Here is a 57671-nt window from a genome sequence, read left to right as displayed (position 1 = left end):
TATTAAAATTAAGTTGTGTAAATAATAGGTTGAGCTAAGTTACTACCAAATAAACAAGTATGATGAACGTAGATACAGACGCTGCGGGCCTTGACCGGTATACTATTAAGCCGTTTTGAAATAGCCGGGAGGTAAGGCGATGAGTATTCAGCAGGCCCAAGCTGATCTGATCGAAGAATTTAGCCTGTTCGACAACTGGATGGATCGCTACCAATACATCATCGACATGGGCAAGCAGTTGCCGACGTTCCCTGAGGATTTGAAGACGCCGGAAACGAAAATCGATGGCTGCCAATCCAACGTATGGATTCATCATGAGCGTCAGGGCGAGGCAGTGCATTTCGATGCGACCTCGGATGCCGCCATCGTCTCTGGGCTGATCGCGGTATTGATGCGCATCTACAACGATCGTTCCCCCGACGAGATTGCCGAAACCACGCCGCACTTTCTCGAGGAACTAGGACTCGACAAGCATCTTTCGCCGACACGAGCCAATGGCCTGCATGCCATGCTCACACGCATCTACGGGGTAGCGGAACAGGAAAGGCTGGCCGGCTAGTCAAACCAGGTTAATGAGCATTCCATCAGCGCGATTGTTTATCAGAAGACTTGGTCGATTCGTCGCCAGTACCAGAATGGTGATGGCAGTCGGTGGAAGAGAAAGGGGGTGAAGAGGGCGGTACCGGATCGACGCCGCCAGCATGCCAGGGGTGGCACTTGAGGATACGCTTAAGCGCGAACCAGCCGCCCTTGAAAGGGCCGTGAAGCTGCAACGCCTCGATGGCATAGTGGGAGCAAGAAGGCCAGAAACGGCAGCGCGGGCCGAGTAGGGGGCTGATGCCGTACTGATAAAGGCGGATAGCGCCGATCAGGAGAATGGACAGGCCGCGCCCCAGCGTTCGTTTAATCCTTGCTGCCATAAAGGGCGCTCGGATCGATGAGAGGCTTGGTATCCACCTGGCCATGTTCGTCGTCAAGCGCAACGTAGAAGCAGCTGCGCCTGCCAGTATGACAGGCAGGACCGGTTTGTTCGACGCTAAGCAGCAGGGTATCGCCATCGCAGTCGAGATAAGCCGATTTCAGATGCTGCGTCTGACCGGAAGATTCACCCTTGCGCCAAAGCTTGCATCGGGAGCGAGACCAGTAGCAAACACGTCCGCTATGCAGCGTCTCTTCCAGGGATTGCCGGCTCATCCAGGCCAGCATCAAGACCTCGCCGCTGTCGTGCTGCTGCGCGATGGCGGGAATCAATCCGTCCGCGTTCCAGCGAACGGCGTCAAGAAGCGGCGATAATGAACGCCGAGTGCCCGACTCAGCCGTTTCAAGATGCTTGAATAGATCACTCATCTTTTCCCCGCGTTTGTCTGCATGTGGTGACTCATGAGGCAAGCGCTGCCGCCTGCAGTTCGCCGCGCCGGGCAAAATGTTGCTGTGAAAAGGCAACGCGTGCCTCTACATCGACGCCTTCCGGTTGCCGCTCGACAAGGTCAAGTCGCTTACGAAGACCTTCACCATTGGCCATCTGAATGGCAAGCCCCGGACGCGCATTGAGCTCCAGCAGCATGGGTCCATGAATTTTGTCGAGCACCATGTCGGTGCCCAGATAGCCCAGCCCTGTCATTTCATAGCAACTTGCTGCAAGCGTGAGCAGCGTGTCCCAATGGGGAACCTGCAGGCTGACCAGTTCCTGGCCGGTATCCGGATGATCCAGTCGCGTACGATCGAACTGCACGCCGCGCAGAGCGGTACCAGTGGCGATATCCAGCCCGACACCGACCGCGCCCTGATGCAGGTTTGCTTTGCCATCCGAGGCGGCAGTAGACAAGCGCATCATAGCCATGACCGGATAGCCCTTGAATACGATCACACGAATATCCGGCACGCCTTCATAGGTGTATTGCGCCAATGACTCATCGAAAGCAATTAATGATTCCACCAGGGCCACGTCGGGCGATCCCCCCAGGGAATAGAGCCCTGACAGAATATTGGAGACATGGCGTTCAAGATCCTCGCGGTGCAAGCGATGCCCGCTGGGTTTGACATAACCTTCTGCATCCTGATGTTCCACCACCAGAATACCCTTGCCTCCGCTACCCTTGGCGGGTTTGATGACAAAGCCCAAGTGGCCTTCGACCATCTTGGCAACATGTTTGACGCTAAACTGGTTGCTGATGGTGCCAATCAGATCCGGCGTCGTGACACCGAAACGCTTGGCCAGCAGCTTCGTCTGTAGCTTATCGTCTACGAGTGGATAAAGACGACGGTCGTTATAACGGCAAATATAGCGAATATTGCGCTGGTTCATGCCAATAATGCCTTTTATTCTGAGCTGAGATGGCGTCGCCCACATGGCCTCAATCCTCCGTAATCGGCTTGAAACGGCGTAGTTCCAGCAACCGATAACCGGTGTAGTTGCCCAGTAGCAGAATGAATGCCATCAAGATCAGCTGTACGCCCAGGAAGTTGAAGGTGATGTGACGTATCCAGGGATTGTTCATGGCCAGATAAGCAAGGACCGCCGTGAGCAGGCTGCCGCCCCCCTGAATCAATACTTCCTTGGGGCCTTCCTCCTCCCACAGAATCGACATGCGCTCGATGGTCCAGCTCAGAATGATCATCGGGAAGAAGGTGATGGTCAGGCCAGCGTTCAATCCCATGCGATAGGCAACGACAGAGAAGATCGAGATGATGGCGATGACCGTAATGATCACCGCGGACACTCGCGCCACCAATAGCAAATTGAGATAGGACAGATAGTTGCGGATCACCAAGCCGACGGCAACGACCAGCAAGAACCCTGCCAGGCCGGTGAACAACGTGGTCTGGATGAAGGCAAGGGCAATCAGCACTGGCATAAAGGTGCCGGATGTCTTGATGCCGATCAGAACTCGCAGTAATACGACGACGAGGGCGCCGATCGGAATCAGCAGAATGGTCTTGAATAGCGACTGTTCTTCCAGGGGCAGACTGTGGATCGAGAAATTGAGCAGAGTGTCGTTGGCCAGCTGATTGCGCACCGCCACGGAAGCCGGTTCGTTGTGCTGTAGCATGGAGAAAGTGACCTTCGAATCGCGCCCGCCTTGCACCTCGAGAGCCGCCTGATCGCCAGCCTCCCAGAGCAATAGATTGTCAGGGCGGCCCTGCTCGCCGCTGGTGGGATTGATAATGACCCAATCATTGTCCGCATCGAAAACCTGTATCCAGGTGGTCAGACTTTGCCGCCGACGCCCGTCTTCAAGCAATAGACCATGAATCTTACGGGCCGAAACACCGGCCTGATTGAGCAGTTTCACCAGCAGAGTAGGGCGATCGAACTGAGTCAACAGCAGGCGGGCATTCTCGTCCTGACGATCGCCGCTGAAAGCGCGGGCTAACTCCCGAGAAAAGGTAAAGGCGTCTGAGGAGCGTCGATAAGCTTGATCGATGACCTCTTTTGCTGCCGTATCATAGGGGCGCGCCCAAGACACGTCCTGATCCGGAGGCGGGGGCTCGACCCGAGGCTGAGCAGCATTGGGCGCGACTAAAAGCTGTACCGAATAATAGAGCTGTTGGCTTCCCTTGGCTTCTCGCGTAGCCCATTGTGCCCGGCGCCCTTTATCATCATCCAGAAAGGAGAGTCCGAAGCCGGAAGAGCCTGTGTTTTCCGTCAGGATGCGAAAGCCTTCCTGGTTGGAGGGTAGCGCAAGATTTACCTTGGCGGATTCGCCTTCGGCAATGAAGTTGACCTGGGCTTCGACTTCCCAGACCTGGCGCTGTTCGCCGGGTACCCAGGGCACTTCAAAGGCAACATGGCGATAAATGGTTACCGCGATGCCGGCTACCAACAAGACACCGACCAGAAGATAAAAGGGGACACGAGACATAAAAGCGTTATTCCTTATCGTCTTTACTATCGCTGGCTTCGTCTTGAGCCGCGCTGTCGGCAGATTCACCGCCTGGGTATTCAGGACGTTCGTGCAGGTAGGTCTGGGATACGTCGATCAATGCAATATCCAGCATGAAGCGCCGTCCAAGCAGTACCGGGTAGTCCAGATGAGTGCGATCATTGAGGGTGAAATCGACATTTTGCTTGATCGGCCCCAGACGCATCAGCAAGGTGATGACCGGTCGGCTCTCTTCTCCTGAGGCTTGAACGATACGCACACGCCGAGTGATCTCTGCCTCGATCGGTTTATCACGAACGTCTTCGATGACGGTATCGTCTTCGTCGAGCGCCAGTTTGAAGCGCACCCAGTTTTCTCCTTCCCGCTCGAACTCGGTGATGTCTTTCGCGGAAATGGAGGCGGTATTGGCACCGGAATCGACTCGTGCCTTCAAATAGGTGCCGATGGTAGGAAAGCCGACCCATTCGGTGCGTCCTAGCAGCGTCTTGTTTTCCAATGCTTCTATATCGCTGGTGGGGCAATCCGCGGGCGGGGCGCTCGCTTCGTTACCAAGATTCTTGATTTCCGCTCGCAGCGATCCTAGCGCGCCCTTCATGGAATCGACGCTTTCTCCGACCTCGTCGAGGCGCGCTGTCTGCGCCGAGAAGCGATCAACGTCGCCTTCACAGCGCTGAGCCAGGCTATTTTCCAAAGCACTCAAGCGCGAATCGAGCTGAGGCGTGGTGACCAACGCATTGAATCGACCATCGTCTTGCGTTTGAGGCTGAAGCGTGCAACCGCTCAAGAGAAGTGTTCCGGCGGTGAATGCCAGCATCGCATTTCGTATTGGCATGATCATTGAAATCCTTGAAAACCATCATTACACGCGCTTGCTTGCCGACAAGCCCGCCTGGCAAATGGGCCTGATGATAAGGAGTCCATGTGCAAACGTCCATGCATCCGTTCTGGACGAAGCAACATGGCCGTTACATCAATCAGTTCTCAGAGGGCAAACGAGTACCGATGCTAGACGGATCTGCGTTCTGGTCTTAACAGTTTGCCTTGCACCCATTGTCGAACGCGCAGTACGAAAGTTTCCTGAAACATCATGCAAAACAGTACGGTAAACAACAAGAAGAGAGGGTACAGCCATATGGAAGTGTCACCCGCTGCATCCATGCACTGGCGAATGCTGGTCAAGCAAAGACTCGGCTCGCCGCTCAGGACTCGTTCAATCCGTGTAAAGATGACAAAAAGAGGGACATGAAGCGCAAACATGGGTAGCGATGCACCTCCCAGACGGTGAGCCAGACGTTGCGTGCGTGGGCTGGAGGAGGGTGACCAGTGGGCTACCACGAAGATGAGCGTGAGTTGGGCAGGCAGTAACAGTCCATTGTGCAGTAAATAGTACCAGGCAGAGCATGATGGCGCAGCAGCCATACGCCGACGACGATACAGATGGTTACGAACAAGAGCGCCAATGATTGCGCAACGCGTCCCATCCTGAGGCCCAGTTCTCTGCGTTTCGTATAAAACGAACAAAGCAGAATGCCGGCGAGGAACTCCGGCAGTCGTATCAAAGGATTTCGATGCAGAATGCCGGTTTCGGGCATGCCGAAATTCGTATAGGCGATCACGATGATAGGCGGAATCAGATAGATCGCATTGACGAGCACCATGGCCTTGAAAGGAGACTTGATACGAAACAGCCGGGGTGCCATCCAGGGAAAGGTCAGATAGAAAAAGAATAGGGCGGAGATGGACCAGGTCACCGGATTGAAAGTCAGATAGAACGGATTCCAGGCATGCAGCAAGGTCAGATTGAGAAAGCCGCTCACCGCCAATTCGGTATTGCTCATGTAGTGGGTGATGCTTTCCAGGCTTGAACCGTTGTTGGTGTCGTAAAGCACGAAGCGTATCGATGCGTTCGCATCCGCCTCGGTAATGGCCAGATAGCCCACCAGAGTCGAGACCCCCATGGCCAGGAGAACCGCACCGATATGAATCGGATAAAGATTGGAGAAACGTTTGATCCAGAAGCTTCTGGCAGGCTCACGCATGCGCTGGCGATCATCAAGATAGACGTGGGCCAGAAGAAATCCTGAAAGAACGAAGAAGGCGCTGGTAGAAAAAAAGCCGATGTCCGTAATGTATCCGGACCATCCGCTGATCGATTTATAGGTATGCAGGGTGTGGAAGATGACAATGTAGAGTCCGAGCCAGAAACGCAGCCACTCAAGCCCTATAAACCGTTCTTTTTTGCCTGCTAGCGTTTGTTTTTCCATTAATGAAACATGCCTTCGAGATGAGTCAATCCAGCTGATTCTTGTTACAGATAAAGTGAATTGAAAAATCACACCGGCTGTTCAAGAACCATGCAACAGCCGGTGTGCATTGATTTCTACTCGTTGATATCTTCTTTAATTGGCAACGGGCATACGATAGAACCAGGTCTCTGAAAGAGGACGATCACCGTCTTGCAAGTGCGCTCGTATCTCCAGCGGCTGGGTATCGTTGCTGCGTTTGACCCGCAAGATGGTACGCCAGCCGCCTTCACCTGTGTTGCGGATAACTTGGCTTTCGACCAGTTCACCGTTGTCACCCACCTTGATTTGAGCGGTAGGCTGTGTATCCGGTGACAACGAATCAAGCGCAGGCCCTTTGAAATCGACGATGAACGCAATAGACCCATCCGGCTTGCGAATCAGATCATTTTGGCGTACCTCGCCGCGAGAACGCATGGTGCTATCGGCCCAAGACAGGGACGAGTCATGGTATTGGCTTTCGTTCTTGGTCCAGTACATGCGGTAGTTGAAATCCGCCGCTTCACCAACTTCTGGCATTTCATCCGGAATCCACAGTGCTACCATGTTGTCATTGGTTTCGTTTTTCGTAGGAATCTCGATTAGCTCTAGGGAACCTGGCCCCCAATCGTTCTGTGGTTCTATCCAGGCGCTCGGACGCAGATCGTAGCGATCGATCAAATCCTCGTAGTCACGAAAATCGTGGCTGCGCTGAAGCAAACCATAGCCTTTCAGCGACTCGATATGCTGATCGCTCACTTCCACATTGGTGGGATTGACCAGCGGGCGCCATATCCAGCCGGCTTTCTCGCCATGGGCCAGCAAGCCATTGGAGTCGTGTATGGCCGGGCGGTAGTTCAGTGTGGGCGAGGGCTGACTGGGGCCGAAGAGGAACATGCTGGTCAGTGGCGCAATACCCAGTTTTTGAATGGGTTTGCGCAGGAAAATACGCGATTTCACGTCGAGCTCGGAATCTTCACCAGGCTGCAAGACAAAGCGATAAGCACCCGTGGCACTGGGAGAATCAAGCAGCGCGAATATGGTCAAGGAGTCACTGTCCGGGCCAGGCTTCTCAATCCAGAATTCGCGAAAATCGGGAAACTCTTCACCGGAAGGTGCATCCGTCTTTGAGGGGGTTTCCGTATCGATTGCCAGCCCGCGACCGGACAGTCCGTAAATTTGGTTGCGACCGATCACACGAAAATAGCTGGCTCCTTGAAACACCATGATTTCGTCGTCGATGGTATCGGGATTGTTGATTGGAAAGTGAATCTTCAGTCCCGCAAAGCCTAGATCCTGAAGATCTTCCTCAGAAAGCGCTACGTCACCGTAATGAAAATTTTCAGGTTTGAAAGGGATTTCATGAACGCCGTTATCATCAATGACATTCATTTTTACAGCGCTGACATAGTGCATCCCTTCATGAAAAAAACTTAAATTAAAGGGAAGTTTCTCATCGCGCCAGAGAGCACGGTCCATTTGATACTGAATCTGAGCGTATTGCTCGTATTCCAGGTCTCGTAGCTTTGGGGTCGTGTTGGTTTCCGGTGGCTGATAATCTTGCTGGCCGAGCTGTTTTGCCTTGTTTGCCACGTCTTCAAAATCGAAGGCCAAGGCAGTGGGAGCCGTGAGTGTCATCCATAAACCGGCCGTCATGGCCAAAGCGTAAGGGTAAGCAAGGCGTTTTCTACCAAGGGTGGTAACGCTTTGCCGTGTCGAATCGCTCACATATCACTCCTTCGTTGGATTTCTGAAGATCGCTATCTGAATGCACGCGCCTGGAAGAGTACATTTTAATAGGCTACAGCTGAAGCGCTGATCGCTGTCTTTGTCGAGAGACAAGCAGAAAGGTAGAGGGATAAGTAGAAAGAAAGGAGAGCGCTAGGACGTTTGTCATCCTGTGGGTATTGTCAGTCTGATTCCTGTAACGTGCTTGAGACAGGTCGATTAAACATGATATGGAAATCATCTAATAATACTGTATTTAACATAATATACATTATGCGAAGTATAAGAAAGGTTGCTCAAAGATAGTATTCGCTGCGCTTTGGCAGACGCTTTTCTCGATATTGTGTTCACGTCTGCCCGAATCATGTCGCTTTGCCAGCCTCAGGCTACGTCGTCTCCCGCTGGGCCGAAATACTCGAAACGTCGGTCGCTCGATGACACATCGCGTTTTTCCAGTATCTTATCGACCGCACCCATCATCGCCGGTGGCCCGCAGAAATAATAAACGGCGCTTCTATCGCCAACCAAGGATTCCAGCAGCGCATCATCCACATAGCCTTCGCTGTCGAAGCGGCCATGTTCACGGTCGCTGGCGCTTGGCTTGCTGTAGCGAACATGTACTTTCAGATTGTCGTGCTCGGCGATGAGTGTGCCGATCTCGTCCTTGAAAGGATGCACGGCGCCGTTTTCCACCGCCTGAATGAAGATGAGCGGTCTTTCCGACGTAGAGCGATCCAGTGCGTCGTGCAGCATCGACAGCAACGGCGTGACGCCCACGCCGCCGGCAATGAAGACGACAGGCTTTTGCGGGTCGGTCGGCAACTCGAGGGTAAAATTACCGCAAGGTGGCGTCAGCAGTACCCGATCGCCCACCGCCAGATGATCATGCAGATAGTTGGAGAACACGCCGTCCGGCGTTTGATCGTTCGGTGCCAGTTCGCGCTTGACGCTAATGCGGTAATACGATGCCCCTGGGGCATTAGACAAGCTGTAGTTGCGCATGGCCACGCGATCCTCGGACACCCTCTTCTGGATGCCGATATACTGGCCGGCTTTCTGGGTCTCCAGAGAATGACCGTCCGCAGGCTCCAGATACACGGATTCGATGTTGTCGCTGGCCGGCTCTCGGCGCGCAACGACGAACTCCTTGTGGTCGTGCCAGCCAAAAGTCTGTTCTTGACCGGTATAGATCTGCTGTTCCCGTTCGATGAAAATATCCGCCAGCATGCCATAGGCGGCCGCCCAGGCATCAATGACCTCATCCGTGGCGCCGTCGCCCAGCACTTCCCGAATCGATGCCAGCAGATTGCGCCCGACGATGGGATAGTGTTCGGGTTTGATCGTCAGGGAGGCGTGTTTTTGTGCAATCAGCTCGACCGCGTCCGTCAGCACCTCCGGCTCGTCGACGTGCTGGGCGTAAACGATAATGGCACGGGCCAGGGCCCGAGGCTGAGTGCCCTCGATCTGATGTACCGGGTTGAAGTAGAGCTTGACCTCCGGGTCCTGTTCGAACATTCGCTGGTACATGTGGGAAGCGATGGCTTCACCTTGATCTTTTAGGATCGGAACGGTCTTGCGAACGATATCGCGTTGAGTATCAGTTAGCATGCAAACACCTCCTTGAGTGCATCAACGATCGACGAAAACTCCGTTTTCTGTACGGGAAACAATAAAAGCCCCAACAGACCGTTGGAGCTTTTATTGTGATACTTATTTTCCGCAAACGGGAATGCCCTGTCTAGAGCGATGCCCTACTGCTTGCGTTACGCATTCTCATCCGCCGGCGCGTAGGAGCCGTCTTCCCGATGATTTTCGTTACCCGTCAGCCCCGGTGTGAATACGCAGGCCAGATGCATGGTCTTGCTGGCACGCAGCAAATGATCATCGTGCTGATCGAGAATGTAGATATCGCCTGGCTTGATCGGCCATATCTTGCCATCGGCCAGGGTTTCAACCTCGCCTTCGCCTTCCATGCAGTACACCGCTTCGAAATGGTGCTTGTAGTGAATGTGAGTTTCAGTACCTTCGTAAATCCGGGTAATGTGAAACGAGCACTTGCCGCCGTCCTGGGCCAAGGACAAACGTGTGCTGTCCCAGTTGCCGTTGGCGGCGGTGACCATGCGATCGGTCTTGCGTGCTTCTTCGAGGTTGCGAACGATCATGAGCGATATCCTTTTCTTGTGAGGCTTTCTAAAATAGTCGGGCAGCGCTGTCAGACAAGCTGCCCGTTTTGTCGCATCAGCGAAATCAGCTTAGAGCTTCCTTGGCGCTGGCTTCAAGAATATCCAATCCTTCCAGCAGGTCTTCATCGCTGATCGTCAGCGGGCAGAGGCATTTGATGACCTGTCCATCCGAACCGCAGGTTTCGATGATCAGACCATTCTTGAATGCCTGAGCCGTGATCTTGTCGGCGATATCCCCTGAGCCGACGTCCAGGCCTCGCATCAGCCCGCGTCCGCGCTCGCTTGCGGCGTGCCCTTTTTCTTCGCTCAACCCTTTTTCGTTCAACCAGGCGGCAATCTTCTGGAAGCGATCCTCGACGATACGCCCTTTACGTTGAACATCGCGCTCGAGCACGTCATTCGACCAATATTCCCGCATCGCAGCGGCCGCCGTGGTAAATGCCAGTGCAAACCCGCGGAACGTACCGTTGTACTGACCCGGCTTCCACTTATCCAGTTCCGGGCGCATCAGCACGTGAGCAAACGGCAGCCCATAGCCGGATAGCGATTTGGAGTTGGTAATGATGTCCGGCGTGATGCCTGCATGCTCGAAGCTGAAGAATTTGCCCGTGCGTCCGCAGCCCGCCTGAATGTCGTCTACGATCAGCAGAATTTCATGATCGCGACAGATCTGTTCAAGACGCTTGAGCCAGTCGAGGCCCGCGACGTTGATACCGCCCTCGCCTTGCACGGTTTCGATGATGACGCCTGCAGGACGATCAAGGCCACCGGAATTGTCACCCAGCAACTTCTCAAAGTAATCCAGGGTATCGACATGGTCACCCATGTAGCCATCGAAGGGCACGAAGCTGGCCCCTTGCGTGGGGATGCCGCCGGTAGCCTCACGGAACTTGCGATTGCCGGTAGTGGCAAGCGAGCCCATGGTCACACCGTGAAAACCATTGGTGAAGGATACGATGTGATGACGACCGGTGGCGACTCGGGCCAGACGAATGGCCGCCTCTACGGCGTTGGTGCCTGTAGGTCCGGGCAGATGCACCTTGTAGTTCAGGTTGCGCGGTTTGAAGATGACCTCTTCCAACGTCTCGAGATAATCGCGCTTGGCCTCGGTCCACATGTCCAGCCCATGAACGATGCCATCGGAGGTGATGTAATCGATCAGCGCTTGCTTGATCTTGGGATTGTTGTGGCCATAGTTCAGCGTACCCGCGCCTGCCAGGAAGTCGATGTAGCGCTGACCATCTTCCGTATGCAGCCTCGCCCCCTGGGCTTTCGTGAATACCGTGGGAAACGAACGAGAATAGGTACGAACTTCTGATTCCATACGTTCGAGAATCTGGGTTTGCATGCAATGACCTCTTGCTGAATAAATGAATGTTAGAAATCGTGGCTTAGATGCGCTGGGGATCGAAGGGGCCGATGCGCACCAGGTTTTCGGGATCGTGTTCTCCACCCAGCTGGTCGGTGGAAAAATATTCTCGGCTGTTCAACGGCGCCTGCCAGCGATCCGCAAGGCGCTTGAACAAGCCCCAGGAGGCAGTGTTGTCCGGTGTGATCGTGGTTTCGAGATGCCGTACCGATGCCAGTTCCGGACGGCTCAGTATCGCCTCGACCAGGCGCCTTGCCAGTCCGGTTCCTCGGGCTTTGTCGCCAACGGCCACTTGCCACAGAAAATAGGTGTCTGGCGCACTGTGCTTGGTATAACCGGAGACGAAACCCACGATTTCGCCTTCTTCATTGGTTGCCACTGCACAGCTGTCACGAAACTGAGTGGCCAACAGCAGATAGGCATAGGCTGAATTGACATCCAGCGGCGGACAAGATTTCACCAGCTCGTAGATACCCCAGCCATCTTCCGTGGCGGGTTTTCGGATGAACAAAGGATTGTCTGCTTGTCCAACGACTGCATCTGCAATACTGCTTTTTGCCAGGTCCGCTGACGGAGTGAACGGTTGTGTGGATGCATCCATGTCCGGGATCGCCATTGCGAGTATGGGTGAAATTGTAACAGGCGCCTGCGCATCAATCAAAATAAAGCGTTATTGCTTTATGGTTTATCTATAATTTTTTGTTATACAAGGCGCCTATCGACATCTAAACTCGATTTCTTGAGTTTAGATCAAACCCTGCCATGAAGAACTAAAAAAGCCGTCCTTTGGACGGCCTAAAATCTATTGTCTCGCAATAATGAGACTCAACGGCGAGTCGGTGTTCTCATGGTGACGAATTCTTCCGCACCTGTGGGATGAATGCCAACCGTGGCATCAAAATCCGCCTTGGTCAGCTTTGCACGAACGGCAATGGCGATCCCCTGGATCAACTCGCCTGCATCCTCCCCCACCATGTGGGCACCGACCACACGATCGCTGGCATCGTCGACGATAAGTTTCATGAGACAGCGCTCATCGCTTCCCGACAAGGTGTGCTTCATGGGACGAAAATCCGCGGTATAGACGCGTATTGCATCAAACTCTTCTCGAGCTGCTTCTTCGGACAGGCCCACGGTGCCGATGTTGGGATGACAGAACACGGCAGTGGCGATGTTGTCATAATCCAACGCAGTCGCTTGCTCATCGGCGAAATGCACACGGGTCATGTGCATCGCTTCCGCCAACGCGACCGGCGTAAGCTCCGGGGCTCCGGTGACATCGCCCAAGGCCAGAATGGAAGGTATAGAGGTCTCGAAACGATCATTGACCTTGAGCGTGCCATCCGAATTCAGCTCGATATCGAGTTTGTCCAGACCGAGTCCTTGAAGGTGCGGACGCCGACCCGTTGCAGCCAGGAGCGCATCGACTTCCAGAACTTCACCGTTGGTCAGTGACACTTTCAGTGCATCGCCTTGTTTCTCGACGGACTCGATGGTGGTCTCGAAATGCAGCTTGACGCCCTTTTTCATCATTTCATCCCGAGTGAACTCCCGCACCTCATGGTCAAAACCACGCAGGAACAGTTCGCCGCGGTAAATCAGATGTGAATCGCTACCCAGCCCGTTGAAGATGCTGGCAAATTCGACGGCGATATAACCGCCCCCCAGCACCAAAAAGCGCTTGGGGAAGGTTTCGAGGTCGAACACCTCGTTGGAGCTTATTGCGTACTCTTTACCCGGGAAATCAGGAATCCAGGGCCAGCCTCCCACTGCCACCAGAATCTTGGCCGCGCTAACGGTTTCACCCGCGACTTCCACGCGATGTGCATCGACGATTCGGGCTCGGCCATGAATCAGGCGAACATCGGCGCCGTCCAGCAAACGGCCATAGATACCGTTGAGACGCTTGATCTCCTCGATCTTGTTATCCCGAAGCGTTGCCCAGTCGAACTGTGCTGGTTGAGGCAATTGCCAACCAAAGCCGGCACTATCGGTGAAAGCCTCATGGAAATGCGCCGCATAGGAATAAAGCTTCTTGGGGACACAGCCGACGTTGACGCAGGTGCCGCCAAGGTAACGATCTTCGGCAATGGCGACCCGAGCGCCTGTGGCGGCTGCAGTGCGTGCTGCACGCACGCCACCGGAACCAGCTCCGATGACGAACAGGTCATAATCGTAATCAGCCACGTTGGTTGCTCTCCTTTCTTGAGTTGCGGCGATTTTCTTGAGTTGCGGCGATGATACCAGCCTAGAGCGTCCTTCGGCAGTAATACCGCCGATTGACCCAGCCTATGACGAGGAGTAAAAGTTCGGGGTCGACAAGCCTGGAGGAAGAAAATAGTGAGCGATATTGAACGACTGCTCGAGCAGAATCGTACCTGGTCAAAGACCATGCGCGAACAGGATCCCGAGTTCTTTTCTCGCTTGTCTCAACAGCAGAACCCTGACTATCTATGGATCGGCTGTTCCGACAGCCGCGTACCCGCCAACCAGATCATCGATTTGCCACCGGGCGAGGTTTTCGTGCATCGCAACGTGGCCAATGTTCTGTATCACAACGACATGAATGCCCTTTCGGTGGTGCAGTTCGCCGTCGATGTACTAAGGGTCAAACACATCATGATCGTGGGGCACTACGGCTGTGGCGGAATCAAGGCCGCTATCACCGGCGGCGACAACGGCATGGTCGACTTCTGGCTACATTCGGTGCGGGAGCTCTACAGTCGCCATCGAAGCGAACTTGGGGAATTACCGCTCAAACAGCAGGTCGATCGTATGTGTGAACTTAATGTCGAAAGTCAGGTAAATACCCTGGCGCACACCAAGATCGTCCAGCGAGCCTGGCTACGTGGTCAGTCACTCTCGCTGCATGGTTGGGTCTATAGCTTGGATGATGGCCTGGTCACCGAGCTCGGTTGCAGGATCGACGGCCTCGATCAGGTGCCACAGCTTTATCGGGTCGATCGCTGCAAGCCAATATCGGACAACGACCAGGACTAGTTCAACGTGAATTCAGCCTGAAAAGCCTGCCCGAAGCGTCATGGGCTGCTGCGCAACGCAACGGGTGCGAACGAGAAGATATCAAGAGGTTGCCATGTCTGGTGTCATTGTCTCTGCTGATTTTCACGCACCCCGAGGGCTGCACAACTGTCACGTGCAGACGCTGCTGCCTCGTCTGCGCGCCTTGACACCGCTTGCGCGGGATACGGAAATTCTTGATCTGCCGGACGGTGATTTCGTCGAACTGGCTTGGGTGTGCCCGGCGCCCAGACGTCAGGATGCGCCGCTGTTCATTCTTTTCCACGGACTGGAAGGCTCTTTCGATTCTCCCTATGCCAGGGATCTGCTGTCCGCGGCATCGATGCTGGGTTGGCGGGCCTTGTTGATGCATTTTCGCGGCTGCGGGCAAACCCTCAACCGCCTGCCCCGTGCATATCACTCCGGGGACACGGCGGACGCCTATTGGCTCATCGGTCAGCTTGCCAAACGCTATCCCCATGCCATTAAGGTTGCCGCCGGTGTATCCCTGGGCGGCAATATGCTGGTCAAGCTGGTGGCGGAACAAGGCGGCGATGGGCTCGATCTTGCAGGCGCCATCGCTATCAGTGCGCCATTGGATCTGGCTGCCAGCGCCGATGCCCTCAACCGTGGTTTTACCCGGGTCTATCAGCGTCACCTGCTCAAATCCCTGCATGACAAGACTGCCCGCAAAATGGCAAAAGAATCATTTCCGATCGATCTAATGCCTCAGCAATTGAGGCGGCTTGATAGTTTTTGGGCTTACGATGACCAGGTGACGGCGCCGCTTCATGGGTTTGCCTCGGCCAGCGATTATTATCGGCGGGCGTCTGCCGGGCGTTTGTTGGGAGAGATCGAGTTGCCCACGTTGATCATCCAAGCTGCGGATGACCCTTTCTTGCCGGCAAATCTATTTGATCGCCTACCTGTGCCCAGCGACGCCGTACGAGTGGAGATCACGCCTCAGGGAGGGCATGTCGGCTTCACCGATGTGCAAAAGGGCCGGCTAAGCTCCTGGCTCACCCGGCGTGTGATGCGTCAGTTGCAGGACTGGACACCGATACCTTGTCCACTAAGCCCCTTGATCAGTCGCTCATGACAACCGCTGAATTAACAGCAAGCTAGCACCGGCATTCAGGCAATGAGTTTCAGCCTATCGCGCAGCTCACTCCGGTTCCTCTCAATCCACAGTAGCCGTTGGGGTTGCGGGCCAGATATTGCTGGTGGTACTCCTCGGCGTAATAGAAATTCTCCAAGGGCTTGATCTCTGTCGTGATAGTGCCGCGGCCTGCGTCTTGTAACGCCTGCTGATAATGATCGCGGCTTTCGATAGCCTGTCGCTGCTGGGCATCGCTGGTGGTGTAGATCGCCGAACGATACTGGCTTCCCACGTCATTGCCCTGGCGCATGCCCTGAGTGGGATCGTGAGCCTCCCAAAAGGTCTGCAGTAACGTCGACAGGCTGGTCGTTTCAGGGTCATAAATCACTCGTACCACTTCAGCGTGACCAGTACGTCCACTGCAGGTTTCTTCATAGCTGGGATTGGATGTAACACCTCCGGCATAGCCCACCGCAGTGACATACACCCCAGGTAGCTTCCAGAACAAACGCTCTGCCCCCCAGAAACAACCCAGCCCCAATACAATGTCCTCATATCCATTCGGGAAAGGCGGCAACAATGAGCGACCATTGACCAGATGCTTGCCCGAAATATTCATTGGCGTTTCGCGTCCAGGCAAAGCTTCGTCGGTAGATGGTAGCTGTTGTTTATTGCGCGTCCACATGGCAAACACTCCTTTCAAACGTTCAAGCATGCTTGGTTGCATAGACATGATTAGACGGATAATGAGTAATGATGTTCAACGAGCATCAATATCCTCGCTGCTTCCAATGTTGCCGCTATTGCGTCCAAAGCTATCGGCATTACTACCAATACTGTTATCGCTGCGACCAAGATTGAAGGTATAGATCAGATCCACTGCCTGAGCGGCGCCGGACACCGCTTGGACATACAGGTTCTGAAGCAATTTATAGCGTAGGGTCAACTCCGCAATAGGCGAAAAGATACCCACGCCGTAGCTCACCTTGAGGTCGTCGAACAGATAGCCGCTGACCACTACCTGACTGTCATCGCCGCTGCCTGCGGTATCCAGAGACAAATCATTGATACCGAAGGCCTGCCCTACTTGCCCGACGGCGTTGCCCGTGCGAGACAAGGTCAATCCGATCAGGGCCGAGGTCAAGGCGCTATCGGCCCCGGCGCCGGCGTCGTCTGGCGCCCGGCCGCGCAGCAGATAAGAAAGCGCACGGCTCTCGTCCATGGCCGGCTCGGAGAATATTTTCAGACGCGGCTGTTCCGCAGGTCCCGTCACACGCAGCCCCGCGATCACACCATCCTCGGTGACGTCCGGGTTACGGATGGCCTCGAATTGCAGCCGTGGCTGAGAGGCAGGCCCACTGAACAGTACCTGACCACGACGAATGATCAAATCCTGACCAAAGGCCTGATAGCGGCCATCTTCCAGATTGACGTCGCCGAATAGCTGTACCGGTCCGCTGTCCTGACGTACCTGTAGCGTGCCGTTCAACGACGTTTCCAAGCCATAGGCTTCCAGCTGCACATCCGGCCCCAAAACCAAATCGACTTCAACGTCGAGTTGCATACCGGCCTCATTGAGCGCCTCGGAAGTGGCTTCCCCGGCCCGTTGACCGGCTTGCTCCGCGGCCTGTTCGGCTTTGCGCCTGGCTTCCTCCTCATCTTCCCGAGTAATGACCACCGCATCGGAACTCGGCGCGATCGCCGAGGGAGGCGTACCGGCTACGCTCAGCCGTGCCCAGGGAATGCGTACCTCACCGCCGATACGTAGCAGCTCAGGTGTCGCACGAACCTCGAGATCCGGGGCTACCCGCAGTCGGCCGAAATCCGGCAGCACCACCAGCAAGGGGTCGTCGGTGCCGTCCAGATCAATTTCCGCCCGCCACTCCTGCGGGGTTGGCCAGCTGGCCTTGCCGTCGAGATTGATGCGCCCTTGTTGCGCCTCTATGAAACCCTCGAGATCGGCGTTGTCACCCTGAAGCTGAACGGCGAGATTGCCATCGCGCACCTTGACGGGAATGTCCTGGCCTTGAGCACGCAGCTTGTCCAACCGAATATTGCCGGTAAGACGCGGTTCTTCCAGATTGCCTCCAAGCCCGATATCGGCGTTGAGGGAGCCTTCGAGCTCGTCCAGGGCAGTGGTCAGGCGTCGATAAGGGGCCAGCCGAATGTCGTCGATACCCAGACGCCCATCGAGAGACGCCTGCCCTGTCGGATCGTCGATCTGAAGATTGAGCTGCACCGCGCCGGCTTGCTCGAGCCCTAGGCGTGCCTCTATCTGAGCCTTCGAGTCGCTGGCATCGAGAGAGGCGTTCAAGGAGGCCGCAGGCACCGACCAAGGCTTGCCAAACGCATCACGGCCATCGATGGCAAGATTGCTTTGGACCTCGGCCTGGGCCGACCAGCGACCGCCGGAAGCCCAGCTTAGATCGAACTGACCGTTGGTCTGGCCCTGCGCAGACCAGTTTTCCGGTAACGCGGCAGAGATCATCTCCATGGGGAAGTCGTTCAATGCTAGCGTGGCAGCACCACGCTCGGCGGACGCCTTGAGAGGCTCGGTAACACACAGACGCCCTCCTTGCTGGCGCACTAGACAAAATGGCGACGCCTCGACGCTGGCGGCAGTTAGATTGGCGTTGAAAGCCAAGGCCTCTTCAAGGCGTAGATCCGCCTGTTCGCTATCCACTTCAAGCGCTGTGAGACGCCCTTTGTAGCGATCGCGAGCGGCGTTGAGACCGCCCTGTAATGCAAGAGACGCACGAGATAGCGGCATTCCCTCCGCTGCGTTAGTGGAAAAATCGAGCTGATGATCCGAAAGCCGGCCGTCGAGGGTCAAATCGATATCGGAGAAGCGCTGTCCTGCTGCGTCGACACCGCTGATATCCAGAGCGACATCAAGAGACGGATCGTCCAGGCCTTCAATATTTGCGTCGAGCTGTAGGCTCTCAAGCGAGTTTTGTGCGTAGCGTAGATCCGTGGCATCCATGCTCAGATCGAGCTGGGGCGCTTCGAAGGTTCCAGCGACCGAGAAGCGGCTCTGTATGCGCCCGCCCAGCTCCGGCAGCAGGGTTTCAAGGGCCGGCGCGTCGATTTCACCGGAAAGATCCATGCGCTCTGCAATATGGCCTTTGGCCGTCAAGCGGTTCTCGCCCTGGCGCAGACGCAACTGCTCGATGTTCCAGCGCATGTCGCTGTTTCCATCGAGCTTTGCATCGAGTGATAAAGGGCGATCCTGCAAGGTGCCATCGATATCAAGTTGGGGAATGTCTAGCTGCCAGCCACCCTCCTCGTTCAATGCAAAATGTGCCTGGGCATCGCCATCGAGACGCCCGCTGACCGCATCCGTCAGCGCATCGAGTGAAAAGTCGTCCAGATGCAGCGTGGCATCGACGTCCACGTCTGGTGCCCAGCGTGCTTCACCGCGGCTGATCAAGGAACCGCTACCGGTTGAAAGCGCAAGCGGTGTCCAGGAAAAGCGTTCGAGATCGCCATTGCCTTTCAGCGCCACCTGCACTTTCTCCGGCAGCGCAGAGCCGGAAACGAGGCCGGATAACGCCGCATCATAATCACTCAAGTCACCATTGGCTTTGAGCACGAGATCCTGCACTACGTAACTCTCTGGCGTTGCTTGAGTTGAGGACTCTTTCGTCCCAGAGGTTGCCGATGCCGTGTCTTCCGAGGAGGGTGCTTCCTGGGTGGATTTATCCCGAGAAGACTCTGGTTCTGGCTGAGGCAAGGGCCATTCCAGACGCTCGGCATTCAGGGCTATGTCAAAGGGCTTTGTGGGGGCCAGCACGTCAGCCTGAGCCTTCAATTTGGCCGCCAATGGACCCGTGGTTGTCAGATTGGCAGTCAGGTCGGACAGGCTGCCATCAAGAGTCAATCGAAGACGCTCGCCGTTCAATGGCTGCTGTTTGATACGTGCATCGAGATCGAGCCCAAGCGGGTAGTCATCCTTCAATGTGACGTTTGCGGAAAGTTCTGCATCCGCCGCCGTCGACGCCAGTGCCAGACTCGAAAGGCGTACCTCATGGCCGTGCCCTTTCAGGCTGATGGCCAGACGCTCCACCGTCTGCTCGGTCGGTCCGGTGATACGAAAATCCTCGACCACCAGGCTAGGGACATTGACGTCCATGGGCAGTTCGATATCCGGCAGGTCCAGGCGTTCGCGCTCCTGTAGCGGACGAGTGTCCGTCTCCGCGGGCTGGTCGGTAGCCGACTCTTCTGCCACCGTTTCTCGAGAATCATCCGTGATAACGTCATTGGCGGCATCGATTGCTTCGCTCGCCAGACGTGGCTGAGACAAGAGTGGCATGGCCTGATCGCTTTCACTGGAAGATGCGTTGCCAGAGGTGTCGCTAATGGCCAAGGCCTGACCCGGCGATACCGGCAGGCGCAGTTCACTGTTGACCAGCCGGGTTGGCAGCAGGGTCGCGGAATGGCCCGCAAGCCGGGCGCCGGTGGTAAAGCGCTGCCAGGTCAAGCGTGTGCCATCCGCCAGACGAACGTCCACATCGCGCAGCTCGATGGCGCGCAGTTCGATGGGGAATGGCAGCGTGATCGAAGGCAATCCGCCCTCGTCCGTCGTTTCCTGCGTTGGCTCTGGTTCGGTGGCATCGCTTTGGGCGATACGAACATCGACCTCCTCGAGCTGAAGAGCATCCAGACACAGCTTGCCGTCAAACACGCAGTCGTCCGCCCAGTCCAGATGCAATCGCCCTACCTTGATACGGGCTGGGCCGGCATCGAGTGCAAGCCCGGTCAGCGTGAACTCATCCAGCGGTGCTCCGCTGACGCTTTCCACCTGCAGGAAATCGCGTTTCTCGACCTGGGATATCAACCAGCCGGTGCCCCAGGGCGATAGGGCCAGCCCAAGAAGAAACAACAATAGACCCAGTAACCAGAACGGTAACCACAGCAATAAACGAAGCAAGAGAAAAATCAAAACTCGGGTCCTATGGCGAAATGCAGTCGGAAAGCATCATCGCTATCGAAGGGATGCGCGACATCCAGACGAATCGGGCCTACCGGGGATATCCAGCGCACGCCAAGGCCCGCCCCGGTCGCCAGATCTTCCGGCCACCAGTCGTTGAAGGCGTTACCGGTATCGACAAAAGCCGCTCCCCACCAGTCGCCGGTGACACGTCGCTGCGCCTCTATGCTAGCGGTGAGCTGCTGTTGCCCCCCCAGCAGATCGCCATCTTCGTTTTCCGGCGCGAGACTTTCGTAACTGTAGCCCCGCACGCTTCGATCACCCCCGGTAAAAAAGCGAAGCGAAGGCGGAATCTTCGAGAAATCGTCGGTACTCATGGCGCCGATGCCGGCGCGTCCCACGAAGCGCATGTTGCTTCCCCACATACGAATCCATTGGGTGTCGAAAATAGCGCGCGCGAACGTCGCCCCGGAACCCCAGACTTCATCGGAAACTTCAAGGGTAATACGCTGACTATCTCCCCAGGTGGGGAAGCGCGGGTTACGTGTGCGCGTACGAGCCCAGCTGATGCCGGGATAGTAGAGCAGTATGTCGGTGTCCTGATCCGCCTGGATGTAATCCTCGTAGGTCGTGCGAAAATAAATTCGCTGTATCCAGTCGTTTTCAAAACGCCAGCGGCGAGCGAACTCTATCGAGGCTTCGAGACTCTCGGTATCCTCGATATCGCGATTCTTGAGTCCGTAAAGCACCTCGTAACGATCACTCAGTGGATCTTCCAGCGGTATCAGATATTCGCCGCTGAACTCCTGTTCGGGGCCGGACAGGTACAGATTATGATTGAGGCTATGGCCGTTTTCGTTGAGCCAAGGCTGCTGCCAGGAAAATTGCGTGCGTGGCCCTACGTCCGTGGCAAAACCAATACCTACTTCGAACTGGTGTCGATCCGCCGGTATCAACGTAATGTCGATAGGCACTCGCGGTGGCCGTTCGCTGCCGGTACGTACCGCCGCCTCGATGGCGCCACTTGCCAGCAACGTAGGTTTCTGGGGTTGCATGGGCGACGAGGTCGAATGGCGATCGACGGCTTCCCACCAGTTGCGCTGGGCCTGAGCGACGGTATCCGCGCCCTGCTGCAGTCGCGGGCGCACCGCTATGCTACGAAACCAGCCGGTCTCACCCAGGCGCTGATTGTACTCTGCAAGATCACCAGCGAGGTAAGGATCCCCGGGCTCGAAATTGAGCATGTTGCGCAGTCGCGATACTTCGATCTGACTGCCCTGATAGTCAACGTCGCCAAAGACATGACGCTCACCGCTGTCGAGGGTCAGATAAATGCGGGCACTCTCTTCCCAGGGGCGTATCTCCAGACGATGATCCGTAAAGCGAGAGTCGAAGTAGCCGCGCTCAAGCGACAAAGTGGATAGCTTGCTGCGTAAGCTGTCGTAACGATCCTGGCGCAGCGGCTGACCTACCTTCAGGGGCGTGCTGGCAAGTGCTTCCTGAAAGGCCTCGTCGTCTTTGGCATCGTTTAGCAAGGTGACATCGAGGACAGTTATCTTGGCTCTGGCGCCGGGCTTGATGGCGATTTTTGCCTGCTTGATCTTTCTTTCGTCCTGCTTGTCCTCGTTCTTTTCATATTGAAGAGTGATGTCGAACTGCGGTTCGTAATAGCCAAAAGCCTTGAGGGCCTCGCCGGTGCGCTGGGTGATCTCGTATTCCAGTCGGTCGCGTCCATAATCGTCCGCGTCGAGTTCAGCCAGGTAGTTTTCGACGTTCTCGGCGACGTCATCCTCTACGCCGGTGATTTTCGTATCGAGTGCCACTGCCTTGAAGCTGCAGGAAAGAAGTAACAACAGGATCAGCGGTTGTTTGATAGGTAGCGTGCCCATGGTCGATCAGTCTGCTCCCGACGGTCGAACCAACGAGGTCGCAGACACAGACGTGCCGCCGCGAAAGGATCTTTCAAGCAATAGCGGCGTTCTAGGTTCGTGCATTTCCCTTGCCCCTTCCCCTATCGAGTTATTGTTGATTATTCCAGACGATCACTAAGATTTTCCACACTGGCACTCAATACAAGTTGTCCTTGACGCAGTTCGGTAAGACTTGCTCGATTGGATTGAATGGCTGCATCGAGTTCGTCAAAGCGCGCTCGCTGCTGTTGGCTGGCTTCTTCCAATGCCTCAATGCGCGACGCAGTACTATCCATTCGTTCCTGTACTGTTGCCAGTGTTTTATCGAGGTCTTGACCGGCAAACGACTGAATCTGATCCTCAAGTTCGGTGATAGTTCCATTCATGGCTTGTAGCCGCTGTTCAAGGTCGTCTCGCGTGGCACCGGCGTCTTTCAAACGCGTATCAAGTGCTGCGCGCGCCTTCTCGCCACTTTGTTCCAGCGTGGTCAGCGAGCGGCCCATGGCATCGAGCGTGGCCGAGAGCGTATCGCGTTCCTTGCGGGCGGTTTCAAGTCGTTTGGCCGTCGCCTCTGGATCGATCTTGGCAGCACGCTCCTGAAGCGTCTTCAGCAGTGTTGCGAGTTCTTGCTGACGATCGTTCAAAGACTGCTGATTCGATGAAAGCTCATTCAGCTGTGCCTTGAACCCAGTGCCTTGCTGTCGATCGTCTAGACTATCAAACCGGGCGTGCAGGTTAGAGAGCTGGCCATCGAGTTCACGCTGTTTGGTTTGCCACTCCTGGCGGTCGAACCAGTAGTAGACCCCCATCGACACTAGCGCCGCCAACAGGATCAGGCACAGGAACCATAGAGCGCGAGTCTTGCCACGGTTGTCAGGCCGCGAGGATGAACGATGCCGTGGTACCGTCTCATTATCGGGCTCCGGTACGATCGGCGTCGTCATTCGCGGCTCGTCCGAGCGATTCATGACATCTCCTAAACTATCTGTTCTGCGTTATTCACGTAATTCGGTGTACACGAAAAATTCTTTGATCCTGGAACTGAACGCTACCCTCTGGTTGGGCGGTTGGCATGATTGGCTCCCAGGCGGCAGACTGCTAGGATGATACGACACCATGTCTGCAGATGCTTGGTATCATAAGGTTTTCTATCAAGTACTGTATTCCACGGTGAATTAAAAAAGGAGTTAACCAATGGCATTCGAACTACCCGCTCTTCCCTATGAGAAAAATGCACTGGAACCGCATATCTCGGCGGAAACCCTGGAATATCACTACGGCAAGCACCACCAGGCGTATGTAACCAAGCTTAACGATCTGACCGACGGCACCGATGACGCCAACAAGTCCCTTGAAGAGATCGTCAAGTCCGCCTCGGGTGGTTTGTTCAACCAGGCGGCTCAGGTCTGGAACCACACCTTCTACTGGCACTGCCTCTCTCCCAATGGCGGTGGCGAGCCCTCCGGTGCCCTTGCTGAAGCCATCAACGCCAAGTTCGGCTCCTTCGACAAGTTCAAGGAGGAGTTCAGTGCCAAGGCAGCGGGCAACTTCGGTTCCGGCTGGACCTGGCTGGTCAAGACCGACGACAGCGGCGTCGATATTCTCAATACCGATGATGCCTCGACCCCGATCGCTGAAGGCAAGACCCCTTTGCTGACCATCGATGTATGGGAGCATGCCTATTACATCGATTACCGCAATGCTCGTCCTAAGTATCTCGAGGCGGTCTGGAACGTGATCAACTGGGATTTCGTGGCCCAGAACTACAGCTGATACCCTTTCATAGGTCATATCGGCTCGTTGCAGGATTGCTGTAACGCACTACGCCGCATTGCGGGGCGTAGTGGCGTTGGCGGTTCAGTCGATAAATATGCCAAGAATCAGGGATCCGCGCGCGACCGATACCGCGATAAATCAATCCCCTGGCCGCGACATAGTTGGGGTCGTAGATGTTACGCCCGTCCAGAATCAGTTTGGCTCCCAACATTTCTTTCAGACGACGCCAATCCGGATTCCAGTAAGGCTTCCATTCGGTAACCAGCATCAATGCATCCGCTCCCTCGCAAGCGTCATAGGGATTATTGTCGCAAAGTGTCAGCAGCGGATGGTCCCCTACCTCGGCGCGCACGGCAGGCAAGGCAGCAGGATCATGAAGGCGTACATGTACCCCCTGAGCCCATAGGGCGCGCAGCAACGTCAATACCGGGGCGTGGTCGATGCGCGCAGTGCCGGGTTTGAAAGCGGCCCCCCAGATAGCCACGGTACGTCCTTCAAGCTGCCCATGAAAATGCCCCCAGAGCTTGCGGAACAGAGTCTCCTTCTTGTTCTCGTTGATATCGAGGACCTGTTCGAGAAGATGGGATTCCCGACCGGTGGCCATCTGCACGTCTGCCAGACGCATCAAGTCCCGAGAAAAATTGGGACCGCCAAAACCACAGCCCGGATAAAGATACTCATAGCCGATCCGGCTGTCGGCCCCCATGCCTCGGCGCACATGCTCCACATCGACTCCAAGTGAGTCCGCCAGTCCGGCTACCTCGTTCATGTAACTGATGCGGGTGGCCAACATGCCGTTGATGGCCAGCTTGGTCAGCTCCGCGGCACGGCGCGGCATGCGATGAATATTCTCGGCACGACGATTGAAGGCGCGCAGCAGTTCGCGTACCTGGCGCTCCGCCCAGTCATCTTCGCAACCGAGTAGCCAACGCGACGGCCGTGTAAACGCTTGCCAGGCACGACCTTCCTCGATCATGTCCGGCAGCATGACGGCTGCCTGAGAGGCATGCCTGAGCAGCCCTTCCAGGGCTTCGGTCTGGCCGATCGGGAACATGGAGTTGTTCACTACCACCAGCGGCGACGTCTGATATTCGGCAATCGCGTCGATGAAATGTTCGGCGGTTTCACGTTGGTCCGGTGCCAGGGCCAACCAGACTACGTCCGCCTCCGTGAGTGCAGACGGCGTGTCGACGAGCTTGAGGGCGCCGGAGGAGCAGCTCTCTTCGAGCTGATCGGTGAGCACCGGCTCGCGGTTCAACCACTGGGCTTCGCGCAGCTGCGACCAGGGCATGTCCGGATGCGGGTACCAACTCACCTGATGCCCGACCGAAGAGAGCGCGGTAGCGGCAACGGCGGCGGCCAGCTCACTGCCATGTACGATGATACGCATCGATTCAGCCCTCGTTGGCGTAGCGCTGGAGCAGTTCGTTGAAGCCTTTACCGAACTTGGGATGGCGCTTGGCTAGTACCAGGGTGGCCTCGAGATAGCCAAGTTGATGGCCGCAATCGTAGGTCGCTCCCTGCATGCGATACGCAGCGACGTTGCTGTCCTTGCGTAGCGCATCGATGGCATCGGTCAGCTGAATTTCATTGCCCGCCCCAGGCGTGGTTTTGGCCAGCAGCGGGAAGATCGCGCCGGGCAGCAGGTAGCGACCGATTACTGCCAAAGTGGAAGGCGCTTTCTCGACGTCGGGTTTCTCTACCATGCCGGTGATGGGGGTGCTCTTGCCAGGCTCGGGAGAATCGCCTTCCAGGGCCACGATGCCGTATTTATGCACCATGTCCTGAGGAACGTTCTCCACCATGATCTGGGCTTCGCCCTTGGCATCGAAGGCGTCGATCATGCCGGATAGATCGTTGTGTGCGAGCCCTTCGTCATCGACCAGCACATCCGGTAGCAGCACGGCGAAGGGGGCGTCATCCCCAATCACTGGGCGGGCACAAAGTATTGCATGGCCGAGGCCCAGCGGTTCTGGCTGGCGTACGCTGATGATGCTGACATCATCAGGGATGATGGCGCGCAGCTCCTCGAGCAGCTCCTTCTTGCCCTTTGCCTCTAACGTCGTTTCAAGTTCGAAGTGCTTGTCGAAGTGGTTCTCAATGGCGCTCTTGCTGGAGTGCGTCACCAGCACGATTTCCTTGATGCCTGCCTTGACCGCTTCTTCGACCACATATTGGATCACCGGCTTGTCGACGATCGTGATCATTTCCTTAGGAATAGCCTTGGAAGCAGGCAAGCAGCGAGTACCGAGTCCGGCAACGGGTAGAACGGCTTTACGAATCATGGGGTCCCTTCTGCATGATGAGTTGATGAAGTGAGTGATCCGCTCATCGACGGTGAATGACGATCGCGGATTCTGACGTCATGCCAGCAAACGTGCAATGCTGCCACGTTCCGGCGTTTCGATCACGCCATGTTCACAAACGATGACATCGATCAGCGCAGCGGGAGTGATATCGAACACTGGATTGAATACCTCGATGCCTTCTGGCGCCACGGCTCGCTCGCCTTGGTGAGTCAACTCTCTGGCATCGCGCGTTTCGATAGGAATGGCTGCCCCGCTCTCCAAGGAAAGATCGAAGGTGCTGACGGGTGCCACGACCATGACCTTGACGCCGTGATGGCGCGCCTGTACTGCTAGTGCGTAGGTGCCGATCTTGTTGGCGACATCACCGTTGGCCGCAATGCGATCGGCACCCACTATCAGCCACCCAATCTCGCCGCGAGCCATCAGTAGCGAGGCCGCGGAGTCCACCGACAATACCGCCGGAATTTCTTCTTGTTGAAGCTCCCAGGCGGTCAAGCGTGCGCCTTGCAACCAAGGACGTGTTTCATTGACGTGCACTCGCGTGATGAGGCCCTTGGCCCAGGCACTGCGAATCACCCCTAGCGCCGTGCCGTGACCACCGGTCGCAAGCGCCCCCGTGTTGCAGTGTGTCATCACGCTACACCGACCATGTCGAGCGATCAGCTCACTACCCAATCGCCCCAGGGTCAGATTGTCGCTTCTATCGCGCGCATGAATGCTGCCTGCCATCTCGAGCAAAGCGGTTACCGGGGGGTGAAGCTCATGGCGATGCTCATCAATGACGGCACTCATGCGGGACAACGCCCAGAATAGATTGACCGCTGTGGGACGAGACGCGCCAAGATGTTCGATGGCTTCTTTCAACTGATCATGCCAGTCGGCACCGGTGCTTCGCTGCGCCTCCAGCACGACGCCATAGGCCGCAGCGATCCCAATCGCTGGAGCGCCGCGAACGACCATGTCGCCGATGGCCTTTGCGGCGTCATTCGCGCTGGTGACAGGCAACAACTCATGACGCTCCGGCAAGACTCGTTGATCGAGCAGCTCCAGCGAGCCGTCACACCAGCGAATGGGGTCGATAGGATTGGAATCGATGGTCATTGTCGTCATTCGCGCCTCCGAACGTATAAAAGGATATCGAGTGGTAACCCCCGCAAAGGACGGCAAGAAATAGTAGAATGCCCCGCATGATACCGAAGGAGGTTGGTAATGCCATCCACCGCGACCCAGGAAGTCGAGTTACTGATCGAGGCCCGCTGGATTCTACCGATGAGTGAGGGGCTACCGGTGCTCGAACGATACGCCATTGCTATAAAAGATGGCTGTCTAAAGGGCCCTTGGCCGATTGACGAAGCACGCAAGCATGTCACTGCCAAACGTAGGCTGTGCCTTGATCATCATGCCCTGTTGCCAGGCTGATAAATGCTCACAACCACGCCGGTATGAGTCTGATGCGGGGCTATGCGGACGACCTGCCCCTGATGATCTGGCTCAACGAGCACATATGGCCTGCGGAGGCGAAACATGTCTCCCCGGCATTCGTGGCGGATGGTACGCGCCTGGCGATGGCGGAGATGCTGCGCTCTGGCACCACTACCTTTGCAGACATGTATCTGGCGCCGGAGGCGGTAGGCGACGTGCTCGAGCAAGGCATCATGCGAGCGCAGCTTTGTACGCCGCTGATCGATTTCCCCACCCCTTGGGCCGCGAACTTCAGTGATGGCCTCGAGCTTACCCAAGCACTCTACGAGCGTTATCGCCATCATCCGACCATCACACTGGCCTTCGGCCCCCATGCACCCTACACCGTAAGCGACGACAGTCTGACGCGATTGAGTGAGGCGCAAAAACGACTAGGCCTATCCATACAGATGCATGTGCATGAAACGGCGGATGAAGTCGAACAGAGTCTGGAGCAATATGGCAAACGCCCGCTGCGACGACTGTTGGAATCAGGACTACTGGGGCCTCATTTTCAGGCGGTTCACATGACCCAGATCGATGATGACGATCTGGCCATCCTGCAGGACAGCGGCACCCAGGTGATTCATTGCCCCCAATCCAATCTGAAGCTGGCCAGCGGGTTCTGTCCGGTGGCACGATTGCAAGAGGCCGGCGTCAATGTGGCGCTGGGTACCGATGGCGCTGCCAGCAACAACGATCTGGATATGTTCGACGAGCTCAAGAGCGCTGCGTTACTGGCCAAAGGGGTAAGTGGTAACGCTGCCGCCCTGCCCGCCATGGCGGCCCTGGCCATGGCTACCCGAAACGGGGCGCGAGCACTGGGTCTGGGCGAGCGCATCGGCCAACTCAGCCAAGGTTTTGCCGCGGATCTCATCGCCGTGAATCTACAGGCCATCAATACGCTCCCGGTCCATAATCCTGCCTCCGCCATCGTGTATGCCATGAACAGTCGTCAAGTGAGTCATGTCTGGGTTGACGGTAAGTGCCGGGTCAACGAGGGCGAACTAATGGATATCGATCTGAATCAACTCATCTCCATGGTCACCGAACATCAACGGGCCATGGCGGGTATCAGCCAACCAGGAGAGGCGTCATGAGTTCAGCGCAACATACAAACGAAAACCATCGCGGCAATGTGGATCAGTCCGAAATTGCCAAGTTCGATGCCTTGGGCAGCAGCTGGTGGGATCGGGACGGTGATTCCAAGCCCTTGCACGACATCAATCCACTGAGACTCGATTTCATCGATGGCCGCGCCGGTCTGGCAGGCAAACAGGTGATCGACGTGGGCTGCGGTGGCGGCATACTGAGCGAAGCCATGGCGCACCGAGGAGCCAAGGTCACCGGTATCGATATGAGTGAGGCGCCTCTTGCCGCAGCTAGATTGCATCAAGAAGAGACCGGAGCCAACGTGGAGTATCGTCAGGCAAGTGCTGAAGAGATGGCTGATGCGCGTGCAGGTGAATTCGACGTGGTGACATGTCTTGAAATGCTTGAGCATGTACCGGACCCCGCCGCAGTCGTGCGCGCCTGCGCCACTCTGGTAAAACCTGGCGGTCATGTTTTTTTCTCGACCATCAATCGCAATCCCAAGGCCTATGCGTTTGCGATCTTGGGTGCTGAATACTTTCTGGGACTGCTGCCCAAGGGCACCCACGAATATCGCAAGTTCATTCGCCCTTCGGAGCTTTCCAGCTGGTGTCGTGCTACCGGCTTGCGGGTTCGCGAGCAGACCGGGCTGACCTATAACCCTGTGACGCACCATTATCGTCTGAATGTTCGCGACGTCAGCGTCAATTATATGATGCACTGCTCTCTGGAGGCGCTGTGACGGCCCTTTTCTTGGCCAGTCCTCAGGCGTTGCTATTCGATCTCGATGGCACCTTGATCGATACCGCGCCGGACCTGGCCCGGGCAACCAACGCCTTGCGCGATCATCATGGGCTTGAGGCACTGCCTTTCGAAATGATTCGACCTGAGGTCTCGAACGGCGGTAGTGCCTTAGTTACCCTCGCGCTAGGACTGGAACAGGATCATCCGGACCATGCTGCCGCACGCACTTATCTCCTGGAGGCCTATGGTCAAGGTGTCGCGATAGAGAGCCGGGTGTTCGAAGGATTGGAGCGTTTACTGGAGTGCTGGGCCAAACCGCCCCGGAGCTGGGGTATCGTCACCAACAAGCCGCGAGCCTACGCCGCACCGCTGATTGATGCCCTTGATCTGCATCCCAGCGTATTGCTTTGTGCGGACGATCTGCCAGTTCGCAAGCCGGACCCGGAGCCACTTTGGGAAGCGGCTCGGTGCCTAGATGTCGCGGTAAAAGAGTGCTGGTACATTGGCGATCACATTCGCGACATGCAGGCAGCGCGTGCTGCGGGGATGCGCGCAATCGCCGTGGGCTATGGCTACATCGACGAGAACGAAGATCGGCAAAGCTGGAACGCGGATCAATGGTTTGAAAAACCAAGCGATCTGGTAGCTGCTTTATTGGAAGCTGAGACTCGGTAGCAGATTGCATCCTTCAAAAAAACGCCTCCAGTGGGAGGCGTTTTTTCTTGATTACTTGATCACTTCTTGGACGGTTGGGCATCGAAACGTTCGCCGCTATGCCCGCGGCTATCCGGCCCCATCAGCCACAAATAGGTAGGCATAATGTCCTCTGGGGTGCGCAAAACATCAGGGTCTTCCGCAGGAAATGCCGTTTTGCGCATTTGAGTACGGGTGGCGCCGGGATTGAGGCTATTGACCCGAATGGAAGTCAGATTGTCGAGCTCATCCGCCAACACTTCCACGAACCCTTCCGTGGCGAATTTAGAAACGGAATAGGCCCCCCAATAGGCACGACCTTTGCGACCGACGCTCGAAGAGGTAAAGATCACCGAGGCATCCTTAGATGCCTTGAGCAGTGGCAACAACGCCTGGGTCATCCAGATCGGCCCGTTGATATTGACCTGCATCACCTGTTCCCACAGCTCGGGATTATAGTTCTCAAAGGGTGTGATACGCCCAAGTAATCCTGCATTGTGCAGGATGCCGTCGAGCCGACCGAATTCCTGATCAAGCGTTTCGGCCATGTCCCGGTAATCCTTGAGTGTCGCCCCTTCAAAATTCAGCGGAAAGATTGCCGGTTGGGGCTACCCTGCTGCTCGATTTCGTCATATACCTTTTCGAGTTTGGCAATGGTGCGCCCAAGCAGGATTACCGTTGCACCGTGACGTGCATAAGTCAGCGCCGCCGCGCGCCCAATGCCGTCACCGGCACCTGTCACCAGAATGATTTTATCGCTTAGCAGATTGGCAGGCGCCTGATAATCCGTCTTGTTCATCATCACGACTCCTTGGTTCACCTTCTGAGTTCCCACCGCGCGCAATGTTCGATTAATTAGCCTAGAGCCCCGATTGATTCATGAAGTCCGCGGCCATGCTGGCAGCATTGCTTTGCGGGAACTCCTGGCGCACGCGATCAAGCAGCTTCTTGCTTTCATCTGGCTGGCCCTGACGCGCCTTGAGCAGACCCAGTTTATACAGAGCATCCGGCATCTTGTTGCTCTGAGGATAGTCCTCGACGACGCGATTGAACGCCTGAGAGGCGGGTTCGAGCTCGGAGCGACTGGAGTAGAGTTCGCCCAGCCAATAATAGGCATTGGCGCGTAGCGGCGAATCTGGATACTCATTGACGAAGGCTTCGAAATCCTCGACGGCAGCATCGAAATTTCGCGCCTGCACTTTCTGAAACGCTGCCTGGTAGGCTTGCTGCCCGTTGCCCTGGCTATTATTACCAGAGGTATTGTCAGTTGCCGCGTTAGTCGACGACTGCGGAGCGGCTTCGGGCGTTTGAGGTGCTTGACTGTTGCCTTGCGCCGTACGTTGCTCTAGATCGAGATAACGCTCTTGAGAAAGCTGTTTTTGCTGCTCGAGTTGATAGCGTAATTCTTCGATCTGGCCACGCAGCTCTTGTATCTGACGCTCGTTCTCCTGAAGTTGATTGAGTATTCTCAGGTTGGCGCCGGCGGTAGCCCCTTTAGCTTGGGTGTTCTGATAGAAATTGCTTGATCCTGATGACAGATCTTGCACCGTTGGAGCGGCCCCTACGGACAGCGGGAGCAATAATGCTCCCGCGCCGCACAGCCTTTTCAGACCGTGTTTCATGATTGACTCCGTAGCAACAGCTTAGTAATCGAAGACTACACGGCGATTTTGCGCGTAGGCGTCTTCGGAATGACCATCGACTGCGGGACGTTCTTCGCCGTAGCTGACGATTTCAATTTGAGAATCGGCAACGCCTTGCACCGCAAGATAACGCTCTACGGCTTTTGCGCGTCGCTCACCCAATCCCAGGTTGTATTCCCGTGTGCCGCGCTCGTCACCATGGCCTTGCAACACTACCCTGGCATTCGGGTTTGAGCGTAGGTACTGGGCGTTTGCATTCAATGTAGACTCGAACTCGGGACGGATAGTTTCTTTATCATAGTCGAAATAGATGGTGCGCTGCTGGGGGGCTCGTCCCTGCCCCTGTCCTTGACCTTGGCCCTGCATACCTTGTCCCTGCATGCCCTGGCCTTGCCCCATGCCAGTGCCATTGGTCTGGCCCATGGTTGCTCCCTGCCCTCCAGCACCCCCGGCGCTGCCATCCATGCTGCCATCCTGGGTGCCACCGGTGCTGGAACAGCCCGCCACGAATGCGAGTGCCACGACAACGATCAGGCTTTTTACGTAGTTGTTGAGTTGCATTATTAACTCCTTGCTCGAAATCAGTATGACGCGATTTTTTTAATTGAGAAATGGCGACCAGGCAGGTTCGCGCACATCGCCTTGAGCAGAAGGCAAACGATAAGACGCTTTACCATCCGCTGATACCACACCCAGAACACCTCGATTACCTTCCTGGGTAGCGAAGATTATCATGCTCCCGTTCGGCGCAACACTAGGCGACTCATCCCAACGAGTGTCGGTCAATACGGTCAGACGATCAGTCTTCATATCTTTCTTTGCAACATGATAACCGTCGCTTGCACGGTGAATCATGAAGATGTTCTCGCCGATGGGAGAGAAGCGCCCTCTTGAGTTGTAATTACCGGTGAAAGTGACTCTTTTTGCTTCTCCACTGGAAAGGTCATAGCGATACAGCTGAGGACCGCCACTACGATCGGAAGTGAATAGAAGACTCTCACCATCCGGTGACCAGTCCGGCTCGGTATCGATGGCTGAATTGTTGGTCAAACGCTGAAAATTACCTGCGGCAATATCCATGGTGTAAATTTCGGGCTGACCATCCTTTGAAAGCGACATGGCCAGTTTGCGTCCATCCGGCGACCAGGTCGCAGCACCGTTGATTCCTTCAAAAGACGTCACCTGAACACGCTGACTATTGGACAGGTTTTGAACGTATATGGCAGGTCGACCCGTTTCGAAGGAGGTATAAGCAAGCTTGTTGCCATCCGGCGACCAGGCAGGTGACATGATGGGCTCATCGGAGGTCAGAATCTGCTGACTGTTATGCCCATCCGCGTCGGCAATGTGCAAACCATAACGCCGATTTTCGGCTGAGCCTTCAGCGGTGACATAGGCAATTTTAGTGGAGAAAGCACCGCGAATGTCGGTCACGGCCTCGAAGACCTGATCGCTGATGTAATGCGCGGCGGAACGCAGTTGGTTCTGCCCGACGGTCACCACTTCACCCAGCATGCGGCGTTCACCATAGATATCCAACAACTCGAACTGAATGCGATAGCTGTTGCCTTCCGGGGTGACCTGACCCACCACCAGGTAGTTGCTATCCACGGCGCGCCAATCACGATAATTGACCTGCTCGCTACTGCTGGGTGTAGCAATCAAGGCGTTGTTTGCAAGAGGAGAAAATTGACCGCTATGGGCTAAATCGTTGCGCACGATTTCAGCAATATTTTCCGGCAGATTAGCCTGCCCCTGCTGGGCAAAGGGGACGACTGCAATAGGTACGGCGCGATCGCTGCCCTGAGTAATTTCGATCGTAAGATCGGCCTTGGCAAGGGTGCTGACCATCAGCAGCAAGACCGTCAGCATGGCAAACACGGGTTTCATCAACGGGCATCCTTAGGATTGAAGTTCAAATTGAATTGACGAAATTGTCGTTGAGCAGCACCAGGTAGATCGCGCATCTCGCGAAACGGCGCCGCGCGCTCTACCGCCTGTAGAACCGAACGGTCAAAGGCGGAGTTCCCGCTACTCTTATTGATTGTAGCGCTGGCAAGCTCTCCAGTAGGCAATAGTTGAATGCGTACGGTAGCCTGCAACTCGCCGCCGCTGGTCGGGGGTAATATCCAAGCTTGCTCGATAGCGGCTCTCACCAGACTCTCGAAGCCATTGGCGGCTTGCTCGGCCTGTTTGGCGTTGGCAATGGATTCTGCTTCTCCAGCAATCATGCTCTCAAGAGACGACTGAGCGGCACGTTTTGCGGCAGCGGCGGCTTCCTCTGCTTTGCGTCTGGCTTCTTCGGCTTTTTTGCGTTCGGCCTCTGCAGCAGCTTGCTTCTTGGCTTCTTCCGCTTTCTTGCGTTCGGCTTCGGCAGCAGCTTGCTTCTTGGCTTCTTCGGCCTTCTTGCGCTCGGCTTCGGCAGCAGCTTGCTTCTTGGCTTCTTCGGCCTTCTTGCGCTCGGCCTCCGCAGCGGCTTGTTTTCTGGCTTCTTCAGCCTTCTTGCGTTCTGCTTCGGCTTGTTTCTTGGCTTCTTCCGCTTTCTTGCGTTCAGCTTCCAGTTGAATCTGCTTCTGGCGCTGCTGTTCACGTTGTTGAGCTTCTTGCTCGGCTTGCTGTGCTCGGCGCTGAGCCTCGGCTTCGGCCTGTTGACGTGCCTCTTCCTTTGCTTGTTGCTCGGCTTCCCGGGCAGCTTGGGCCTCGGCTTGTTCTTGCGCTGCCTGCTCTTCGGCAGCCTGCTGCTGCGCCGCTTCGGCTTGTTCCTGAGCCGCCTGCTGCTGTTCAGCCTGCTCGGCTTGCTGGGCTTGCTGGGCGGCTACTCGCGCATCTTCTGCGCGCTGTGCCTGATCGGTAGTGGTTTCTGTGCTGACCAAGGTCGCTTGAACGATGGACGTACTACTCTCTTCAGGCTCGCCTGCGGGCCAGCGCATGGCAGCAATCAACAGCACCGTGACGTGTACGCCGATAGCCAGCAGTGTGGGCACTCCATAGCCTACTCGTTTTTCATGTCTTGCCATTCCGCGTCCTCAACTGTCGCCTGGAGGCGGATCGGAAATAAGACCGACGTTTGGCACTCCAGCGGTCTGCAAGGTACCCATCAATGTCACGACCTGGCCATAGGCAACATTACGATCGCCACGGACGAGCACCGGTGTTTCCGGACGGCGACCAAGAATGGCGATGACCTTGTTACTGATGTCATCCAGTGAGACCGCCGTTTCCTCATCCCCCAGTGAGATGAAGTACTGCCCTTCCTTGTCGACTGACACGATGATGGGTTCGTGATCTTCTGTCGCCTCGATAGGCTCCGATGTCACTTCCGGTAGATCGACCTGTACGCCCTGGGTCAGCATGGGTGCGGTGATCATGAAGATCACCAGCAGTACCAGCATCACGTCGATGAACGGCACCACATTGATCTCGCCCATGGGCTTGCGGTTCGAGCCGCGATTGAATGGACCATGCATGGTCTGGTTCTCTCCCAATGATCTCTAAGTTCGTTCTCAGGCCGCTTCGCGCTCACCGCGTCCCTGCAGGTTGCGATGCAGGATGGAATGAAACTCTTCAGCGAAGTCTTCGTACTGTCCTAGCAGACGATTGGACTGAGCAGAGAGACGGTTATAGAAAATGACGGCGGGAATGGCCGCGAAGAGGCCCATGGCCGTAGCGATCAGCGCCTCTGCAATCCAAGGGGCGACGGTGGAAAGCGTGGCCTGCTGGGCCATGGAAAGACTCTGGAATGAGCCCATGATACCCCACACCGTTCCGAACAGACCGATGTAGGGGCTGGCGGAGGCTACCGTGGCGAGAAAGGTCAAATGCAGATTGAGCCGCTCCTCTTCTCGGGACCAGGCCACTCGCATGACCCGCTGAACACCATCAAGCACTGCTTGAGCACTGCCTGTCTTGGGCAAGAGGCGATTGAATTCACGAAATCCAGCTCGAAAGATGTGTTCGGCGCCCAAGGATTCCTGCTCCGGGGGTGCTTCTCGGTAGAGTTCATTGAGATCGATTCCGGACCAGAAACGATCTTCGAAGGCGCGATGCCCCTGTTTGGCGCGATGCAACACCATGCCTCGCTGAAAAATGACGATCCAGGACGCAATCGAGGCGGCCAGAAGCAGCAGCATGACAAGCTGGACAACCAGACTCGCATTGATCATCAAATGGATAATGGACATTGAATCGTTCACGGCTGTTCTCACTGACTAAGGGTATAGATTTATTCACGTAGAATCGCGGCCAGAGTCGATGGCCAACGGACGGGTTTGAGCTGCGTCGATTCCACACAAGCGATATCGACGTTTGCATCGCACAAGGGTTCCCCCCGAGCGGTGACTCGTTGATGAAAGCTGAGACGACAAGCGGAATGCTCGACGACCTCTACGCTGATCTCCAGCTCGTCGTCCAGCCTTGCGGGCCTGATATAACGGCATTCCAGCCGATGCACTACCAGTTGAATGCCCATGTCGAACAAGCCTTGCTGGGTCAAATTACGTTGTCTCAACCACTCACTGCGAGCACGTTCCATGTACTTCAGATAATTCACGTAATAGACGATACCGCCTGCATCGGTATCCTCGATGTACACTCGCACCGGAAAACTGAAAAGGCTCATTGCTCGAGCCTTGGCCACCATCGAGCGCCCTGCCCGAGGCAGCATCTGGAATCGCGTTGGGCGTGGCTTCGGTGACAGGGATGCCGAAGTGCAAGAAGGCTTGACGTGTCACCATGCGTCCGCGAGCGGTACGCAACATGAACCCCTGCTGGATGAGATAGGGTTCGAGCACGTCCTCGATGGTATCGCGCTCTTCGCTAATGGCCGCCGCCAAAGAATCCACTCCTACGGGGCCACCATCGAATTTTTCGATCATCGTCAACAGCAAGCGGCGGTCCATGTGATCGAGGCCGTGGCTATCCACATGCAGCATGTTGAGCGCTAGATCTGCGATGGGGGCGGTCAGACGCCCATCGCTGCGTACCTGCGCGTAGTCCCGCACGCGGCGTAGCAATCGATTGGCGATGCGCGGCGTGCCCCGGGCGCGTCGCGCAATCTCTGCGGCCCCGCCGGGTTCGGCTTCGATACCAAGTAAACGGGCCGAGCGCGCCACGATCTCGGTAAGCTCGTCGATATCATAGAACTCCAGCCGCTGGACGATACCAAAACGATCTCGCAATGGAGAGGTGAGAAGCCCGGCCCGAGTCGTAGCCCCCACTAAAGTGAACTCCGGGAGATCGAGTTTGATCGAGCGGGCCGCTGGTCCTTCGCCGATGACGATATCCAGCTGGAAATCTTCCATGGCGGGATAAAGCACTTCTTCTACCGCCGCGGGAAGACGATGAATCTCGTCGATGAAGAGCACGTCGCCGGCCTGCAGATTGGTCAGCATCGCCGCAAGATCACCTGCCCGTTCGAGCACCGGGCCTGAGGTCGATTTGATATCGACTCCCATCTCCTCGGCGATGATATTGGCAAGGGTCGTCTTGCCTAGCCCGGGGGGGCCGAACACGAGGGTATGATCGAGACTGTCGCCACGACCACGAGCGGCCGTGATAAAGATATCGAGCTGTTCGCGCACCCGAGGCTGGCCGATATAATCCGCCAGGCGTTTGGGCCGAATGGCATGGTCTACCCGGACTTCGCCTTGTTGAGGCTGAGCGGCGATGAGTCGATCGCTATCGATCATGATGCTGTTTACCCTGCCAGTTTACGGGTGAGTGCGGCCTTGATCAGCGCCTCGGTAGATTGCTTCACGTCCAATCCGGAGAGCATGCGAGCGGCTTCCGTTGGCTTGTAGCCTAAACTGACCAATGCGGCTTCCGCATCCGCAAGCGGATCGCTGGGGCGCATGGATGTCGCCATCTGCTGTGTGTCGTCCAATCCGACTAGCTGCTCGTTGCCCCAGTGGGGGAAGCGATCACGCATCTCGACGATCAGACGCTCCGCAGTCTTTTTGCCGACCCCGGGGAGTCGTGTCAGCGCCTTGACATCGTCATCCATGACACAGCGTATGAACTGATCCTGTTCCATGCCGGAAAGAATTCCCAACGCCAGCTTGGGCCCGACCCCATTGACCTTTATTAGCGCACGAAAAAGCGCTCGTTCCGGTTCACGAAAAAAACCGTAAAGCAGGTGGGCATCCTCGCGTACGGTGAGATGGGTATAAAGCTGCACATTCTCGCCAACACCGGGTAAGGCGACGAGAGTATTCATCGACGCTTCGAGTTCGTAACCGACGCCACCGACATCAATTACCAGCCACGGCGGCTGCTTTTCCAACAGGGTTCCACGCAGGCGTCCAATCATGCCTTCACAATCCTTCAAACGATTGGGGTGTCACTATACTGATAGGCCCCGCGACTGACCAGCACCCCAATTTGCGCGTCATTCCGGGCGATAATCACGCCAGCGCTGCCCCCTTCCCCGCCGACCCCCATAACTACCCTGCTGCACCAGACCGCTGCGTGCATGAGCATGAGTCAACGCAATGGCCAACGCATCCGCTGCGTCGGCCTGGGGCGTGGCGCTCAATGCCAGTATCGCGGTGATCATGTGCTGTACCTGGGTCTTGTCCGCGGCGCCGGTGCCGGTTACGGCTTGTTTGACCTGGCGCGGGCCGTACTCGAACACGGCAATGCCATGATTGGCGGCACACACGATAGCGGTGCCCCGGGCCTGGCCCAGCTTTAGCGCCGAATCCGCATTGCGTGCCATGAATACCTGCTCGATGGCAAACTCCGCCGGACGATACATCGCAATCAATTCAGCCACTCCGGCATAGACCTGGGCAAGTTTTTGAGCCAGATCATCGGCCTTGATACGGATACAGCCACTGGCTATATAGCGCGGGCGGGTCGAAGAAAGATCCAGCACGCCATAGCCTGTGATGCGTGAGCCAGGATCGATGCCGAGCACGATCATGAAAACGCGCTCGATACGGAATAATCATTCGAGTTGTTCAAGAATATCCTCATCAAAATCCGCGTTGGTATAGACATTTTGCACATCGTCCAGATCTTCGAGCATATCGATCAACTTGACGACTTTTTTCGCGATGTCGGCGTCGGCAATGGATGAGTAGGTTTCCGGGTACTTACCGACTTCCGCGCTCTCCGGTTCAAAACCGGCTGCGATCAACGCATCTTTGACCGCAGTGAAATCCTGCGGGGATGAGACCACCTCGATGATGCCATCGTCATGAGTCACGACGTCCTCGGCCCCGGCTTCGAGCGAGGCTTCCATGATGGCTTCTTCACCGCACTCCGCTGGAAAGCTCATGCGCCCTTGGGTGTTGAACAGGAACGCTACTGAACCGGAGGTGCCCAGATTACCGTCCTGCTTGTTGAAGGCGTGGCGCACGTCCGAGGCGGTTCGGTTGCGATTGTCCGTCAGACACTCGACCAGTATGGCGACGCCTGCCGGACCGTAGCCTTCGTAGCTGAGCTCCTCCATGTTGTCCGCGTCGTTGTTGCCCACCCCTCGGTCAATGGCCCGCTGGATGGTGTCCTTGGTCATGTTGCTGGCAAGCGCCTTGTCCATGGCCGTGCGCAGCAGTGGATTGTCATCGGGCTCACCGCCGCCCTGCTGGGCAGCCACGGTCAACTCGCGAATCAACTTGGTGAAGATCTTGCCTTTCTTGGCATCCTGGGCAGCCTTGCGATGCTTGATGTTGGCCCATTTACTGTGACCCGCCATTTGCGATCTCCTTGAAAATTGCACAATGCAAAGACGAAAAAACCGGCGCCACCCATGAAACGGGGCGCCGGTCGTCGATGCAAGCAGGCTATTTAAAACAGTCTGACGCCCTGTAGGTCATGCTACTCGTTATCAGGCGCAGCCTTTTGCTTGTGACGCAGACGGATATGCAGGTCCTTGAGCTGATCTTGGGTCACTTCCCCTGGTGCATCCGTCATCAGACAAGCAGCGCTCTGGGTTTTCGGGAAGGCGATGACTTCGCGAATGGTGCGCGCACCGGTCATCAGCATGACCAGACGATCGAGACCAAACGCAAGCCCGCCATGTGGCGGCGCGCCATACTGCAGCGCGTCCAGCAAGAAGCCGAATTTTTCCTCGGCTTCCTCTTCACCGATGCCGAGAACTTCGAACACCTTGCGCTGCATTACCTGATCGTGAATACGGATCGAACCGCCACCGAGTTCCGTGCCGTTGAGTACCATGTCATAGGCCCGGGAAAGCGCCTTGGCGGGGTTAGCCTTGAGCTCGTCACCGGAACAGGACGGTGCGGTGAACGGATGGTGCAACGCCGATAGACGCCCATTGTCGTCTGCCTCGAACATGGGGAAATCCACGACCCACAGCGGCGCCCATTCCTGGGTATAGAGATTCAGATTCTCTCCCAGCTTGACCCGCAGCGCGCCGATCGCCTCGTTGACGACGTTGATCTTGTCCGCACCGAAGAAGATGATGTCGCCATCCTGGGCGCCGACACGATCGAGCAAGGATTCGACGATACCCTCCATGAACTTGACGATGGGCGACTGCAACCCTTCGAGCCCCTTGGCGCGCTCGTTGACCTTGATCCAGGCCAGTCCCTTGGCGCCATAGATACCGACGAATTTGGTGTACTCGTCAATCTCCTTGCGTGAGAGCGTGGCGCCGCCGGTGACCTTGAGTGCCGCCACGCGGCCATCGTCGGCGTTGGCCGGCCCGGAGAAGACCTTGAAATCGACCCCTTTCATCAAGTCGTCTACATCGATCAGTTCCAGCGGAATACGCAAATCCGGCTTGTCGGAGCCGTAACGACGCATGGCTTCCGCATAGGGCATGCGCGGGAAATCCGGTAGCTCCACCTTGAGCACGTCGGAGAACAACTGACGAATCATGCGCTCGGTGATAAGCATGATGTCGTTTTCGTCGACGAAAGACGCCTCGAGGTCGATCTGGGTGAATTCCGGCTGGCGATCGGCGCGAAGATCCTCGTCCCGGAAGCACTTGGCGATCTGGTAGTAACGATCGAACCCGGACACCATCAGCAACTGCTTGAACAGCTGAGGCGACTGGGGCAGCGCGAAAAAGTGCCCTTCGTGAGTACGACTAGGCACGAGATAGTCCCGCGCCCCTTCCGGTGTGGCCCGGGTCAGGATCGGCGTCTCGATATCCAGAAAGCCTTGGCTTTCAAGATAAGCCCGCACGCTGTGAGAGATACGCGAGCGCAGACGCAGCTTTTCGATCATGTCCGGACGACGCAGATCGATATAGCGGTACTTAAGACGCACCTCTTCACCGACCTTATTGTATTCATCGAGCTGAAACGGCGGCGTGGCCGCAGTGTTGAGCACCTCAACCTGCTTGGCCAGCACTTCGATCATGCCCGTGGGCATGTTGGGATTCTGCGTTCCTTCTGGACGCGAGCGAACACGCCCACGGATACGCAGGACGAACTCGTTGCGCGCGCGATCGGCAGTAGCGAACGCATCCGGGGTGTCGGGATCGACCACGACCTGGGCAATGCCATCGCGATCGCGCAGGTCGAGAAAGATCACGCCCCCATGGTCACGGCGGCGATGGACCCAACCGCAAAGTGTGACCTCCTGATCGATCAGGGACTCGTTCAACTGGCCGCAATAGTGGCTGCGCATGGAAAATCCTGTTCTGTTGCTTTTACGGGTGAAACGTCACCACACGTAGGCGGTGACGTTAGGTCGCCATTGGGTCAGGCGTTGTTCTTGCTATCCTGGGGCTTGGCTTTTTGAGACTTGCTATCCTGAGTATTGCTATCGGTTTTCTTGGACTCAGGCGATTTCGTCGTATCGCTCTTATCACCGGCCAGGTTTTTCTTACCGCCGGATTTGAAATCGGTTTCATACCAACCGCCGCCGGCAAGACGAAAACCGGCAGCAGAGATCAAGCGTGTCAGTGCTTGTTGTTCGCAGTGAGGGCATTGCGTCAACGGCGCGGCATTGATTTTCTGCAATTTTTCCAGGCGCTGGCCACAGGCTTTGCACTGATATTCATAAATAGGCATGGTTCTTAAACTCTCAGAAACAAAACGACCGCAAAGAAAACCGGCGGTACTGGGGAATATGCGGTCTGGCAGCATGCTTTCCAAGGCGCCTTCGAAAGCCGCATATTATAGCGTGCAGCGGCCCCCGACGGGCAAGACCTCCGGTCACATGCAAGGAGTAAAACGATGAAGGCTGTCATTCTGGATGCCGCCACCCTGGGTGACGACATCGATCTGGCTCCCCTGCGCGACGAAGTGGACACGCTTGAGGTTCATGATCTCACGACCCCTGAGCAGTGTCTGGAGCGCCTTGAGGACGCAGAGATCGCCATCGTCAACAAGGTCAAACTGGAGGGCGATCTGCTCTCGTCCCTGCCCCGGCTGAAGCTGATCTGCCTGTTGGCCACCGGCACTAACAACATCGACATGGAAACTGCAAAGCGCCAAGGCATCGAGGTCAAGAACGTCACGGCCTACGGTACCGAAAGCGTTGCGCAACATACCTTGATGCTGATGCTGTGTCTTGCCAATCGATTGCCCTTGTATCAGCGTAATGTGCTTGAAGGTCGCTGGAACCAGGGCCCCTTTTTCTGCCTGCTCGATCATCGCACCCTGGAACTGGCCGGCAAACGCCTGGCCATCGTGGGCAGCGGCGAATTGGGTCAGGCAGTGGCGCGTCTGGCGACGGCATTCGGCATGGAGGTGATTTTCACCGCTCGCCCCGGCAACGAAACCCGGGAAGAAAGGCCCGCACTCACCGATATTGCATCCAGCCTCGATGTGCTCAGCCTGCATTGCCCGCTGACCGAGGATACCCGGCATCTTGTCAATGAGGATCTTTTGGCCCGAATGACGTCAGGTGTCCTGCTTATCAATTGCGCTCGGGGTGGCATCATTGATGAGCATGCGGCACTACAGGCGTTGAGAGAAAATAGAATAGGCGGACTTGGAGTGGATGTATTGCCCGAGGAGCCACCCCGCAACGGGCACTCGTTGCTGAATGCCTTGAGCGAACCGCTCAATCTCATCGTGACGCCGCACAACGCCTGGATAACCCCGGAAGCCCGGGCCAACGTCGTGCGCCTGACCGCAGACAACCTTCGTTCGTTCAAGATATGACGCCAGCTCACGAACCTCTTACTTATCTGATTGCCTGACGGGAAGCTTATGCTCTACAACTACGGCTCGATCAACATCGATCATGTTTATCGGGTGTCTCATCTGGTGCGCCCCGGCGAGACCTTGTCCAGCCGCAGCTATCGACAAGTACTTGGCGGCAAAGGGGCTAATCAGTCGCTTGCGATCGCCCGGGCCGGTGGTCACGTGATGCATTGGGGTTTGCTTGGCCAGGGCGATCACTGGGTGCTCGAGACCCTTTCCAGCGCCGGGGTCGATATCAGCCGGATCGAAGTGACCTTGGAAGCCAGCGGCCATGCGCTGATTCAAGTAGACGATCAGGCGAAAATGCCATCATTGTTCACCCTGGCGCCAATCACGCCTTTACCGATGCGCAACAGGACGGGCTGCTGGCGATTCCTACCGCAGGTGATTGGTTACTTCTGCAAAACGAATGCAACACACTCGATAGACTCATTACCCTGGCGGCGGAACGCGGCTTGCTGGTAGCTTTCAATCCCGCGCCCATGGCAGCGAACGTGCTTCAATTACCCCTTGATCGCTGTCAGCTTCTGTTTCTCAATCGCGGCGAAGCCGCCGATCTGGTCGACGAGCAGGCTCAGGCACCGAGTGAGTGCTTGCTCGATGGCCTCAGACGACGCTTGCCTGACGTAGAAATAGTCCTGACACTGGGCCGCGAGGGAGTGTGCTATCAATACGGCGATACTCGCTTGCAACTTGGAGCGCATCGGGTAGAGACACGCGACACCACCGCTGCCGGAGACACCTTCATCGGTTATTTCATGGCGTCACGCCAGCGCAATGTCGATGTGGAAGATGCACTGCGTCTGGCAAGCACCGCTGCCGCACTTTGTGTGCAACGAGAAGGCGCCGCACCCAGCATTCCGGTTGTCGCCGAAGTCGAGGATGCCATTCGCGAATGGCCGACGCTCGAGCTTGAGCACACTTTGAATCACCGCTAGACATTCACACACGACGTAACAGCACAAGGAAGATTTCATGACCACGCCCATCATTTTCGACACCGATCCTGGCGTCGACGATGCCCAAGCGATTGCCATTGCCCTAGCTCACCCGGACATTGAGCTACTGGGGTTGACCACGACCTACGGCAATGTGGATATCGACACGGCAACCAGCAATGCCCTGCTGCTGTCGGAGCTTGCCGGGCAGCAGATTCCTGTCGCCCAGGGCGCCGCCGCGCCATTGGTCAAGACCAAGCACCCGGCGCCGGCGCATATTCATGGTGCCAATGGACTGGGCGATATCGGGCTTCCTGCGGTTCAGGGCAAGGCCATGGCCTCGAGTGCCGCGCAGTTCATCGTCGAGCAGGTCAATGCTCGTCCCGGCGAAATCACCTTGGTGGCAGTCGGCCCGCTGGGCAATCTGGCAGCGGCGCTGCAACTCGATCCGACGATCATCGGCAAGGTCAAGCAGGTCGTGGTCATGGGCGGATCGATTAAGGAAGGCGGCAACGTCACGCCGGTTGCCGAAGCCAACATGTTCAACGACCCGCACGCTGCGTCTCGCGTGTTGACGGCGGGTTGGCCCCTGACCCTGGTGGGCCTGGACGCCACCCAGCGCTGCGTACTCAGCCCGGCGCACATGGAAAAGATTGCGGCCGGTCAGGGGCGTCTTGGTGAAGTGCTTAAAGGCAGCTACGGTTTCTACAGCGATTTCTATCGCGAGTTTTTAGGTATCGATGGCTGCTGCCCTCACGACAGCTGTGCCCTTGCCTGGTTAATGCGCCCGGAGCTGTTCACCACCGCCCGCGGGCATCTTAGCGTCGCGACCGACGGCTTTGCCGAAGGCCAGACCATCTTTGCGCCGGAAGGCCGCCCATTCCTGGGTGAGCGCTGGTCCCAAACCCCGGTGGTCGAGGTTTGTCTTACTGCTCAAGGCGACAAGGTAGTCGAGTGGATCGTCGAGACCTTAAGCTGATCGACTGTTCACAAGGTATTAGTCAGTCTTAAAGCCCGAATAGTCATGCCAGTCACTACTTTCGATTTGAACCTGGGTCACCTGCGCCGCAGGTGGCCCTTGCCATAGCCACTCGATCAGCTGATCGACCTTCTCTTTTTCACCGCAGACTGTTACCTCGACATCGCCGTTGGTCAGGTTGCTGGCATGCCCGGTAAGACTCAGCTCTTCGGCGCGTTTTTTTACGTCGTAACGAAAGCCCACACCTTGAACCCGACCGCTGACAACGGCCTTGACGCAATATTGGTTCATGCTGCCCCCTCCCTGTGCTGATATGAGCACCATTTTTAGCATCACTGTGATCGATATCCAAAACCGAGAAATCCGGCCTGGTTTGTCTTAGTCTAGTAGCAGGAAGCCTCGAGCTCTCAATCCCTTCAAGCGGAGTAAACAACAATGACTCTCTTCGCCCATCCGGATTTCGATCATCATGAGCAGGTCATTCATGGCCATGATCGGGCCAGCGGTCTGCAGGCGATCATTGCTCTTCATAATACGTATCGCGGCCCGGCGTTAGGCGGACTGCGCATTCACCCCTACCCAACGGAAGAGCGAGCTCTTGCAGACGTGCTACGTCTTGCCCGTGGCATGACCTACAAATCCGCGCTGGCTGATCTGCCCCTGGGCGGCGGCAAGGCGGTCATCATTGCCGATCCCAGACGGCAAAAATCTCCTCAGTTGCTCGAAGCCATGGGCCGACTGATCGACACCCTGGGCGGGCGTTACATCACTGCGGAAGATTCAGGAAGCAACGAACAGGACATGAAGACGATCGCCGCTGTCACCAGGCATGTCTCGGGACTGCGTCGCGATGACTCCGGTGATCCATCGCCGTTCACTGCCTGGGGAGTTTTCAACGCGTTGCGCTGTGCAGTACGCCATGGCCTGGAGCGCGATACTTTGACCGGCCTGCGTGTCGCGATCCAGGGGGTCGGCAGTGTAGGGGCTCATCTTGCCCGTCATCTGCATGCGGCAGGCGCAAAGCTGGTGCTTGCGGATGTGGATACGCAAGCCGTGAAGCACTTAGCCAATGAGCTACACGCCGACGTAATGTCCCCACTCGATATTTTTGATGCCCAGGTGGATATCTTCGCTCCCTGTGCCATGGGCGCCGTGCTGGACAAGCACGTTTGCGAGCGCTTGAAGGCGAGCGTTGTAGTCGGTGCCGCGAATAACCAGCTGGCCATGCCCGAAATGGCGGATCGGCTGCATCAGCGGGGTATTCTTTATACGCCGGATTACGTCGCCAATGCGGGTGGACTCATCGAAGTGGCCTGGCAGCGCCGGAAGGATTATCGACACGACTCGGTCATGGCCCATATCGCGAACATCGAGCGCACGCTCGACGAGATATTCGATCGCGCGAGCCATGAACAGTGCAGTCCCGCGCCAATTGCCGACCGTTTAGCCGAGGAGCGATTTTCTCCTGGGGTTGCCTGATCTTTTTACTTTTTATCTTTTACCTTTTTATTTGCGGCTCGCTCTTATGGGAGCGTTCCCTGGGTAACACTTCCCGTTTGACTCGCACCGCCATGTTGCGGGGCCTTATGGTCTTGCCCTTCTCCTCGAGATGGGCACGGGTCAATGCCGCACCGAACAGCAAGATCAGCGACGAGTAGTAGACCCAAAGCAGAATCAGTACCACCGAACCTGCGGCCCCATAGGTAGAAGCGGTGGCGGTATACGCAAGATAAGCGGCAATACCGAAACGGCCGATTGAGAACAATACCGCCGTAATGACCGCGCCCAGCAACACGTCACGCCAGCTTAGTACCACATCTGGCAACACCTTGAAGATGGTCGCAAAGAAAAAGATGATCGCCAGCAATGATAGAAGCTGCTCCGCACTGCCCAATAACCCTTTGACCCAGGGTAGCCAGCCGCTGGCAAATTGAAATACCGCTTGAACCGCTACCCCGGCAATCAAGGACACTAACAGCACGAAACCGATGCCGAATACCACGGCAAGGGACAAAAGACGACTCTTTAGAAATAGAAGGAGTCCGTTGCGATCCGGGCGTGGCATCACGCCCCAGATGGTATTGAGCGAAAACTGCATTTGTGCAAAGACCGTTGTGGCACCTACCAGCAATGCGCCGAATCCTAACAGGGTTGGGACGATGCCCGAGGTTTCGATACGTGATTGGGCCACGGCGTTTTCAACAGCCTTGGCCGCACCGGGCCCCATTACCTCGGAAAGCTCGGCCACAATCTGTCCTTGGGCTGCGTTTTCACCTAGTACAAGTCCAATGACCGTGACGGCGATGATGATGGTGGGCGCAAGAGAAAAAAGGGTATAGAAAGCCAGGGAACCTGCATAGCTGAAGGCGTTATGGTCCAGCCAGAGTTGAACTGCATTACGAATGATACGAAACCAGCTACCGATCTCTTTTTTTATCACGGTGACTTTCCTTTGCCCTTTCCCTTGAATGAACGTCTATTTCTGCCACTTAGTATATAGATAGCCGCTTTCGTTGGCACAAAGCCACCCATATCACCATCCACCAGAATATGTACATGATGACGCCACTATCGAAAACGAGAAAGGTCTGGGTCAGTCCAAATCCTATATAGGCGATCGGTAGCGCCGTTCCAGCAATCGCCAAGGCGCGCAGTTGAATATCCTGACTGCGCAGATGTCTTGCAAACAGGCATAGCGGCACCAGGTAGAGGGCCAATAGCGTTATCAGGCCCAGCAGACCGCGTTTGAGCCAGGCATCCAGAACGTCGTTGTGAACATGATCGAAGTTCTCCAGGTAGGGATGAATCGTGCCTTCTTCGATCAAGATATCCCGCGCCTGCATATAACCGGTTTTACCCCAACCCACGAGCGGTCGCTCAGGGATTAGAATGCTTGCGCCACGCCACATTTCCAGACGCGCGCCTACCGAATTCGTTGGATCGCCCTCTTCCGCGAACTCCTGGTAACTGCTGAAAATGCGCTGCACACGCTCCTGCACCCCGAGCTGGGGGGTGGCATAAACGACCATTGGAGCAATCAGGAAAAAGGCTGCAAAACCTATCAGCCAGCGTCTGGAGAGATGTCGTCCGTATCCTAGATACAAAACGCCGAGCATGAGAGGAAAGCTCAGCCACCCTCCTCGACTGCCGGAAAGAAAAGAGCCCAGTACGCCGCAAAGTGCGCCTAGCAGCAATAGAGCACACCCTGCCTTTTTGCCAGAGCGCCAATGATTGCCAAGCACCCATCCCAGGCCCGCCAGACAAAAAAAGCCCAGCAACAGACTTAAATTGCCAAATTGGATGGCATCCACGGTCCCGAATCCATCGGCACGTGATCTACCGGCAACGAGCGTCTGCCAGCTCGCCCAGGAGGCGGTGAGAATGCTTCCTATCGCCGCTCCTACCCAGATGGAAGCTGCCTTGGGTGGGAAAGCCAACAACAGCAGCAAGCCAGGAACGGCGAGAAACACGTAGATCGTTCCGGTCATTTCCGTTAACGACGATCCACTTCGCCAAATCTCGGATAAACGAACCAGACCATAAAGCAGTAATACGCCAACAATTGTCCATTCTCTATAACCAAACTCTAAACGAGGGCAGCGCAAAAGTAATACGACACTGCCCAGCGCGAGCAACGTAGGTGCAATGACATAGCCGTAAGGTAAAACCAACGCAACGGCACCTAGCAAAATTACCGCCAAACTCGTGTAGCGACTCATGTATTTCCTCTTGCTCACTGCCTTGTGACAGGCGTCACACCCCACCATAATGACTCGCCAGATCGACTGCCATGAACGACTCGCTAGATTAACAGCAATGGCGCTTGCGCCGGACTCAACCAATGCTCAATTACGATTTCGACTGCCTGGTCTTCATAGGCCGTTTTCAACCCCCTCATCTGGGGCATCTGGCCGTGATGCACGAGGCGTTGAAACGCGCACGCCAGGTCATTGTGCTGAGTGGCTCTGCCTGGCAGGCACGCTCCTTGCGAAACCCTTGGCGTTTTGAGGAGCGCCGGGACATGCTTCGCGGCTGCTTCGATGATCAGGAGAATGAGCGCCTCGAGATCGCCCCTTTACTTGATGCACTTTACAACGACGATGTCTGGGTTCGAGACGTTCAGCGCAAAGTGCGCGATATCGCCCAGCCCGTTCAGGGCAAATTGCCGCGCATCGGCCTGATCGGCGCCAGTCGAGGGCAATCAAGCTATTATCTAAGCCTGTTTCCCCAATGGGAATCCGTTAGTGTGCCCCTGGTGGAAGGCATTTCCGCCAGTCGAATCCGCGAGCGGCTGTTTCGCTCCCATGGCTCGGCATCAGACTATCTCTCTACCGGTGGCGTCCACGATTTGCCTCCGGGTGTACATCGTGCCTTGAACGCCTTTCAGAACACTGCCTTCTATCGTCAGCTGCTTGAAGAGCAGCACCTGCTGGAGCAGTATCGAAGCGCCTGGGCTCAGGCCCCCTATCCGCCTATTTTTGTCACCGTGAATGCAGTGGTGGTTCAATCAGGTCATGTTCTGTTGGTCAAACGCACGGCAGCTCCGGGGAAAGGACTGCTCGCGCTACCTGGCGGTTTCATCAGCCCTCACGAGCGTTTGCTCGATGCCTGTCTACGAGAGCTTCGAGAGCGGGTGCGTTTAAAGGTGCCGGAACCTGTGCTAAAGGGATCCTTGCGCGGCCAGCAGTTGTTCGACGAGCCTCATCGCAGCTGGCGTGGCCGTACCTTGGCGGAAGCATTCTATTTTGCGCTACGCCCCGACCAACAGTTACCGCGCCTAAAACCTGTCAAAGGCGGCGACAGCGCGCGCTGGGTTGCCCTGGCAGATCTCGAGCCCGATACCTTGTTCGAAGATCATTTTTTCATTATCCAGAACTTTTTGGGGTTACCTGCCAGTGGGCTTGGTTCATGACAGTGATAGTCCGACAGCCCTCTATCAGTTTTTGGTAATTGATTCAGTCTTCGGTTCAGGCCTGAAGCAAATCCCGGGGCAGCGTCATCATCTGTTTCCATAACTTTTCAGCACCAGGTTTATGTACCAGCGAGCAACGATAAAGACGCACTTCCAGAGGAATGTCCCACTCCTCGCCGCCGGCACGCACGAAACGACCTGAATCGAGCTCTGCGCGAATACAGAAATCCGGAATCCAGGCCATACCGACGCCTTGCAGCGCCATTCCCTTGAGTCCTTCCGCCATCGCTGTTTCGTAAATCGTCTTGAGGCGTAGGCGCAACGGGTTGTTTTTCAGCAGCATGCGAACGCTGCGTCCAAGAAAAGCGCCCTGCGTATAGGCAAGATAAGGAATAGACTCGGTACCGTTCAAGGGAAAGAGCGGCTGCCCTTGAGCGTCGGGCAAACAGACTGGAATCATCTTGGCATTGCCGATGGAAAAAGAAGGAAATATTTCGCCATCGAGCTGCATGGTGGCGTAAGGATCGTGATAGCCCAGCATGAGGTCGCAATTGCCTTCTCGAAGCACATGGATGGCATCGCCAACGTTCATTGCAACCAGACGTGTGGGTAGCTCTCCTACTCCTTTTTGCAATCGAGAAATCCAGCGGGGATAGAAATCCAATGCCAGGGAATGAGCTGCCACTACATCCAAGGCTTCATTGGCAATCGAAAGACCGCGTAGATGACCCAGGCTTTCGTTGAGCTGCTCGACCAGATTGCGGGCGGTGACAACGAACAACTGACCCTCAGGTGTTAATCCAATGGGTGTCGTGGAACGATCCACCAAAACAGTGCCAACCGCTTGCTCAAGGGCCCGGATGCGTCTGCTGAAAGCTGGCTGAGTAACATGCCGTTGGCGCGCGGAAGCAGAAAAGCTGCGCGTATTGGCCAACGCGACAAAATCTTCCAACCACTTGGTTTCCAGGTTCACCGCCACTCCCTAACTGCCGTTGGTAATACCACCCGGCCAATGATCCCGCCGGCAAAATCAGTAGTTTACTTGAAGGTTAGTTGGCTTACCACGAGTGCTATTCGTTCACTGAACAGGCGACAATAGATAGGCAGCACGTGACATAAGTTTGCGCCATAAAGGCCGTTGCTGTATTTCGTTCAATGTTATTTGTCGGCAGTTGGCAAAATCGTGCTCGAGCATTTCTTTCACTTTACTGGCAAAATTCCGATCAGGAATGAAAGCCGTAATTTCGAAGTTCAAACGAAAAGAACGATTGTCTAAATTTACTGTTCCGACAGCAGAACTATGCTCATCTATTAGCATTACTTTTTGGTGTAGGAATCCAGGTTGATAACGGTATATTTTTACCCCGATTTGAAGCATGTCTGGCAAGAATGAAAAGGCAGACAAAAATACCAGAAGATGATCCGGGCGCTCCGGGATCATCACGCGCACATCAACGCCTCGCAGCGCCGCAAGACGCAGGGCATCCTGCACCCCCCTATCCGGCACAAAGTAAGGACTGGTCACCCAAAAGCGATATTGGGCGTTGTGAATGGCATTTTGTACCAGAAGACTCGCGGTCTCCTGGCTATCCGCTGGTCCCGAGGGAACGATCACCACATCATGACACTCATCGCAAACGATACGAGGCTGCCAATCCAATGCAATGACAGTACCCGTGGCCCAGTGCCAGTCTTCCCAGAACGCTTCCTGCAAACCCAATACACTGGGTCCCGAGAGCTTGACATGTGTATCGCGCCAAGGACCATGACGCGGGTCCTCACCGAGATACTCCAATCCTACGTTGAACCCACCGGTCCAGCCAAACTTGCCATCGGCGACCATTATCTTGCGATGATTGCGAAAATTAAGCTGAAACCGATGGCGTATTCCTCTGGACGAATTGAAGGCGCTGACGTCGGCTCCTGCCTTGCGCAAATCATTCAAATATCCTTCTCCCAAGCGCCGAGATCCCACTTCGTCATATAGAAAATAAACTCGCACACCGTGCTGGAGTCGTTTCTCGAGCCGACGTTTGAGTTCCAACCCTAGACGATCCTGACGAATGATGAAGAACTGAATGAGGATGTAATCTTCAGCCTCCTCGATACCCTTGAAGAGACTTTCAAACGTTTCTTTACCATCGACAAGAAGCTCTGCCCTATTACCGCTGGTCAGGGGCATTTGTGCCAAGTGTTCTATGGCACGCACATTGCCTTTGCGAACATCAACCAAATAGGGGTCAATCAACGGACGGTAGCGCGCCAAAATGCGGCGTAGATTGTTGTCCCGTTCACCACGAGCGGAAACATAACCGTAAAAACGTGGACGGCCGAATATCCAAAAGGCAGGAACGGCCGCATAAGGAAAGGTTATTAGCGTGACGATCCAGGCAACCGCCCCTTGGGAAGTACGGCTTGACATCAGAGCCAGCAACGCTGACAGCACGCCCAGTAGATGTATCAAAAAAATACCCAGGCCGATCAACCAGGCGGTCATTACCTCTCCCTGTTGCGATGTCACGATACGGTCTCAGACCAGGCCCTGGGAATTCCAGGCTGGTGATATAGAAGCGTCATCTTATCAGGCGTGGGTGGCGATGATCTCTTTCCATTTTGCCGGTCCGGTCTGGTGTACGGACTCGCCTTGACTATCGACTGCTACAGTGACGGGCATATCTTCGACCTCGAACTCATAAATCGCTTCCATACCCAAGTCCTCGAAACCGACTACTCGCGCTTTCTTGATCGCTTGAGCAACCAGATAGGCAGCGCCCCCTACCGCCATCAGATAGACCGCCTTGTTGTCACGAATCGCTTCGATGGCCATCGGCCCACGCTCCGCCTTGCCCACCATACCCAGCAACCCAGTTTGCTCGAGCATGGTGCGGGTGAACTTGTCCATTCGGGTAGCAGTAGTGGGACCAGCCGGGCCAACCACCTCATTACCCACTGGGTCCACCGGACCGACGTAATAAATGAAGCGCCCTCGCATATCTACCGGAAGCGACTCGCCCTTGGCCAGCATGTCCACCATGCGCTTATGGGCAGCGTCGCGTCCGGTCAACAACTTGCCTGAAAGCAGCACGGTATCGCCAGGTTGCCAGGTTTGCACGTCTTCATCAGTTACCTCATCAAGATTGACCCGGCGTACGTTATCGCTCACTTCCCAGGCAATTTCCGGCCAGTCCTCGATTTTCGGTACCGGTAATTCAGCGGCGCCACTGCCATCGAGAGTAAAATGCACATGGCGTGTAGCGGCACAATTGGGAATGATCGCGACCGGCTTGTTGGCGGCATGGGTTGGGTAATCCTTGACCTTGATATCCAGCACGGTGGTCAGTCCACCCAGCCCCTGGGCCCCGATGCCGCTCTTGTTAACCTTGTCAAAGAGCTCCAGACGTAGCTCCTCGGCGCGGTTAGAAGCACCGCGAGCCTGCAATTCCTGAATATCAATGGGATCGAGCAGCGATTCCTTGGCAAGCGTCATGGCCTTTTCCGCAGTGCCGCCGATACCGATGCCCAGCATGCCCGGCGGGCACCAACCAGCCCCCATCCTGGGCAATTGTTCGAGCACCCAGTCAATCACGTTGTCCGAGGGATTGAGCATGGCAAACTTGGATTTGGCTTCACTTCCGCCGCCCTTGGCCGCCACATGAATTTCAAGGGTGTCGCCCGGTACCAACTTATGGTGAATAATGGCCGGTGTGTTGTCGCCTGTATTCTTACGCTTGCCATCCGGATCGGCAAGGATTGAAGCGCGTAGAACGTTGTCCGGATGCCGATAGGCACGACGTACCCCTTCATTGATCATGTCGTCCAGACTCATATCCCCTTCCCAGCGCAGGTTCATGCCGATATGAGCAAACACCGTGACGATGCCGGTATCCTGGCAAATGGGTCGATGTCCGGTGGCGCACATGCGTGAGTTGATCAGGATCTGGGCAATGGCGTCTCTGGCTGCTGGATTCTCCTCGCGTTGATACGCCTGATGCATGGCATCAATGAAATCTTTTGGGTGATAGTAGGAAATATACTGCAAGGCATCGGCGACGCTTTGAATCACGTCGTCTTGATGAATCACGGTCATGAATTTAGAGCTCCTGGCGTAAGTCACGGTTTATTGAATGAAATTGTAACCGATTCAAATCGACTTACGCAGTTTCCGGAATTTTATAAGGCTATGCTAGAAAGATAACGGTATAAAAAGGAATGTTAGCCGCCTAGATAGGCACGTCGAACATCATCATTCGCTAGTAGCGCCTGGCCGCTGTCCGCCAATACTACGCGCCCGTGTTCCAGCACATAGCCCCGATCGGCTATCGATAGTGCCTTATGGGCATTCTGTTCGACCAGGAAGATAGTGGTGCCCTCTTCGCGCAATCTGGCAATGATCTCGAAGATCTGCGAAATGATGATCGGCGCCAGGCCAAGCGATGGCTCATCGAGCAATAGCAGGCGCGGTCGGCTCATTAGCGCCCGGGCGATGGCCAGCATCTGCTGCTCGCCCCCGGACATGGTGCCGCCCCGCTGACTGAAACGCTCCTTCAAGCGCGGGAAGAGTGTCAGCACATGTTCGATGCTTTCCGCAATTTCACGCTTGTTGCGGTAGTAACCGCCCATGGCAAGGTTCTCTTCCACCGTCATGCCGGTAAAGATACGCCGCCCTTCCGGCACGACGGACAGCCCCGAGCGCATGATGCGGGAGGTAGGCCAACCCTGGATTTCTTCGCCTTCGAAGCGAATCCTGCCAGAGGTAGGCACCGGATCGCCGCAAATCGACATCAATAGCGTAGTCTTGCCTGCCCCATTGGAGCCTACCAGAGTGACGATTTCACCCTGGTTCACTTCTAGGGAGATCGCATCCAGCGCCTGTATGGGGCCGTAATGTGTCGTAAGGTTGTCGATTTCAAGCATTGGCGTCGTCATGGTCACTCCTCCCCCAGGTAAGCCTTGATCACCTCGGGATTGCGCCGAATTTCATCCGGCGTGCCGTCGGCCAACGGCTTGCCTTGATTGACGACGTAAATGCGATCGGAAATATCCATGACCAAGCTCATGTCGTGCTCGATCAGCAACACCGTGATGCCCTCTTCCTGCTTGAGCCGGACAATCGTGCGGTTCAGATCCCGGGTTTCGTTCGGATTGAGTCCCGCCGCCGGCTCATCTAGCATCAAGAGCCGTGGCTGGGTCACCATGCACCGGGCGATTTCAAGACGTCGCTGCTGCCCATAGGCCAGATTACCGGCTTCTCGATTAGCAAAATCGATCAGTCCTACTCGCTCCAACCAATGGGCGGCTCGCTCCATGATCTCCTGCTCACGACGACGATAGCCTTTGGTGAGCAGCAAGCCCTTGAGTAGGCTGCGCTCCGCCTGCATGTGCTGGGCAACCAGAAGGTTTTCGATGACGGTCATTTCCTTGAACAGCCGCACATTCTGGAACGTGCGTACCATGCCGGCCCGGGCGATCTTGAAGCCAGGCAGACGCTGCATGGGGCGCCCCTTGAAAAGCACCTCGCCACTCGTTGGCCGATAGAAGCCACTGATACAGTTGAAAACCGTGGTCTTGCCGGCACCGTTGGGACCGATCAGCGAGACCACCTCTCCGAGGCGCACCTCCATGCTGACCTGATCTACCGCCAACAAACCACCGAAGCGCATGGAGAGATCGCGTACGCTGAGCAATTCGGATTCAGCCACGTTTCAACTCCATCTGTGGACGCTTAAGGGGTAGCAATCCTTGCGGACGCCATACCATCATCATCACCATGATCAGTCCGAACAACAGCATGCGATATTCGTTGAACTCCCGAGCGATCTCCGGCAGCAGGGTCATGGCGATCGCCGCCAGAATCACCCCCAGCTGAGAGCCCATGCCACCCAGCACGACGATCGCCAGCACGATGGCGGACTCAATGAAGGTGAAAGATTCAGGACTGATGAACCCTTGCCGTGCCGCGAAGAAAGCACCGGCAAACCCCGCGAAGCTAGCGCCGATGGTAAAGGCCGAAAGCTTGATACCGGTAGGATTGAGCCCCAGGGATCGGCAGGCGATGTCGTCTTCTCGCAATGCCTCCCAGGCGCGGCCAATGGGCATGCGCATCAGACGATAGATGACATAGACGGTCGCCAGGGAAAGCAGCAAGGCCAGAATGTAGAGATACATCACTTTGTAGCTGGGATCGTAAGGAATACCGAAGAATTCGTGGAAAGGAATGTTGCCTTCATCGGCGCGGCGAGAGAACTCCAGGTTGAACAAGGTCGGCTTGGGAATGCGAGAAATGCCGTTAGGCCCGCCGGTGAGTTCCGTCCAGTTGTTGAGCAGAATACGAATGATCTCGCCGAACCCCAGCGTCACGATGGCGAGATAGTCGCCTCTCAGCCTGAGCACGGGAAACCCTAGCAAATAGCCGAACAGCGCCGTTACTGCCCCGGCAAGCGGCAACGCTTCCCAAAAAGAGAAGCCGAAGTAATTATTGAGCAAGGCATAGGTGTAAGCGCCCACTGCATAAAAGCCGACGTATCCTAGGTCGAGAAGTCCCGCCAGCCCTACCACCACATTGAGTCCCAGACCCAGCATTACGTAGATCAACGTGAGTGTGGCCAAATCTATCGCGCTACGTTCTGCCAGGAAAGGAAACAGCAACAGCGCACCGATGACTAAAGCGATGATCAAGCGCCGCTGAGCATGATTTCTAAGTAGCGGTGGCAATGAGAAGCGGGATCCGGCCCAGGTTCGATGCCTCAGCGCTTCGATCCTTGGGCGAAAGAGTTGATGAAAAAACACAATGACAACCGCTACACCTAGCCACAGCCAGATCATGGGTCCTTCTATCGCTACAATGGTATTGACGCCCTGAGAGCGTAGTTCGACACCCAGCACCGAGGCGCCCAATAAAAAGGTCAGCCCTGCGGAGAAGCCGGCATACAACAATTGACTCGCCATCAGATCTTCTCCACTTCCGGCTTGCCAAGGATGCCCCAGGGGCGAAATAACAAGATCAGAATCAGCAGGCCGAAGGCCACCACGTCCTTGTACTCGCTAGACAGATATCCTCCGGTGAGGGCTTCGGCAATACCCAGAATCAGACCGCCCAGCATGGCGCCGGGGATGCTGCCAATACCGCCAAGTACCGCCGCTGTGAATGCCTTGAGCCCCGCCAGAAAACCGATGTAAGGGTTGACCACGCCGTAGTACATTCCTAGCAGCAGCCCTGCTACCGCGGCCAAGGCCGCGCCGATGACGAAAGTCATGGAGATGACCAGGTCGGTATTGATCCCCAGCAGGTTGGCCATGCCCCGATCCTGGGAACAGGCACGACAAGCCCGACCGAGACGCGAGCGGGAAATGAAAAGTGCCAGCGCCCCCATGCTGAGCAGCGTGACAACGAAGATGATGACCTGCATGTAGGAGAGATTGACGACGAAACCGTCGCCACCAAATTCCCAGCCTCCGGGCAGCAGATTGGGAATCGCCTTGTCCCGGGAGCCTTGTGCCAAGCGCATGTAGTTCTGCAGGAAAATCGACATGCCGATGGCGGAGATCAACGCGATCAGCCGTTTCGAGCCACGTACCGGACGATAAGCGACCCGCTC

53 protein-coding genes and 3 pseudogenes are annotated in these 57671 nt (G+C 56.0%); 13 read left to right on the top strand and 43 right to left on the bottom strand.

The genetic code is table 11. From position 1 onward, the window contains the following. Positions 1 to 139 precede the first annotated feature (139 nt). Positions 140 to 559: a SufE family protein gene (locus CH74_RS05900; RefSeq protein WP_048306548.1), complete on the top strand. Its 420-nt coding sequence runs from the start codon at positions 140 to 142 to the stop codon at positions 557 to 559. A gap of 25 nt (positions 560 to 584) precedes the next feature. On the opposite strand, the gene yidD is transcribed toward CH74_RS05900, so the two are convergent. The 12 genes from yidD to gorA form a co-directional block, all read right to left on the bottom strand. Next, a complete protein-coding gene (gene yidD / locus CH74_RS18145) occupies positions 585 to 920 on the bottom strand; it encodes a membrane protein insertion efficiency factor YidD (RefSeq protein ID WP_082140307.1) in 336 nt (111 codons plus the stop codon). Beyond that, entirely contained in the window at positions 904 to 1347 is a 444-nt protein-coding gene (gene hisI / locus CH74_RS05895) for a phosphoribosyl-AMP cyclohydrolase (protein ID WP_048306547.1), read from the bottom strand. The genes yidD and hisI overlap by 17 nt, the downstream gene beginning before the upstream one ends. Before the next feature lie 31 nt (positions 1348 to 1378). Then, on the bottom strand, positions 1379 to 2350 hold the full coding sequence (locus CH74_RS05890; RefSeq protein ID WP_048306546.1) for an alpha-L-glutamate ligase-like protein: 972 nt from the start codon (positions 2348 to 2350) through the stop codon (positions 1379 to 1381). A 4-nt stretch (positions 2351 to 2354) separates the two neighbouring features. Next, on the bottom strand, positions 2355 to 3863 hold the full coding sequence (locus CH74_RS05885) for an inactive transglutaminase family protein (protein ID WP_048306545.1): 1509 nt from the start codon (positions 3861 to 3863) through the stop codon (positions 2355 to 2357). Between the two features lie 7 nt (positions 3864 to 3870). Then, positions 3871 to 4716, bottom strand: coding sequence for an ATP-dependent zinc protease (locus tag CH74_RS05880; RefSeq protein ID WP_367379099.1), 846 nt, complete (start codon positions 4714 to 4716; stop codon positions 3871 to 3873). A 496-nt stretch (positions 4717 to 5212) separates the two neighbouring features. Next, a complete protein-coding gene (locus tag CH74_RS05875; RefSeq protein WP_053070644.1) occupies positions 5213 to 6148 on the bottom strand; it encodes an acyltransferase in 936 nt (311 codons plus the stop codon). Positions 6149 to 6283: 135 nt separating this feature from the next. Beyond that, the gene (locus CH74_RS05870) at positions 6284 to 7894 is read right to left on the bottom strand and encodes a glucan biosynthesis protein G (RefSeq protein ID WP_367379098.1); all 1611 of its coding nucleotides are present in this window, start codon (positions 7892 to 7894) and stop codon (positions 6284 to 6286) included. Positions 7895 to 8275: 381 nt separating this feature from the next. Continuing rightward, positions 8276 to 9502: an NO-inducible flavohemoprotein gene (gene hmpA / locus CH74_RS05865; protein WP_048306543.1), complete on the bottom strand. Its 1227-nt coding sequence runs from the start codon at positions 9500 to 9502 to the stop codon at positions 8276 to 8278. Between the two features lie 155 nt (positions 9503 to 9657). Further along, the gene (locus CH74_RS05860; RefSeq protein ID WP_048306542.1) at positions 9658 to 10056 is read right to left on the bottom strand and encodes an ectoine synthase; all 399 of its coding nucleotides are present in this window, start codon (positions 10054 to 10056) and stop codon (positions 9658 to 9660) included. An 85-nt stretch (positions 10057 to 10141) separates the two neighbouring features. Next, complete coding sequence (ectB, locus tag CH74_RS05855) at positions 10142 to 11425, bottom strand: diaminobutyrate--2-oxoglutarate transaminase (protein WP_048306541.1); 1284 nt, start codon at positions 11423 to 11425, stop codon at positions 10142 to 10144. 43 nt (positions 11426 to 11468) lie between these two features. Continuing rightward, positions 11469 to 12047: a diaminobutyrate acetyltransferase gene (gene ectA, locus CH74_RS05850; RefSeq protein ID WP_048306540.1), complete on the bottom strand. Its 579-nt coding sequence runs from the start codon at positions 12045 to 12047 to the stop codon at positions 11469 to 11471. A gap of 224 nt (positions 12048 to 12271) precedes the next feature. Further along, positions 12272 to 13633 carry a glutathione-disulfide reductase gene (gene gorA / locus CH74_RS05845; protein ID WP_048306539.1) on the bottom strand — a complete coding sequence of 454 codons (1362 nt, stop codon included), beginning with the start codon at positions 13631 to 13633 and terminating at the stop codon, positions 12272 to 12274. Positions 13634 to 13786: 153 nt separating this feature from the next. Here gorA and can point away from each other — a divergent pair, with 153 nt between their 5' ends. Continuing rightward, positions 13787 to 14446, top strand: coding sequence for a carbonate dehydratase (gene can / locus CH74_RS05840; protein ID WP_048306538.1), 660 nt, complete (start codon positions 13787 to 13789; stop codon positions 14444 to 14446). 94 nt (positions 14447 to 14540) lie between these two features. Next, entirely contained in the window at positions 14541 to 15563 is a 1023-nt protein-coding gene (locus CH74_RS05835; protein WP_048306537.1) for a hydrolase, read from the top strand. Between the two features lie 49 nt (positions 15564 to 15612). On the opposite strand, the gene msrA is transcribed toward CH74_RS05835, so the two are convergent. The 4 genes from msrA to CH74_RS05815 all read right to left on the bottom strand — a co-directional run bounded on the left by msrA (position 15613) and on the right by CH74_RS05815 (position 23371). After that, positions 15613 to 16248 (bottom strand): peptide-methionine (S)-S-oxide reductase MsrA, encoded by a 636-nt coding sequence (gene msrA / locus CH74_RS05830; RefSeq protein WP_048306536.1) that lies wholly within the window; start codon positions 16246 to 16248, stop codon positions 15613 to 15615. A gap of 75 nt (positions 16249 to 16323) precedes the next feature. Further along, a complete protein-coding gene (locus CH74_RS05825; RefSeq protein ID WP_253272966.1) occupies positions 16324 to 20493 on the bottom strand; it encodes a translocation/assembly module TamB domain-containing protein in 4170 nt (1389 codons plus the stop codon). Between the two features lie 8 nt (positions 20494 to 20501). Next, on the bottom strand, positions 20502 to 22382 hold the full coding sequence (locus CH74_RS05820; RefSeq protein ID WP_048306535.1) for an autotransporter assembly complex family protein: 1881 nt from the start codon (positions 22380 to 22382) through the stop codon (positions 20502 to 20504). 140 nt (positions 22383 to 22522) lie between these two features. Continuing rightward, complete coding sequence (locus CH74_RS05815) at positions 22523 to 23371, bottom strand: hypothetical protein (protein ID WP_048306534.1); 849 nt, start codon at positions 23369 to 23371, stop codon at positions 22523 to 22525. Between the two features lie 226 nt (positions 23372 to 23597). Here CH74_RS05815 and CH74_RS05810 point away from each other — a divergent pair, with 226 nt between their 5' ends. Next, positions 23598 to 24176 (top strand): superoxide dismutase, encoded by a 579-nt coding sequence (locus tag CH74_RS05810; RefSeq protein WP_048306533.1) that lies wholly within the window; start codon positions 23598 to 23600, stop codon positions 24174 to 24176. A 7-nt stretch (positions 24177 to 24183) separates the two neighbouring features. Here CH74_RS05810 and CH74_RS05805 read toward each other — a convergent pair whose 3' ends face one another. From CH74_RS05805 to mtnA, 3 genes are all read right to left on the bottom strand, one after another. After that, positions 24184 to 25569, bottom strand: coding sequence for a nucleotide sugar dehydrogenase (locus CH74_RS05805; RefSeq protein WP_082140306.1), 1386 nt, complete (start codon positions 25567 to 25569; stop codon positions 24184 to 24186). Between the two features lie 4 nt (positions 25570 to 25573). Then, positions 25574 to 26464: a UTP--glucose-1-phosphate uridylyltransferase GalU gene (galU, locus tag CH74_RS05800; RefSeq protein WP_048306532.1), complete on the bottom strand. Its 891-nt coding sequence runs from the start codon at positions 26462 to 26464 to the stop codon at positions 25574 to 25576. A 78-nt stretch (positions 26465 to 26542) separates the two neighbouring features. Beyond that, complete coding sequence (mtnA, locus tag CH74_RS05795; RefSeq protein ID WP_048306531.1) at positions 26543 to 27598, bottom strand: S-methyl-5-thioribose-1-phosphate isomerase; 1056 nt, start codon at positions 27596 to 27598, stop codon at positions 26543 to 26545. A gap of 99 nt (positions 27599 to 27697) precedes the next feature. Here mtnA and CH74_RS19405 point away from each other — a divergent pair, with 99 nt between their 5' ends. The 4 genes from CH74_RS19405 to CH74_RS05780 are packed head-to-tail and all read left to right on the top strand — an operon-like array spanning position 27698 to position 30460. Beyond that, positions 27698 to 27907: a hypothetical protein gene (locus CH74_RS19405; RefSeq protein ID WP_253272965.1), complete on the top strand. Its 210-nt coding sequence runs from the start codon at positions 27698 to 27700 to the stop codon at positions 27905 to 27907. A gap of 23 nt (positions 27908 to 27930) precedes the next feature. Then, positions 27931 to 29049, top strand: coding sequence for an amidohydrolase family protein (locus CH74_RS05790; RefSeq protein ID WP_253272964.1), 1119 nt, complete (start codon positions 27931 to 27933; stop codon positions 29047 to 29049). Next, positions 29046 to 29783: a bifunctional 2-polyprenyl-6-hydroxyphenol methylase/3-demethylubiquinol 3-O-methyltransferase UbiG gene (gene ubiG / locus CH74_RS05785; protein WP_048306530.1), complete on the top strand. Its 738-nt coding sequence runs from the start codon at positions 29046 to 29048 to the stop codon at positions 29781 to 29783. Before CH74_RS05790 ends, ubiG begins: the two co-directional genes overlap by 4 nt. Next, entirely contained in the window at positions 29780 to 30460 is a 681-nt protein-coding gene (locus CH74_RS05780) for an HAD-IA family hydrolase (protein ID WP_048306529.1), read from the top strand. Before ubiG ends, CH74_RS05780 begins: the two co-directional genes overlap by 4 nt. 59 nt (positions 30461 to 30519) lie before the next feature. Here the strand turns inward: CH74_RS05780 and CH74_RS05775 are convergent. The 14 genes and pseudogenes from CH74_RS05775 to CH74_RS05710 all read right to left on the bottom strand — a co-directional run bounded on the left by CH74_RS05775 (position 30520) and on the right by CH74_RS05710 (position 42107). Continuing rightward, positions 30520 to 31280, bottom strand: a pseudogene (locus CH74_RS05775) (YciK family oxidoreductase). A gap of 58 nt (positions 31281 to 31338) precedes the next feature. After that, positions 31339 to 32100 (bottom strand): tol-pal system protein YbgF, encoded by a 762-nt coding sequence (ybgF, locus tag CH74_RS05770; protein WP_048306528.1) that lies wholly within the window; start codon positions 32098 to 32100, stop codon positions 31339 to 31341. 21 nt (positions 32101 to 32121) lie between these two features. Next, a complete protein-coding gene (pal, locus tag CH74_RS05765) occupies positions 32122 to 32682 on the bottom strand; it encodes a peptidoglycan-associated lipoprotein Pal (protein WP_048306527.1) in 561 nt (186 codons plus the stop codon). A 39-nt stretch (positions 32683 to 32721) separates the two neighbouring features. Further along, positions 32722 to 34011 carry a Tol-Pal system beta propeller repeat protein TolB gene (tolB, locus tag CH74_RS05760; protein ID WP_048306526.1) on the bottom strand — a complete coding sequence of 430 codons (1290 nt, stop codon included), beginning with the start codon at positions 34009 to 34011 and terminating at the stop codon, positions 32722 to 32724. Next, a complete protein-coding gene (gene tolA / locus CH74_RS05755) occupies positions 34011 to 35138 on the bottom strand; it encodes a cell envelope integrity protein TolA (RefSeq protein WP_048306525.1) in 1128 nt (375 codons plus the stop codon). The genes tolB and tolA overlap by 1 nt, the downstream gene beginning before the upstream one ends. A gap of 9 nt (positions 35139 to 35147) precedes the next feature. Beyond that, positions 35148 to 35588, bottom strand: a complete 441-nt coding sequence (gene tolR / locus CH74_RS05750; RefSeq protein WP_048306524.1) for a protein TolR — start codon at positions 35586 to 35588, stop codon at positions 35148 to 35150. Positions 35589 to 35624: 36 nt separating this feature from the next. Further along, on the bottom strand, positions 35625 to 36314 hold the full coding sequence (gene tolQ / locus CH74_RS05745; protein ID WP_048306523.1) for a protein TolQ: 690 nt from the start codon (positions 36312 to 36314) through the stop codon (positions 35625 to 35627). A gap of 29 nt (positions 36315 to 36343) precedes the next feature. Next, positions 36344 to 36739: a tol-pal system-associated acyl-CoA thioesterase gene (ybgC, locus tag CH74_RS05740; protein ID WP_048306522.1), complete on the bottom strand. Its 396-nt coding sequence runs from the start codon at positions 36737 to 36739 to the stop codon at positions 36344 to 36346. Positions 36740 to 36824: 85 nt separating this feature from the next. Further along, positions 36825 to 37808 (bottom strand): annotated as a pseudogene (ruvB, locus tag CH74_RS05735) (Holliday junction branch migration DNA helicase RuvB); the annotation flags it as partial. Positions 37809 to 37816: 8 nt separating this feature from the next. Beyond that, complete coding sequence (ruvA, locus tag CH74_RS05730) at positions 37817 to 38428, bottom strand: Holliday junction branch migration protein RuvA (protein WP_048306521.1); 612 nt, start codon at positions 38426 to 38428, stop codon at positions 37817 to 37819. A 78-nt stretch (positions 38429 to 38506) separates the two neighbouring features. Beyond that, positions 38507 to 39043, bottom strand: a complete 537-nt coding sequence (ruvC, locus tag CH74_RS05725; RefSeq protein ID WP_048306520.1) for a crossover junction endodeoxyribonuclease RuvC — start codon at positions 39041 to 39043, stop codon at positions 38507 to 38509. Between the two features lie 24 nt (positions 39044 to 39067). Next, positions 39068 to 39817, bottom strand: a complete 750-nt coding sequence (locus tag CH74_RS05720) for a YebC/PmpR family DNA-binding transcriptional regulator (RefSeq protein ID WP_048306519.1) — start codon at positions 39815 to 39817, stop codon at positions 39068 to 39070. Between the two features lie 122 nt (positions 39818 to 39939). Then, entirely contained in the window at positions 39940 to 41721 is a 1782-nt protein-coding gene (gene aspS / locus CH74_RS05715) for an aspartate--tRNA ligase (RefSeq protein WP_048306518.1), read from the bottom strand. Between the two features lie 74 nt (positions 41722 to 41795). Continuing rightward, a complete protein-coding gene (locus CH74_RS05710) occupies positions 41796 to 42107 on the bottom strand; it encodes an FmdB family zinc ribbon protein (protein ID WP_048306517.1) in 312 nt (103 codons plus the stop codon). A 165-nt stretch (positions 42108 to 42272) separates the two neighbouring features. On the opposite strand from CH74_RS05710, the gene CH74_RS05705 reads away from it, so the two are divergent. The 3 genes and pseudogenes from CH74_RS05705 (at position 42273) to CH74_RS05695 (ending at position 45164) form a co-directional block, all read left to right on the top strand. Continuing rightward, positions 42273 to 43205, top strand: a complete 933-nt coding sequence (locus tag CH74_RS05705) for a D-2-hydroxyacid dehydrogenase (protein WP_048306516.1) — start codon at positions 42273 to 42275, stop codon at positions 43203 to 43205. Between the two features lie 48 nt (positions 43206 to 43253). After that, positions 43254 to 44185, top strand: a pseudogene (locus CH74_RS05700) (ribokinase). A gap of 37 nt (positions 44186 to 44222) precedes the next feature. Then, positions 44223 to 45164 carry a nucleoside hydrolase gene (locus CH74_RS05695; RefSeq protein WP_048306515.1) on the top strand — a complete coding sequence of 314 codons (942 nt, stop codon included), beginning with the start codon at positions 44223 to 44225 and terminating at the stop codon, positions 45162 to 45164. 18 nt (positions 45165 to 45182) lie between these two features. Here CH74_RS05695 and yccX read toward each other — a convergent pair whose 3' ends face one another. Beyond that, positions 45183 to 45455: an acylphosphatase gene (yccX, locus tag CH74_RS05690; protein WP_048306514.1), complete on the bottom strand. Its 273-nt coding sequence runs from the start codon at positions 45453 to 45455 to the stop codon at positions 45183 to 45185. Between the two features lie 144 nt (positions 45456 to 45599). Between yccX and CH74_RS05685 the strand changes: the two genes are divergently transcribed. Next, entirely contained in the window at positions 45600 to 46643 is a 1044-nt protein-coding gene (locus CH74_RS05685) for a Glu/Leu/Phe/Val dehydrogenase (RefSeq protein ID WP_048306513.1), read from the top strand. Between the two features lie 19 nt (positions 46644 to 46662). Here CH74_RS05685 and CH74_RS05680 read toward each other — a convergent pair whose 3' ends face one another. Beyond that, positions 46663 to 47604 (bottom strand): YihY/virulence factor BrkB family protein, encoded by a 942-nt coding sequence (locus tag CH74_RS05680; protein ID WP_048306512.1) that lies wholly within the window; start codon positions 47602 to 47604, stop codon positions 46663 to 46665. Between the two features lie 49 nt (positions 47605 to 47653). Continuing rightward, entirely contained in the window at positions 47654 to 48883 is a 1230-nt protein-coding gene (locus CH74_RS05675; RefSeq protein WP_048306511.1) for an O-antigen ligase, read from the bottom strand. A gap of 122 nt (positions 48884 to 49005) precedes the next feature. On the opposite strand from CH74_RS05675, the gene CH74_RS05670 reads away from it, so the two are divergent. Continuing rightward, on the top strand, positions 49006 to 50076 hold the full coding sequence (locus CH74_RS05670; protein WP_048306510.1) for a bifunctional nicotinamide-nucleotide adenylyltransferase/Nudix hydroxylase: 1071 nt from the start codon (positions 49006 to 49008) through the stop codon (positions 50074 to 50076). Between the two features lie 55 nt (positions 50077 to 50131). Here the strand turns inward: CH74_RS05670 and CH74_RS05665 are convergent, their stop codons facing one another. From CH74_RS05665 to CH74_RS05635, 7 genes are all read right to left on the bottom strand, one after another. Then, complete coding sequence (locus tag CH74_RS05665; protein ID WP_048306509.1) at positions 50132 to 51049, bottom strand: LysR substrate-binding domain-containing protein; 918 nt, start codon at positions 51047 to 51049, stop codon at positions 50132 to 50134. 105 nt (positions 51050 to 51154) lie between these two features. Beyond that, entirely contained in the window at positions 51155 to 52573 is a 1419-nt protein-coding gene (gene cls / locus CH74_RS05660; protein ID WP_048306508.1) for a cardiolipin synthase, read from the bottom strand. Positions 52574 to 52657: 84 nt separating this feature from the next. Then, entirely contained in the window at positions 52658 to 54163 is a 1506-nt protein-coding gene (locus CH74_RS05655) for a fumarate hydratase (RefSeq protein ID WP_048306507.1), read from the bottom strand. A gap of 125 nt (positions 54164 to 54288) precedes the next feature. Continuing rightward, on the bottom strand, positions 54289 to 54990 hold the full coding sequence (locus CH74_RS05650) for an ABC transporter ATP-binding protein (RefSeq protein WP_048306558.1): 702 nt from the start codon (positions 54988 to 54990) through the stop codon (positions 54289 to 54291). Between the two features lie 14 nt (positions 54991 to 55004). Then, on the bottom strand, positions 55005 to 55775 hold the full coding sequence (gene livG, locus CH74_RS05645) for a high-affinity branched-chain amino acid ABC transporter ATP-binding protein LivG (protein WP_048306506.1): 771 nt from the start codon (positions 55773 to 55775) through the stop codon (positions 55005 to 55007). After that, the gene (gene livM / locus CH74_RS05640) at positions 55768 to 57021 is read right to left on the bottom strand and encodes a high-affinity branched-chain amino acid ABC transporter permease LivM (RefSeq protein ID WP_048306505.1); all 1254 of its coding nucleotides are present in this window, start codon (positions 57019 to 57021) and stop codon (positions 55768 to 55770) included. Before livM ends, livG begins: the two co-directional genes overlap by 8 nt. Next, positions 57021 to 57671 (bottom strand): branched-chain amino acid ABC transporter permease (locus CH74_RS05635; protein WP_048306504.1); only part of this gene is annotated, 651 nt, incomplete at its 5' end. The genes CH74_RS05635 and livM, both read right to left, overlap by 1 nt.

It is taken from the genome of Halomonas sp. PR-M31 (assembly GCF_001039575.1).
Taxonomy (GTDB): domain Bacteria; phylum Pseudomonadota; class Gammaproteobacteria; order Pseudomonadales; family Halomonadaceae; genus Modicisalibacter.
The sequence above is the reverse complement of the archived record's forward strand: the minus strand, read 5'-3'. Positions and strand labels throughout refer to the sequence as shown.

Excerpts from the sequence above, each read along its gene's own strand:
- CH74_RS05875 (WP_053070644.1), bottom strand. The coding sequence starts at position 6,148 with ATGGAAAAACAAACGCTAGCAGGCAAAAAAGAACGGTTTATAGGGCTT.
- CH74_RS05675 (WP_048306511.1), bottom strand. The coding sequence starts at position 48,883 with ATGAGTCGCTACACGAGTTTGGCGGTAATTTTGCTAGGTGCCGTTGCG.
- hisI (WP_048306547.1), bottom strand. The coding sequence starts at position 1,347 with ATGAGTGATCTATTCAAGCATCTTGAAACGGCTGAGTCGGGCACTCGG.
- CH74_RS05835 (WP_048306537.1), top strand. The coding sequence starts at position 14,541 with ATGTCTGGTGTCATTGTCTCTGCTGATTTTCACGCACCCCGAGGGCTG.
- CH74_RS05815 (WP_048306534.1), bottom strand. The coding sequence starts at position 23,371 with ATGAATCGCTCGGACGAGCCGCGAATGACGACGCCGATCGTACCGGAG.
- ruvC (WP_048306520.1), bottom strand. The coding sequence starts at position 39,043 with ATGATCGTGCTCGGCATCGATCCTGGCTCACGCATCACAGGCTATGGC.
- ruvA (WP_048306521.1), bottom strand. The coding sequence starts at position 38,428 with ATGATTGGACGCCTGCGTGGAACCCTGTTGGAAAAGCAGCCGCCGTGG.
- CH74_RS05805 (WP_082140306.1), bottom strand. The coding sequence starts at position 25,569 with ATGCGTATCATCGTACATGGCAGTGAGCTGGCCGCCGCCGTTGCCGCT.
- tolA (WP_048306525.1), bottom strand. The coding sequence starts at position 35,138 with ATGGCAAGACATGAAAAACGAGTAGGCTATGGAGTGCCCACACTGCTG.
- ubiG (WP_048306530.1), top strand. The coding sequence starts at position 29,046 with ATGAGTTCAGCGCAACATACAAACGAAAACCATCGCGGCAATGTGGAT.
- yidD (WP_082140307.1), bottom strand. The coding sequence starts at position 920 with ATGGCAGCAAGGATTAAACGAACGCTGGGGCGCGGCCTGTCCATTCTC.
- galU (WP_048306532.1), bottom strand. The coding sequence starts at position 26,464 with ATGATTCGTAAAGCCGTTCTACCCGTTGCCGGACTCGGTACTCGCTGC.
- CH74_RS05650 (WP_048306558.1), bottom strand. The coding sequence starts at position 54,990 with ATGCTTGAAATCGACAACCTTACGACACATTACGGCCCCATACAGGCG.
- CH74_RS05710 (WP_048306517.1), bottom strand. The coding sequence starts at position 42,107 with ATGCCTATTTATGAATATCAGTGCAAAGCCTGTGGCCAGCGCCTGGAA.
- ybgC (WP_048306522.1), bottom strand. The coding sequence starts at position 36,739 with ATGAGCCTTTTCAGTTTTCCGGTGCGAGTGTACATCGAGGATACCGAT.
- aspS (WP_048306518.1), bottom strand. The coding sequence starts at position 41,721 with ATGCGCAGCCACTATTGCGGCCAGTTGAACGAGTCCCTGATCGATCAG.
- CH74_RS05810 (WP_048306533.1), top strand. The coding sequence starts at position 23,598 with ATGGCATTCGAACTACCCGCTCTTCCCTATGAGAAAAATGCACTGGAA.
- livM (WP_048306505.1), bottom strand. The coding sequence starts at position 57,021 with ATGGCGAGTCAATTGTTGTATGCCGGCTTCTCCGCAGGGCTGACCTTT.
- tolB (WP_048306526.1), bottom strand. The coding sequence starts at position 34,011 with ATGAAACCCGTGTTTGCCATGCTGACGGTCTTGCTGCTGATGGTCAGC.
- CH74_RS05820 (WP_048306535.1), bottom strand. The coding sequence starts at position 22,382 with ATGGGCACGCTACCTATCAAACAACCGCTGATCCTGTTGTTACTTCTT.
- CH74_RS05880 (WP_367379099.1), bottom strand. The coding sequence starts at position 4,716 with ATGCCAATACGAAATGCGATGCTGGCATTCACCGCCGGAACACTTCTC.
- CH74_RS05885 (WP_048306545.1), bottom strand. The coding sequence starts at position 3,863 with ATGTCTCGTGTCCCCTTTTATCTTCTGGTCGGTGTCTTGTTGGTAGCC.
- CH74_RS05685 (WP_048306513.1), top strand. The coding sequence starts at position 45,600 with ATGACTCTCTTCGCCCATCCGGATTTCGATCATCATGAGCAGGTCATT.
- CH74_RS05790 (WP_253272964.1), top strand. The coding sequence starts at position 27,931 with ATGAGTCTGATGCGGGGCTATGCGGACGACCTGCCCCTGATGATCTGG.
- CH74_RS05900 (WP_048306548.1), top strand. The coding sequence starts at position 140 with ATGAGTATTCAGCAGGCCCAAGCTGATCTGATCGAAGAATTTAGCCTG.
- pal (WP_048306527.1), bottom strand. The coding sequence starts at position 32,682 with ATGCAACTCAACAACTACGTAAAAAGCCTGATCGTTGTCGTGGCACTC.
- tolR (WP_048306524.1), bottom strand. The coding sequence starts at position 35,588 with ATGCATGGTCCATTCAATCGCGGCTCGAACCGCAAGCCCATGGGCGAG.
- yccX (WP_048306514.1), bottom strand. The coding sequence starts at position 45,455 with ATGAACCAATATTGCGTCAAGGCCGTTGTCAGCGGTCGGGTTCAAGGT.
- CH74_RS05655 (WP_048306507.1), bottom strand. The coding sequence starts at position 54,163 with ATGACCGTGATTCATCAAGACGACGTGATTCAAAGCGTCGCCGATGCC.
- CH74_RS19405 (WP_253272965.1), top strand. The coding sequence starts at position 27,698 with ATGCCATCCACCGCGACCCAGGAAGTCGAGTTACTGATCGAGGCCCGC.
- ectA (WP_048306540.1), bottom strand. The coding sequence starts at position 12,047 with ATGGATGCATCCACACAACCGTTCACTCCGTCAGCGGACCTGGCAAAA.
- mtnA (WP_048306531.1), bottom strand. The coding sequence starts at position 27,598 with ATGACGACAATGACCATCGATTCCAATCCTATCGACCCCATTCGCTGG.
- CH74_RS05670 (WP_048306510.1), top strand. The coding sequence starts at position 49,006 with ATGCTCAATTACGATTTCGACTGCCTGGTCTTCATAGGCCGTTTTCAA.
- ectB (WP_048306541.1), bottom strand. The coding sequence starts at position 11,425 with ATGCAAACCCAGATTCTCGAACGTATGGAATCAGAAGTTCGTACCTAT.
- CH74_RS05860 (WP_048306542.1), bottom strand. The coding sequence starts at position 10,056 with ATGATCGTTCGCAACCTCGAAGAAGCACGCAAGACCGATCGCATGGTC.
- cls (WP_048306508.1), bottom strand. The coding sequence starts at position 52,573 with ATGACCGCCTGGTTGATCGGCCTGGGTATTTTTTTGATACATCTACTG.
- ybgF (WP_048306528.1), bottom strand. The coding sequence starts at position 32,100 with ATGAAACACGGTCTGAAAAGGCTGTGCGGCGCGGGAGCATTATTGCTC.
- CH74_RS05705 (WP_048306516.1), top strand. The coding sequence starts at position 42,273 with ATGAAGGCTGTCATTCTGGATGCCGCCACCCTGGGTGACGACATCGAT.
- CH74_RS05720 (WP_048306519.1), bottom strand. The coding sequence starts at position 39,817 with ATGGCGGGTCACAGTAAATGGGCCAACATCAAGCATCGCAAGGCTGCC.
- CH74_RS05890 (WP_048306546.1), bottom strand. The coding sequence starts at position 2,350 with ATGTGGGCGACGCCATCTCAGCTCAGAATAAAAGGCATTATTGGCATG.
- msrA (WP_048306536.1), bottom strand. The coding sequence starts at position 16,248 with ATGTGGACGCGCAATAAACAACAGCTACCATCTACCGACGAAGCTTTG.
- CH74_RS05695 (WP_048306515.1), top strand. The coding sequence starts at position 44,223 with ATGACCACGCCCATCATTTTCGACACCGATCCTGGCGTCGACGATGCC.
- hmpA (WP_048306543.1), bottom strand. The coding sequence starts at position 9,502 with ATGCTAACTGATACTCAACGCGATATCGTTCGCAAGACCGTTCCGATC.